This window comes from Budvicia aquatica DSM 5075 = ATCC 35567 (assembly GCF_000427805.1).
Taxonomy (GTDB): Bacteria; Pseudomonadota; Gammaproteobacteria; order Enterobacterales; family Enterobacteriaceae; genus Budvicia; species Budvicia aquatica.
On the sequence record NZ_ATYS01000011.1, the window covers coordinates 57,672 to 115,342 of the forward strand.

59 protein-coding genes (2 of these 59 cut by a window edge) are annotated in these 57,671 nt (G+C 45.9%); 30 read left to right on the forward strand and 29 right to left on the reverse strand.

Going from position 1 to position 57,671, the window contains the following annotated elements; genetic code table 11:
• Positions 1-231, reverse strand: partial view of a transcription elongation factor GreB gene (gene greB / locus YWE_RS0106940; RefSeq protein WP_029093871.1) — the 5' end (the start) only. Its footprint begins 252 nt before the window's first position; only the first 231 of its 483 coding nucleotides appear in the window; it begins with the start codon at positions 229-231; its stop codon lies beyond the left edge, outside the window.
• Positions 232-394: 163 nt separating this feature from the next.
• On the opposite strand from greB, the gene YWE_RS0106945 reads away from it, so the two are divergent.
• The 4 genes from YWE_RS0106945 to YWE_RS0106965 all read left to right on the forward strand — a co-directional run bounded on the left by YWE_RS0106945 (position 395) and on the right by YWE_RS0106965 (position 6,093).
• A complete protein-coding gene (locus YWE_RS0106945) occupies positions 395-2,719 on the forward strand; it encodes a Tex family protein (RefSeq protein ID WP_029093872.1) in 2,325 nt (774 codons plus the stop codon).
• 524 nt (positions 2,720-3,243) lie between these two features.
• On the forward strand, positions 3,244-3,474 hold the full coding sequence (feoA, locus tag YWE_RS0106955; RefSeq protein ID WP_029093874.1) for a ferrous iron transporter A: 231 nt from the start codon (positions 3,244-3,246) through the stop codon (positions 3,472-3,474).
• A gap of 57 nt (positions 3,475-3,531) precedes the next feature.
• Positions 3,532-5,850, forward strand: coding sequence for a Fe(2+) transporter permease subunit FeoB (gene feoB, locus YWE_RS0106960; RefSeq protein ID WP_029093875.1), 2,319 nt, complete (start codon positions 3,532-3,534; stop codon positions 5,848-5,850).
• Entirely contained in the window at positions 5,851-6,093 is a 243-nt protein-coding gene (locus tag YWE_RS0106965; protein WP_029093876.1) for a FeoC-like transcriptional regulator, read from the forward strand.
• A gap of 145 nt (positions 6,094-6,238) precedes the next feature.
• On the opposite strand, the gene YWE_RS0106970 is transcribed toward YWE_RS0106965, so the two are convergent.
• Entirely contained in the window at positions 6,239-6,508 is a 270-nt protein-coding gene (locus YWE_RS0106970) for a YdgH/BhsA/McbA family protein (protein ID WP_029093877.1), read from the reverse strand.
• 143 nt (positions 6,509-6,651) lie between these two features.
• Positions 6,652-7,437 carry a pimeloyl-ACP methyl ester esterase BioH gene (gene bioH / locus YWE_RS0106975; RefSeq protein ID WP_029093878.1) on the reverse strand — a complete coding sequence of 262 codons (786 nt, stop codon included), beginning with the start codon at positions 7,435-7,437 and terminating at the stop codon, positions 6,652-6,654.
• 44 nt (positions 7,438-7,481) lie between these two features.
• Between bioH and YWE_RS0106980 the strand changes: the two genes are divergently transcribed.
• From YWE_RS0106980 to YWE_RS26845, 3 genes are all read left to right on the forward strand, one after another.
• A complete protein-coding gene (locus YWE_RS0106980) occupies positions 7,482-8,177 on the forward strand; it encodes a hypothetical protein (protein WP_029093879.1) in 696 nt (231 codons plus the stop codon).
• 45 nt (positions 8,178-8,222) lie between these two features.
• The gene (gene nfuA, locus YWE_RS0106985) at positions 8,223-8,801 is read left to right on the forward strand and encodes a Fe-S biogenesis protein NfuA (RefSeq protein ID WP_029093880.1); all 579 of its coding nucleotides are present in this window, start codon (positions 8,223-8,225) and stop codon (positions 8,799-8,801) included.
• Positions 8,802-9,146: 345 nt separating this feature from the next.
• Positions 9,147-9,848: a C40 family peptidase gene (locus YWE_RS26845; protein ID WP_036015395.1), complete on the forward strand. Its 702-nt coding sequence runs from the start codon at positions 9,147-9,149 to the stop codon at positions 9,846-9,848.
• 110 nt (positions 9,849-9,958) lie between these two features.
• Here YWE_RS26845 and glpD read toward each other — a convergent pair whose 3' ends face one another.
• The 4 genes from glpD to glpE form a co-directional block, all read right to left on the reverse strand.
• Positions 9,959-11,464, reverse strand: a complete 1,506-nt coding sequence (gene glpD, locus YWE_RS0106995; protein ID WP_029093881.1) for a glycerol-3-phosphate dehydrogenase — start codon at positions 11,462-11,464, stop codon at positions 9,959-9,961.
• A gap of 300 nt (positions 11,465-11,764) precedes the next feature.
• Complete coding sequence (locus YWE_RS0107000) at positions 11,765-12,526, reverse strand: DeoR/GlpR family transcriptional regulator (protein WP_029093882.1); 762 nt, start codon at positions 12,524-12,526, stop codon at positions 11,765-11,767.
• Positions 12,527-12,575: 49 nt separating this feature from the next.
• Positions 12,576-13,403 carry a rhomboid family intramembrane serine protease GlpG gene (gene glpG, locus YWE_RS0107005; protein ID WP_029093883.1) on the reverse strand — a complete coding sequence of 276 codons (828 nt, stop codon included), beginning with the start codon at positions 13,401-13,403 and terminating at the stop codon, positions 12,576-12,578.
• A gap of 267 nt (positions 13,404-13,670) precedes the next feature.
• Entirely contained in the window at positions 13,671-13,994 is a 324-nt protein-coding gene (glpE, locus tag YWE_RS0107010; protein ID WP_029093884.1) for a thiosulfate sulfurtransferase GlpE, read from the reverse strand.
• A 301-nt stretch (positions 13,995-14,295) separates the two neighbouring features.
• Here glpE and otnK point away from each other — a divergent pair, with 301 nt between their 5' ends.
• The 8 genes from otnK to YWE_RS0107050 all read left to right on the forward strand — a co-directional run bounded on the left by otnK (position 14,296) and on the right by YWE_RS0107050 (position 21,206).
• Positions 14,296-15,558, forward strand: coding sequence for a 3-oxo-tetronate kinase (gene otnK / locus YWE_RS0107015; protein WP_029093885.1), 1,263 nt, complete (start codon positions 14,296-14,298; stop codon positions 15,556-15,558).
• Complete coding sequence (gene otnC, locus YWE_RS0107020) at positions 15,551-16,189, forward strand: 3-oxo-tetronate 4-phosphate decarboxylase (RefSeq protein ID WP_029093886.1); 639 nt, start codon at positions 15,551-15,553, stop codon at positions 16,187-16,189. The genes otnK and otnC overlap by 8 nt, the downstream gene beginning before the upstream one ends.
• 23 nt (positions 16,190-16,212) lie before the next feature.
• Positions 16,213-17,010 (forward strand): DeoR/GlpR family DNA-binding transcription regulator, encoded by a 798-nt coding sequence (locus YWE_RS0107025; RefSeq protein ID WP_029093887.1) that lies wholly within the window; start codon positions 16,213-16,215, stop codon positions 17,008-17,010.
• The gene (otnI, locus tag YWE_RS0107030; protein ID WP_029093888.1) at positions 17,003-17,800 is read left to right on the forward strand and encodes a 2-oxo-tetronate isomerase; all 798 of its coding nucleotides are present in this window, start codon (positions 17,003-17,005) and stop codon (positions 17,798-17,800) included. The genes YWE_RS0107025 and otnI overlap by 8 nt, the downstream gene beginning before the upstream one ends.
• A 96-nt stretch (positions 17,801-17,896) precedes the next feature.
• A complete protein-coding gene (locus YWE_RS0107035; protein WP_029093889.1) occupies positions 17,897-18,703 on the forward strand; it encodes a beta-keto acid cleavage family enzyme in 807 nt (268 codons plus the stop codon).
• Positions 18,704-18,764: 61 nt separating this feature from the next.
• Positions 18,765-20,102 (forward strand): bile acid:sodium symporter family protein, encoded by a 1,338-nt coding sequence (locus YWE_RS0107040; protein ID WP_029093890.1) that lies wholly within the window; start codon positions 18,765-18,767, stop codon positions 20,100-20,102.
• Position 20,103: 1 nt separating this feature from the next.
• Positions 20,104-20,523 carry a GlcG/HbpS family heme-binding protein gene (locus YWE_RS0107045; RefSeq protein ID WP_029093891.1) on the forward strand — a complete coding sequence of 140 codons (420 nt, stop codon included), beginning with the start codon at positions 20,104-20,106 and terminating at the stop codon, positions 20,521-20,523.
• A 26-nt stretch (positions 20,524-20,549) separates the two neighbouring features.
• Positions 20,550-21,206, forward strand: coding sequence for an aspartate/glutamate racemase family protein (locus YWE_RS0107050; RefSeq protein WP_029093892.1), 657 nt, complete (start codon positions 20,550-20,552; stop codon positions 21,204-21,206).
• A gap of 80 nt (positions 21,207-21,286) precedes the next feature.
• Here YWE_RS0107050 and rpoH read toward each other — a convergent pair whose 3' ends face one another.
• The 4 genes from rpoH to ftsY form a co-directional block, all read right to left on the reverse strand.
• Complete coding sequence (rpoH, locus tag YWE_RS0107055) at positions 21,287-22,144, reverse strand: RNA polymerase sigma factor RpoH (RefSeq protein WP_029093893.1); 858 nt, start codon at positions 22,142-22,144, stop codon at positions 21,287-21,289.
• A gap of 260 nt (positions 22,145-22,404) precedes the next feature.
• Positions 22,405-23,373: a permease-like cell division protein FtsX gene (gene ftsX, locus YWE_RS0107060; protein ID WP_029093894.1), complete on the reverse strand. Its 969-nt coding sequence runs from the start codon at positions 23,371-23,373 to the stop codon at positions 22,405-22,407.
• Positions 23,363-24,034 (reverse strand): cell division ATP-binding protein FtsE, encoded by a 672-nt coding sequence (gene ftsE, locus YWE_RS0107065; protein WP_029093895.1) that lies wholly within the window; start codon positions 24,032-24,034, stop codon positions 23,363-23,365. Before ftsE ends, ftsX begins: the two co-directional genes overlap by 11 nt.
• Before the next feature lie 4 nt (positions 24,035-24,038).
• The gene (ftsY, locus tag YWE_RS0107070; RefSeq protein ID WP_029093896.1) at positions 24,039-25,598 is read right to left on the reverse strand and encodes a signal recognition particle-docking protein FtsY; all 1,560 of its coding nucleotides are present in this window, start codon (positions 25,596-25,598) and stop codon (positions 24,039-24,041) included.
• 350 nt (positions 25,599-25,948) lie between these two features.
• On the opposite strand from ftsY, the gene rsmD reads away from it, so the two are divergent.
• Genes rsmD through YWE_RS0107085 form a run of 3 tightly spaced genes read left to right on the forward strand, consistent with a single transcriptional unit; the run spans position 25,949 to position 27,503 of the window.
• Positions 25,949-26,551 carry a 16S rRNA (guanine(966)-N(2))-methyltransferase gene (rsmD, locus tag YWE_RS0107075; protein ID WP_029093897.1) on the forward strand — a complete coding sequence of 201 codons (603 nt, stop codon included), beginning with the start codon at positions 25,949-25,951 and terminating at the stop codon, positions 26,549-26,551.
• Positions 26,544-26,819, forward strand: a complete 276-nt coding sequence (locus tag YWE_RS0107080; protein WP_036015400.1) for a DUF1145 family protein — start codon at positions 26,544-26,546, stop codon at positions 26,817-26,819. Before rsmD ends, YWE_RS0107080 begins: the two co-directional genes overlap by 8 nt.
• A 57-nt stretch (positions 26,820-26,876) precedes the next feature.
• Positions 26,877-27,503 (forward strand): lysoplasmalogenase, encoded by a 627-nt coding sequence (locus YWE_RS0107085; RefSeq protein WP_029093899.1) that lies wholly within the window; start codon positions 26,877-26,879, stop codon positions 27,501-27,503.
• A gap of 54 nt (positions 27,504-27,557) precedes the next feature.
• Here YWE_RS0107085 and tusA read toward each other — a convergent pair whose 3' ends face one another.
• Complete coding sequence (tusA, locus tag YWE_RS0107090) at positions 27,558-27,806, reverse strand: sulfurtransferase TusA (protein WP_029093900.1); 249 nt, start codon at positions 27,804-27,806, stop codon at positions 27,558-27,560.
• A gap of 323 nt (positions 27,807-28,129) precedes the next feature.
• Between tusA and YWE_RS26850 the strand changes: the two genes are divergently transcribed.
• Together YWE_RS26850 and YWE_RS0107100 are read left to right on the forward strand one after the other, a co-directional pair.
• The gene (locus YWE_RS26850; RefSeq protein ID WP_051323240.1) at positions 28,130-28,828 is read left to right on the forward strand and encodes a 7-cyano-7-deazaguanine/7-aminomethyl-7-deazaguanine transporter; all 699 of its coding nucleotides are present in this window, start codon (positions 28,130-28,132) and stop codon (positions 28,826-28,828) included.
• Between the two features lie 103 nt (positions 28,829-28,931).
• On the forward strand, positions 28,932-29,492 hold the full coding sequence (locus tag YWE_RS0107100) for a DcrB-related protein (protein WP_029093901.1): 561 nt from the start codon (positions 28,932-28,934) through the stop codon (positions 29,490-29,492).
• A gap of 85 nt (positions 29,493-29,577) precedes the next feature.
• Here YWE_RS0107100 and glpC read toward each other — a convergent pair whose 3' ends face one another.
• From glpC to glpA, 3 genes are read right to left on the reverse strand one after another with little or no spacing between them, the layout of a single operon-like run.
• On the reverse strand, positions 29,578-30,777 hold the full coding sequence (gene glpC, locus YWE_RS0107105; RefSeq protein WP_029093902.1) for an anaerobic glycerol-3-phosphate dehydrogenase subunit GlpC: 1,200 nt from the start codon (positions 30,775-30,777) through the stop codon (positions 29,578-29,580).
• Positions 30,774-32,045 carry a glycerol-3-phosphate dehydrogenase subunit GlpB gene (glpB, locus tag YWE_RS0107110; protein ID WP_029093903.1) on the reverse strand — a complete coding sequence of 424 codons (1,272 nt, stop codon included), beginning with the start codon at positions 32,043-32,045 and terminating at the stop codon, positions 30,774-30,776. Before glpB ends, glpC begins: the two co-directional genes overlap by 4 nt.
• A complete protein-coding gene (gene glpA / locus YWE_RS0107115; protein ID WP_029093904.1) occupies positions 32,035-33,678 on the reverse strand; it encodes an anaerobic glycerol-3-phosphate dehydrogenase subunit A in 1,644 nt (547 codons plus the stop codon). The genes glpB and glpA overlap by 11 nt, the downstream gene beginning before the upstream one ends.
• A gap of 376 nt (positions 33,679-34,054) precedes the next feature.
• On the opposite strand from glpA, the gene glpT reads away from it, so the two are divergent.
• The 7 genes from glpT (at position 34,055) to YWE_RS0107160 (ending at position 43,006) form a co-directional block, all read left to right on the forward strand.
• Entirely contained in the window at positions 34,055-35,416 is a 1,362-nt protein-coding gene (glpT, locus tag YWE_RS0107125) for a glycerol-3-phosphate transporter (RefSeq protein WP_029093905.1), read from the forward strand.
• Positions 35,417-35,645: 229 nt separating this feature from the next.
• Positions 35,646-36,743, forward strand: coding sequence for a glycerophosphodiester phosphodiesterase (gene glpQ / locus YWE_RS0107130; RefSeq protein ID WP_029093906.1), 1,098 nt, complete (start codon positions 35,646-35,648; stop codon positions 36,741-36,743).
• A gap of 163 nt (positions 36,744-36,906) precedes the next feature.
• On the forward strand, positions 36,907-37,824 hold the full coding sequence (locus tag YWE_RS0107135) for a hypothetical protein (protein ID WP_029093907.1): 918 nt from the start codon (positions 36,907-36,909) through the stop codon (positions 37,822-37,824).
• A 555-nt stretch (positions 37,825-38,379) separates the two neighbouring features.
• Positions 38,380-38,670 carry a UxaA family hydrolase gene (locus YWE_RS0107145; protein WP_029093908.1) on the forward strand — a complete coding sequence of 97 codons (291 nt, stop codon included), beginning with the start codon at positions 38,380-38,382 and terminating at the stop codon, positions 38,668-38,670.
• A gap of 33 nt (positions 38,671-38,703) precedes the next feature.
• Positions 38,704-39,876, forward strand: a complete 1,173-nt coding sequence (locus YWE_RS0107150; RefSeq protein ID WP_099043999.1) for a UxaA family hydrolase — start codon at positions 38,704-38,706, stop codon at positions 39,874-39,876.
• Positions 39,877-39,931: 55 nt separating this feature from the next.
• Positions 39,932-40,882, forward strand: coding sequence for a 2-keto-3-deoxygluconate permease (locus YWE_RS0107155; protein ID WP_029093910.1), 951 nt, complete (start codon positions 39,932-39,934; stop codon positions 40,880-40,882).
• Between the two features lie 144 nt (positions 40,883-41,026).
• On the forward strand, positions 41,027-43,006 hold the full coding sequence (locus tag YWE_RS0107160) for a sigma 54-interacting transcriptional regulator (RefSeq protein WP_029093911.1): 1,980 nt from the start codon (positions 41,027-41,029) through the stop codon (positions 43,004-43,006).
• A 182-nt stretch (positions 43,007-43,188) separates the two neighbouring features.
• Here YWE_RS0107160 and YWE_RS0107170 read toward each other — a convergent pair whose 3' ends face one another.
• From YWE_RS0107170 to pldB, 3 genes are all read right to left on the reverse strand, one after another.
• The gene (locus YWE_RS0107170) at positions 43,189-43,617 is read right to left on the reverse strand and encodes a hypothetical protein (protein WP_029093913.1); all 429 of its coding nucleotides are present in this window, start codon (positions 43,615-43,617) and stop codon (positions 43,189-43,191) included.
• A gap of 21 nt (positions 43,618-43,638) precedes the next feature.
• The gene (gene yigL / locus YWE_RS0107175; RefSeq protein WP_029093914.1) at positions 43,639-44,436 is read right to left on the reverse strand and encodes a sugar/pyridoxal phosphate phosphatase YigL; all 798 of its coding nucleotides are present in this window, start codon (positions 44,434-44,436) and stop codon (positions 43,639-43,641) included.
• A gap of 61 nt (positions 44,437-44,497) precedes the next feature.
• The gene (gene pldB, locus YWE_RS26855; RefSeq protein WP_036015423.1) at positions 44,498-45,499 is read right to left on the reverse strand and encodes a lysophospholipase L2; all 1,002 of its coding nucleotides are present in this window, start codon (positions 45,497-45,499) and stop codon (positions 44,498-44,500) included.
• A gap of 301 nt (positions 45,500-45,800) precedes the next feature.
• Between pldB and rhtB the strand changes: the two genes are divergently transcribed.
• Both rhtB and asd read left to right on the forward strand, forming a co-directional pair.
• Positions 45,801-46,427 (forward strand): homoserine/homoserine lactone efflux protein, encoded by a 627-nt coding sequence (rhtB, locus tag YWE_RS0107185; RefSeq protein ID WP_029093915.1) that lies wholly within the window; start codon positions 45,801-45,803, stop codon positions 46,425-46,427.
• 188 nt (positions 46,428-46,615) lie between these two features.
• Entirely contained in the window at positions 46,616-47,725 is a 1,110-nt protein-coding gene (asd, locus tag YWE_RS0107190; RefSeq protein ID WP_029093916.1) for an aspartate-semialdehyde dehydrogenase, read from the forward strand.
• 74 nt (positions 47,726-47,799) lie between these two features.
• On the opposite strand, the gene YWE_RS0107195 is transcribed toward asd, so the two are convergent.
• The 5 genes from YWE_RS0107195 to pepE form a co-directional block, all read right to left on the reverse strand.
• Complete coding sequence (locus tag YWE_RS0107195; protein WP_029093917.1) at positions 47,800-48,291, reverse strand: hypothetical protein; 492 nt, start codon at positions 48,289-48,291, stop codon at positions 47,800-47,802.
• A gap of 45 nt (positions 48,292-48,336) precedes the next feature.
• Positions 48,337-49,125, reverse strand: coding sequence for a tyrosine-protein phosphatase (locus YWE_RS0107200; RefSeq protein WP_029093918.1), 789 nt, complete (start codon positions 49,123-49,125; stop codon positions 48,337-48,339).
• Between the two features lie 122 nt (positions 49,126-49,247).
• Positions 49,248-49,949, reverse strand: coding sequence for an NAD(P)H-flavin reductase (fre, locus tag YWE_RS0107205; protein ID WP_029093919.1), 702 nt, complete (start codon positions 49,947-49,949; stop codon positions 49,248-49,250).
• Between the two features lie 54 nt (positions 49,950-50,003).
• The gene (gene ubiD / locus YWE_RS0107210) at positions 50,004-51,491 is read right to left on the reverse strand and encodes a 4-hydroxy-3-polyprenylbenzoate decarboxylase (RefSeq protein ID WP_029093920.1); all 1,488 of its coding nucleotides are present in this window, start codon (positions 51,489-51,491) and stop codon (positions 50,004-50,006) included.
• A 76-nt stretch (positions 51,492-51,567) separates the two neighbouring features.
• Positions 51,568-52,293 (reverse strand): dipeptidase PepE, encoded by a 726-nt coding sequence (gene pepE, locus YWE_RS0107215; RefSeq protein WP_029093921.1) that lies wholly within the window; start codon positions 52,291-52,293, stop codon positions 51,568-51,570.
• A 199-nt stretch (positions 52,294-52,492) separates the two neighbouring features.
• On the opposite strand from pepE, the gene rfaH reads away from it, so the two are divergent.
• A complete protein-coding gene (gene rfaH / locus YWE_RS0107220; RefSeq protein WP_029093922.1) occupies positions 52,493-52,993 on the forward strand; it encodes a transcription/translation regulatory transformer protein RfaH in 501 nt (166 codons plus the stop codon).
• Positions 52,994-53,097: 104 nt separating this feature from the next.
• On the opposite strand, the gene hemB is transcribed toward rfaH, so the two are convergent.
• The 6 genes from hemB to ubiB all read right to left on the reverse strand — a co-directional run.
• The gene (gene hemB, locus YWE_RS0107225; RefSeq protein ID WP_029093923.1) at positions 53,098-54,120 is read right to left on the reverse strand and encodes a porphobilinogen synthase; all 1,023 of its coding nucleotides are present in this window, start codon (positions 54,118-54,120) and stop codon (positions 53,098-53,100) included.
• A 123-nt stretch (positions 54,121-54,243) separates the two neighbouring features.
• Positions 54,244-55,026, reverse strand: coding sequence for a 3'-5' ssDNA/RNA exonuclease TatD (gene tatD / locus YWE_RS0107230; protein WP_029093924.1), 783 nt, complete (start codon positions 55,024-55,026; stop codon positions 54,244-54,246).
• 88 nt (positions 55,027-55,114) lie between these two features.
• The gene (tatC, locus tag YWE_RS0107235; protein WP_029093925.1) at positions 55,115-55,909 is read right to left on the reverse strand and encodes a Sec-independent protein translocase subunit TatC; all 795 of its coding nucleotides are present in this window, start codon (positions 55,907-55,909) and stop codon (positions 55,115-55,117) included.
• 3 nt (positions 55,910-55,912) lie between these two features.
• Positions 55,913-56,413, reverse strand: coding sequence for a Sec-independent protein translocase protein TatB (gene tatB / locus YWE_RS0107240; RefSeq protein WP_029093926.1), 501 nt, complete (start codon positions 56,411-56,413; stop codon positions 55,913-55,915).
• Positions 56,414-56,416: 3 nt separating this feature from the next.
• Positions 56,417-56,692 (reverse strand): twin-arginine translocase subunit TatE, encoded by a 276-nt coding sequence (gene tatE / locus YWE_RS0107245; protein WP_029093927.1) that lies wholly within the window; start codon positions 56,690-56,692, stop codon positions 56,417-56,419.
• Positions 56,693-56,772: 80 nt separating this feature from the next.
• Positions 56,773-57,671, reverse strand: the 3' portion of a protein-coding gene (ubiB, locus tag YWE_RS0107250; protein WP_029093928.1) for a ubiquinone biosynthesis regulatory protein kinase UbiB. 733 nt of this gene lie beyond the right edge of the window; 899 of the gene's 1,632 nt are visible here — the last part of the coding sequence; its start codon lies off the right edge, out of view; its stop codon occupies positions 56,773-56,775.

The following is a 57,671-nucleotide window of genomic DNA, read 5'->3' on the forward strand; positions in this document are numbered from 1 at the left end:
ATCAACAATCTTTAATACTTCAAGACGTTTAGTCAGAAACCTGACCCGGCGATCAATTTCGCGTAAGCGCCTCTTACCATAAATATATTCAGCGTTTTCTGAGCGATCGCCCATTGCTGCCGCTTCAGACACGGCCTGAGTGACTATCGGGCGTTCTTCCCGCCACAAATACTTTAACTCGTCATCCAGTGCCTGCCAGCCCTGGCGGGTAATATAATTGCTTTTTGCCATTAGATTCTCTGAGCGTCAAACTGCTACAAATTGTAGCGTAATAATAGAAACTTAACCCCATTTTATATGTAATAACATTCGATTACCTCTCGTTATGCTGGCATTTTTATTCAGCAATACGTATAACGGCATTAATTTCTCACTCAGACAGACAGCATGCTTTATGAATAATCCACTAAGCCGCATTATTGCAAATGAATTACAGGTAAGGCCTGAGCAGGTATTGTCCACCATCAATTTACTGGATGAAGGTAATACCGTTCCTTTTATCGCCCGTTATCGAAAAGAGGTCACCGGCGGTCTGGACGATACTCAACTCCGGCAGCTTGAGACCCGATTAGTTTACCTGCGTGAGCTGGAAGATCGCCGCCAAACTATTCTTAAATCAATTGATGAGCAGGGTAAGCTATCTGCCGAACTGGCCGCTGCCGTAAATGGCACCATGAGCAAGACCGAGCTCGAAGACCTCTACCTGCCCTACAAACCTAAACGTCGCACCCGTGGCCAAATCGCCATTGAAGCAGGCCTTGAGCCGTTAGCCGATAGCCTATGGCAAGATCCTCAGCAAGAGCCTGAACTGGCTGCTGCTGCCTATATTGATATTGATAAAGGGGTTGCCGATACCAAAGCTGCACTTGATGGCGCACGGTATATCTTAATGGAGCGTTTCGCTGAAGACGCGGCACTGTTAGGTAAAATCCGACAATACCTGTGGAAAAATGCCCACCTGACGGCAAAAGTCATTGATGGCAAACAGGACGAAGGGGCGAAATTCCGCGACTATTTTGATCACCATGAACCGATTTCAACAACGCCATCCCACCGTGCGCTCGCCATGTTCCGAGGTCGTAATGAAGGCATTTTAAGCCTTTCCCTCAATGCCGATCCACAGCATGAAGAGCCCCCGCGCGAAAGCTATTGCGAACAGATTATTACTGACCATCTAAACCTGCGTTTAAACAATGCACCTGCTGATACATGGCGTAAAGCGGTGGTTAACTGGACGTGGCGCATCAAGATTCTTCTCCATATGGAAACCGAATTAATGGGTAGCCTGAGAGAAAAATCCGAAGATGAAGCCATCAACGTTTTTGCGCGGAATATGCACGATCTTCTGATGGCTGCCCCGGCGGGAATGCGGGCAACTATGGGTCTTGATCCGGGTTTACGTACCGGCGTGAAAGTCGCGGTTGTTGATGCAACGGGTAAACTGGTAGCAACTGAAACCGTTTATCCGCACACCGGTCAGGCAGCTAAAGCGGCCGCCGTGGTTGCAGCACTATGCATTAAGCATCATGTTGAGCTGGTCGCTATCGGTAACGGTACGGCTTCGCGAGAAACTGAGCGCTTTTATCTTGAATTACAGCGCCAATACCCTGATGTGAAAGGTCAGAAGGTGATTGTCAGTGAAGCCGGAGCCTCGGTCTATTCAGCCTCTGAACTGGCAGCGTTAGAATTCCCGGATCTGGATGTTTCTATTCGCGGTGCAGTTTCTATCGCCCGTCGCCTGCAAGATCCGTTGGCTGAACTGGTCAAGATCGATCCTAAATCTATTGGTGTCGGTCAGTACCAGCATGATGTGAGCCAGTCTCAGTTAGCCCGCCGTCTGGACGCAGTGGTTGAAGACTGCGTAAATGCCGTTGGCGTTGACCTGAATACGGCCTCCGTTCCGCTACTGACAAGAGTTGCCGGTTTAAGCCGAATCATGGCTCAAAACATTGTTGATTGGCGCGATGCCAACGGGCGATTTAACAACCGGAATCAATTGCTGGATGTCAGCCGCCTAGGTCCTAAAGCTTTTGAACAATGTGCCGGCTTCCTACGCATCAATCAGGGCGATAATCCACTGGATGCCTCTACCGTTCACCCGGAAACCTATCCGGTTGTTGAGCGCATCCTCGCCGCCACACAAAAAACGCTGCAAGACCTGATGGGCAGCGCTGACGCGTTGCGCGGATTGAAAGCGACTGAATTTATTGATGACCGTTTCGGTGTCCCGACGGTAACAGATATCCTGAAAGAGTTAGAAAAGCCGGGTCGTGATCCACGTCCGGAATTCAAAACGGCTAATTTCGCTGATGGCGTTGAAACCATGAACGATCTTAACGTAGGAATGATTCTTGAAGGCTCAGTCACCAACGTGACTAACTTTGGTGCTTTCGTGGATATCGGTGTTCATCAGGACGGCTTAGTCCATATCTCCTCGTTAGCCGATAAGTTTGTTGAAGACCCGCACACCGTCGTCAAAGCCGGTGACATTGTTAAGGTAAAAGTGCTTGAGGTTGATTTGGCCCGTAAGCGTATTGCCTTAACCATGCGTTTAGATGAACAGCCGGAAGACGGTAACCGTAAACCAGCATCATCTGGCCGAGACAAACCACAGCGGACGGCCCCACAACAGAAGCCTAAACCAGCTGCGGGCAGAGACAATAATAACAGCGCAATGGGGGATGCATTAACCGCAGCCCTGAATAAAATGAAGCGCTAAGCGTTAATCATATCAATAACCCTTGGCTGCTGAACAACACAGCAGCCTTTGGTTATTCAATATGTTAGCGAAGGTTAATTCTAAAAAGTGAGTCTTAGCGCTATAAATAAAGATGTTATAAAAACCCACCGCTATCACAGAGCATTCTTGGCTGCCCCAGGCTTATCAATAAATACTCATACTGCATATAACCAAAGTTATTCATGGTTAATCAATAAATTGAACATCGTTATCCGGAAACCTCGGATTGATAATGATTTAAATAATATGACATTAACCAACCCGTTTGACCTAAGTCATAAAATAGGTCTGGTAATAATTATTTACGCTTAACAAGCGGCCGTGCATTGTATACGATAATCATTATTACTAACATTAAGGTTATGAGCATTTATACAGTGTAAAAAACTACGTTTATGTCAGTTTGGTAGACTTAATGGCGAATGAATATCATTTACAAAAAAGACTGTTCTCCACTGAGTTATATGCTTCATTAACATGAGTTAACGGCTAAATAAAACAACATGACACAACTGCATCCCCAACACTCATATAAGATCACCGGATTCACTCCAGAGATCAATCCGGCATACCGGCAGAAATTACTTTCGCTGGGAATGCTGCCCGGATCGATATTCCGTGTCATACGCGTTGCGCCGTTAGGGGATCCAATTCAAATAGAAACCCCGCGTATTTGTCTGGTACTCAGAAAAAAAGATTTGGACTTTATTAAACTCAGCCTGGTTGATGAATAACACACCGGCTTAATTAATAAAGAGATCACTCCTTCTTCATTGCTATCTGGCTAATAAATGAAACAACTTACTATCGGGTTAATCGGTAACCCAAACTCAGGCAAAACGACGCTGTTCAATCAGTTAACCGGTTCGCGTCAGCGTGTAGGAAACTGGGCCGGAGTTACCGTTGAGCGCAAGGAAGGCCATTTTAAAACTGATGATAACCAGATTACCTTGGTCGATCTGCCGGGTACCTATTCTCTGACCACCATATCAGAACATACGTCGATTGATGAACAGATTGCCTGCCACTATATCTTAAGCGGAGAGGCTGATTTACTGCTAAACGTGGTTGATTCATCTAATCTCGAGCGTAGCCTCTATTTGACCCTACAGCTTCTCGAACTGGGTATTCCATGTATTGTCGCACTCAACATGCTGGATATTGCTCGTGACCAACAGATAGAAATTGATCTTGAAGCCCTATCTGACAGATTAGGGTGCCCGGTTATCCCGATGATTTCTACCCGAGGCCGCGGCCTTCCACGGTTAAAGTCCGCAATAGACCGTTGGCAACCTAATAAGCACCCTTCACTCACCACTTATCCGGCCCTTGTCGAAGATCAGGCGGCCCGTCTGGCTAGCGTGATGCCTTCTGCTTTGCCGGAACAACAGAGCCGCTGGCTAGCGTTGCAAATGCTGGAAGGCGATATTTATAGCCGTTCCCGTTCCGGACAGGCTCAAACATTACTGTCAGATGCCCGTGAGGTACTACAAAGCCATTACAATGAAGATCCGGGCTTAATTATTGCTGATACCCGCTATCAGGCTATCGTCAGCATTTGTGATGGAGTACAAAACCGCAGTCTGGCACAGCCGAGCAGGCTGACAGAAGCGTTAGATAAAGTGGTCATTAACCGCTGGCTGGGCTTACCCATTTTCTTATTTGTCATGTACTTAATGTTTGTATTGGCCATTAATATCGGTGGAGCATTGCAACCCCTGTTCGATCTTGGCTCATCGGCCATCTTTATTTCAGGTATCCAATGGGTTGGACATACATTTAACTTCCCTGAATGGCTCACTATCTTCCTTGCTCAGGGTATCGGCGGCGGGATTAATACCGTCTTACCTCTGGTTCCTCAAATCGGCTTGATGTATCTGTTCTTAGCGTTTCTGGAAGATTCTGGCTATATGGCCAGAGCGGCTTTCGTTATGGACAAGTTGATGTATGCCTTAGGCTTACCCGGTAAATCATTCGTACCGCTGATTGTTGGCTTTGGTTGTAACGTCCCGTCTATTATGGGAACCAGAACGCTTGATGCTCCGCGAGAACGACTGATTACGATCATGATGGCCCCCTTTATGTCATGCGGTGCTCGCTTAGCGATTTTTGCCGTATTCTCGGCCGCCTTCTTCGGAAAAGATGGCGCTCTGATCGTATTCTCACTCTATTTATTAGGTATCGTTGTGGCGATCCTCACCGGCCTGATGCTGAAATATACCATTATGCGCGGTGAAGCTTCTCCGTTCATTATGGAGCTACCGGTATATCACGTTCCTCATGCTAAGAGCCTATTATTACAAACCTGGCAGCGGCTGAAAGGTTTTGTGCTGCGGGCCGGTACCGTCATTATTATTGCCAGCATCGTTATTGGTGGTTTAAACAGTTTCTCCTTTTCCGGGAAACCGGTTACCAGCATTAATGAATCTGCACTAGCCTCAACCAGTAAAGTCCTGACACCGCTGCTTCACCCGATGGGTGTTACTCAGGATAACTGGCAGGCAACCGTAGGGTTAATTACCGGGGCAATGGCCAAAGAAGTGGTCGTCGGTACATTGAACACGCTATATACCGCAGAACAGATTACTAACGAGCCTTTCGACTACGAAAATTTTAATTTATTAACTGAGTTAAAAGGCGCAGTAGATGAAACTTGGGGCAGTTTGAAAGAGACATTTACCTTAAGTGCGTTAGGTAATCCTATTGAGGCAAGTAAAGGCGACGGCTCAATGGATAACAGTTCTATGGGGGTTATGGCCAGTAAGTTCGGCAGTATATCCGCAGCTTATAGCTATCTGATATTTGTCTTGTTATATGTGCCTTGCGTGTCGGTGATGGGTGCTATCGCCAGAGAAAGCAGCAGAGGCTGGATGACATTCTCTATCTTCTGGGGGCTGAATATTGCCTATAGTCTGGCCACGGTATTTTATCAGTTGGCTAACTTTAGTTCCCATCCGCAGCAGAGTGCGTTAACGGTTTTAGCTATTGTCATTTTCAATGTGCTGGTCATTTTTGGGTTATACCATATGCGAGATCGGGTGATGACGCGTATGCCACAATCTAATCCTGAAAGCTGTTGTGACAATAAAAAAACAGGGCACTGCCATTAAATGGCCAGTTTAATTGAAGTCAGAGATGCTGTTGCATTGAACGGCACTGTAGAATTAGCGCAGCTCAGCCGACAGCTAAAATTGAACCCACAGCTGCTTCAGGCTATGTTGCAGCAGCTTGTGTCGATGGGAAAAGTAGAACGGGTAGAACCTGATAGCAGCTGTCTGGTAGGAAATTGCAAGAGCTGCGCAGAAGGTAAGAAATGCCTGACTGAATCTTATCGAATCAAGAAACCAGCCTAGCTATTTTTATGCTGGATAAGCTTCAGTAATCGTTTATTGGGCTGCCGAAACTGACGCTAAAACGAAACTGAACGACGTTATCATCAACCAAAAGGTACTGCGTTATGTAGTACCTTTTGAATATTTCGATGCTGTTTAGCGATAACTATTTATAGACATCCGCCGTTGCTCTGGCTTTTTCATTTTCAGAAGCCGCAATGATGACATAATACTGGCCCCCCATCTTATCGGCTTTTTCAGAGAGGATTTTTTTCACATCCATTGGATCCATCGCTTCATTTGTTGAGCCCACAGCGCCCAATTGCTGATAGTTGTTTTGTTTAACTTGTGCCTGAGTGATTTCTGTTGCGGCTAAAGCACCGAATGAAAATGAGCTAACGGCTAAAGCGATGGTGAATGTTTTTAAAGCTTTCATAATTTATCCCTTACTTACGGTTAATTAACATTTCATTAAAATTTACCCTTTAATTATTTAACAACTATATTTTTTGTCAAAAAAATCAGCACAAAACATCAAAAAACCAGCCAAACAACAGAGCTAAAAACTGGATTTAAAGCCTATTTGCAATTGTATATTAAAGAAAAAAATAATATTTCAGCACAAAACACCTTTGAGTGAGAAATAAATGGCGCATGTGACGCCTTATTAATTAAAACTGAGTAAGAACAAGGCCATAAAGAATCAAGCATTGGAATAACCCGCCTTGGAACAAGCGCATCCAACGCACCATAAATTCGTAAAAAAGGCAGTTTGAGATCGACCAACTCTGCTCGTAAATCATTCAGCTCTAACATAACCAGCCCACTACTCAGGACTTCAACCTCCGGCATAGGCGCGCTAAAAACCACCTGCTTTAGCCGAAGTGCATCATCACGAGCAGTCGGTGCGCCTAGCGTTTGTAGCGCTAAAAATTGTTCCACCGTTTGCTGAAAGTTAACGTTTAGCTGTCTGTCGAATTCTGCCAATACTGCGGGTTTAATACCCGGCCACTTTTCATCCGCTTGCTCAATATGGCAGGGAGATGAAGCCACGGTGATAAGCGCAGTAACTCGCTCGGGGTGATCCAGAGCAATACGACTGGCAATCAGTCCCCCCATAGACCAACCAAGCCACACCGCTTTTTCTGGCGCTCGTTGGAGTACTATTTCAGCCATATCCTTCAGACTCATAGCCCCGTACCCTCGGCTATGTCCATAACCCGGTAAATCGACCAGGTGAAGACGAAAATGCGGGGCAAGTCTCTCAGTAATGCAATGCCAGATACCCGAATTCAGCCCCCATCCGTGCAGCAGCACAAGATCGGTATCTCCTTCCCCGACGGTCTGCCAGTAAAGTGATGACATAGGCTATGCTCCCATTCAAAATAAAAAGATAAAAGTGGTTAACTATGCCGATAGCTGACAGCCTGTGCTGGCTCTGCCTACAACCGCTGGCGATACCAAAACAGGGTATTTGTAGCGTATGTCTGCGCCATCTTCCACCACTTCCCGCTTGCTGCCAGCGCTGCGGGCTTCCGGCCAATAAGAATCAGGCGCTGTGTGAATCCTGCTTGCACAATCCTCCTGAATGGCAACGGATGATTGCAGTCAGTGATTACCTGGGCCCGGTAAAATACTTTATTACTCGACTCAAGTTTTTCAGCGAAGTGAAGTATGCCCCGCTCCTGTCCAGATTATTGCTGTTAGCCTGGCTTAACGCCCGCAGAACTCAATTATGCTCTAAGCCAGATTTACTGATGACTGTACCGCTACACCGTATCAGACGCTGGCGCAGAGGCTTTAATCAAACCGAACTAATTGGCTGCAGGCTGGCAAAATGGGTAGGATGTCAATGGAATCCGTCGTTAATATTACGTCATCGTTCAACGCCGCCTCAACAAAGCCTAAGCGCCTATGAAAGGCAGTACAACTTGCGCCATGCTTTCAGCTGCACTCAGGATATCAGTGGGTTACATGTAGCATTACTCGATGATATTGTCACCACCGGCAATACGGCCGCTGAGATCAGCAGGCTATTGCTAGAAAACGGAGCTGCTTCCGTTCAAGTATGGTGTTTATGCCGCACCTTGAAGAATGACCACTAATAGGCGTATTATACCCTACAAGAAAGGTCAACTACTGAGCATGTCATGATTAAAATTACCGATTCAGCCCAATCCCACTTTAAAAAACTACTGGCTAATCAGGAAGAAGGCACGCAAATTCGTGTTTTCGTGATTAATCCAGGCACGCCAACGGCCGAGTGTGGCGTCTCTTATTGCCCGCCGGATGCCGTCGAAGCAAGCGATACTGAACTAAAGTTTGAGCAACTTTCTGCTTTTGTTGATGAAGTCAGCGCGCCTTATCTTGAAGATGCTGAAATTGACTTCGTTACCGATCAGTTAGGCGCCCAGCTAACGCTAAAAGCACCAAATGCGAAAATGCGTAAAGTTGATGACGATGCCCCGCTTATCGAACGCGTTGAATATGTGCTGCAATCGCAAATTAACCCGCAGTTAGCAGGCCACGGCGGCCGGGTTTCCCTAATGGAAATCACGGATGAAGGCTATGCCATACTGCAGTTTGGCGGTGGTTGTAACGGCTGTTCAATGGTCGATTACACGCTGAAAGAAGGTATTGAGAAAGAGCTACTGCAAAAATTCCCTGAGCTGAAAGGGGTCAAAGATTTGACCGAGCATCAGAGCGGTGAGCACTCTTACTACAAATAACTGCCAGATATATCCATTCAGCCTCTTGGCTGTAACATCAAAAAGGGGCCTGAAGGTCCCTTTTTAATTGGATTTTATACCAAAACTCGACCTCTTCTTACGCCGCCTGACGCCCCCTGCTTCCAATATGTTTCTGACCGGAACATTTTGTCATTTTTATCCTGATTTGATTTACAAATTAGCAGTATCTAAATTCGCGGAGATCAATAGACTGATTTAACGTCTTGTTATTGCTAATTTCAGCCATATAAAAACAATTTAAATCAAATAATTATGATGAATTACTTACAACAAAATTTTTCAGCTTCGTTTAATATCCCATGGCCGGCAATCATATGTATCCTGATGCTATTTATTTCATTTCATGCACACGCGGCTCACCCGCATAAGACAACAAAAAAACCGCCGGTTGTCACTCAGTCAGTCTCTAAAAATAGTGATAAACGCAAACGTTCATCCAAAAAGGCCAGCGTCCATTCTCATACCAGCACTTATTCCAACCAACGAAAAATAAGTAAAAGTGCCGATAAAGCCCCAACTGGCGTTAATCCTTTTGCTCAACGAAAAGTACAAAACCTGAATATTACTGATGGCATGCATCCCCAGATCTCCGCAATTCAGGACACCAAACTCACCGCAGCAAAACGTAAGGTGATCTCCAAACTTATGCAGCAGTTAGGTAAGCCCTATCACTACGGAGGTGCCTCACCTCAGACCGGGTTTGATTGCAGTGGGTTGGTAAAATATGCGTATAGCGACCAGCTAAAAACGTCATTGCCCCGAACAGCAGACAATATGTTCTCTATGTCTGCCGAACAGGCACAAAAAATAAAGAAAGAAGAGTTACATACCGGTGACTTAGTCTTCTTCAGGACAAACCGCAGCCGTAACCATGCTGGTCACGTCGGCGTTTATTTAGGGGATGGGGAATTTATTCAGGCGCCACGTACTGGCCAAGATATTCAGATCAGCCGGTTAGATGATGACTACTGGCAAGATCACTATATTGGTGCCCGTCGGGTACTGCTTGCGTATGCCGTAAAGTAGTCGGGCTGTATTAACCCACCGGCAACAATCAACTGAATCAAAAAAATGCCAGTCAGGGGTTCCCGACTGGCATTCACTTAACTTAATAAGTCAGCTGATGCGTTATCAAATTACTCAGCAAAGGCGACTTTTTTGCCGACCGTCTCTTTCAGCCATTCAGCCACGCGCTGTTTCTGAGCGTCATCCAGCCACATACCCAGCTTAGTCCGGCGCCAGATAACATCATCTAGCTCAACCGCCCACTCGTAAGTGGTCAGATATTCCAGCTCGGCCTGATATAAACCGTGACCAAAATCTTCACCTAAATCAGCCAGGCTGGCTTTATTTGCCAACAGCATTTCAGTGCGCGAGCCATAGGTATGCGCAAAGCGGATGGCCAGTTCATCGGGTAACCAGGTGAACTTACGGCGTAGCTGGGCAACGTAACTGTTACGGTCAGTTCCCATGTCACCACCGGGAAGCGTACCGTTCTTCGTCCATGCATTACCAATGCCCGGATAATAGTGTGCCAGCTTCTCAATGGCATGTTCAGCCAGTTTACGATAAGTGGTTAACTTACCGCCAAACACTGATAGCAGAGGGGCCTTACCAGCTTCATCAGCCACTTCCAGCGTATAGTCACGGGTTACGGCCTGCGCTGAATCGGATTCATCGTCACACAGCGGGCGCACGCCAGAATAAGTCCACACGATATCATCTTTATTTAGCTGCTTTTTAAAGTGGTCGTTATACACTTTCAGCAGATAGTTAATTTCGTTTTCATCAATTTTTACATCATGCGGATCGCCGTGATATTCAACGTCAGTAGTACCGATAATGGAAAAATCGCCTAACCATGGAATCACGAACACAATACGGTTGTCTTCGTTTTGCAGAATATACGCCTGAGATTCGCTATGTACTTTTGGTACAACGATATGGCTACCTTTAATCAAGCGGATACCGCGCGGTGATTTAAGCTGTAGGCCTTCATCAAAGAATTGTTTTACCCAAGGACCGGTTGCGTTTACCAGACCTTTAGCACGCCAGGTCAGAGTTTCACCGGCGACCTCGTCAAAAGCTTCAACCACCCAAATTCCGTCTTCACGCCATGCGCGGGTCACTTTGGTTTTAGTGCGAACTTCACCTCCGTGTTTCACAACTTCTTGCGCATTTAGTACCACTAAGCGGGCATCATCAACCCAGCAGTCTGAATATTCAAATCCGCGGGTCAACTCTGATTTTAATACTGAATCAGGGCCGAACTTCAGGCCATTACTGGCTGGTAGGCTGGTGCGTTTACCTAAATGGTCATAAAGAAACAGACCAGCACGAATCATCCATGCCGGACGTAAATGTGGTTGATGAGGTAAACGAAAACGCATCGGGAAAGCGATATGCGGAGCTAGCTTTAATAATACTTCACGTTCAGCCAGCGCTTCGCTCACTAAACGAAATTCATAATGTTCTAAATAGCGTAATCCGCCGTGGATCAGTTTTGAGCTGGCAGATGAAGTTGCACAGGCCAGATCTCGGGCTTCCAGCATCAAAACGGAAAGTCCACGACCGGCAGCATCTGCAGCTATACCAGCACCATTAATACCACCGCCGATAACAATTAAGTCTTTGGTTTCCACTTGTAACCACCTCATCATGCTCGCAAGAGCTCAAAAATGTTCGATTTCGAACATAATTGTAGACAAAAACAATCAGGTTAGCTAGTAATTAACCAACTAAAAACATTTTCGCGTGATCTGGATAACATTAAATCCACAATAAATTAAAGGTTACTGCGAAAAAGTGAGACATAGAATGGATAATTGGCGTGGTTTTAAGAAAATAAAAATAAAAAGCTGACGGTTTGGTGGGATAGCACCAGACCGTCAGCGTTGATCTTATAGAAATAGAATAAGAAACTCAGCGCTAAATTCGAAGAATTAGCAAAGCTCCAGCTTCACATCAAACTGCTTAATAATGCTCATTACGCTGGCAGGAGGCTCTTCATCGGTAAACAGGTAGTCAATCAGTCCCATATTACCTAGGTTAACCATCGCGTTACGGCCAAATTTAGAATGGTCGGTCACCAGCATCACGCTACGCGAGTTCTCGATAATTGCCCGCTTAGTCCGCACTTCATGGTAATCAAATTCCAGCAGGCTACCATCCATATCGATCCCGCTGATACCAAGGATTCCGTAATCCAGACGAAACTGAGAAATAAAATCTAAGGTCGCTTCACCAATAATTCCACCGTCACGAGAGCGGACTTCACCACCGGCAAGAATCAAACGGAAATCTTCTTTACCCGTCAACAGCGTGGCAACATTTAGATTATTGGTCACCACTCGCAGGTTTTTATGGTTTAACAGCGCGTGGGCTACCGCTTCCGGCGTAGTACCAATATCAATAAATAGCGTTGCACCGTCAGGAATATGGCTGGCGACGCGCTCGGCGATACGCACTTTCTCTTCCAACCACATCACTTTACGATCGTGATATGCCGCGTTTACGGCTGAACTGGAAGGTAAGGCAGCACCGCCATGGTGACGCTGGATCTTATTTTGCTCAGCCAGTTCATTTAAATCGCGACGAATAGTCTGCGGGCTAACACCAAAATGTTCTACCAGCTCTTCTGTGCTGACATAACCGTGCTTACGGACTAAATCTATAATCGATTCATGTCGTTGAGTTTGTTTCACTTCAAAACCCTAAACGCGTTTATCCTGACGCGCCCCTTATTATTGTTTATTAATTTCTTTTTGAAGACCGGGTGTCCCACCATGCGAGCGCAAGACCAACAACTAACCCACCAATATGAGCCGCATTTGCTACCGATACACCCAACATATCAAAGTAGCCAACGGCTAACCATACTAAGGCAAATATCATTAATGAGCGTTGCATATAAATTCCCCGCTCCGGCGCACGTTCGCCCGATAACCAGGAATATCCCATTAATGCATAAACAACGCCCGACAAACCGCCAAACGAACTACCACTAAAAATAGCCTGTCCGTATCCGGACAAAATCGCTGATAGCACGGTAATCTCTAATAGCTTGCCGGTCCCTAATCGTCTTTCCAGAGGCCCACCAAGATACCACCACCATACGAGATTGAAGAGAATATGCATCAGAGAAAAGTGTAAGAAAGCATGGCTAACCCAACGCCATATCTGAATATATTGGCTACTATCGGAAGGATAGGCTAACAGGTTAAACATCGTATTATCAAATACCTGCATTAAACCGTAAACCACAACGCAGATAACAATGACGCTCAGTGTCAATGGCCCGGCCTGAGAGCGCAGGTTTGCCAGCGTATCGCTTTTCCGATAAACAATATTGGCATTTGAACTGCCTGACTCCCAGCTGGCCGCTAAATAACGGGGATCGCTGGGATTATCAATAAACTGCTGTAACTCATGACGAACCATTTGCTCTGACGATGTATCAGCCAGCCACAGTTCTACCTGATTATTCTGATGACGAACTTCAATATCAATATGAAGTGTGGCCATATAATCGACAAAAGCCTGAGCCATTCGGGGATTAGAAAAAGCAATTAATCGAAGCATCAGAACTCACTTAAGCTTTAACGAAATGATTTATATCAAAAAGTGATTAATCACGAATGTATCACCTCATCAGTGATTCAACAATCTGATAATCTTTCTCAATAATAGCGCGCATGAAACGAACATAATTTACCACAATGGGTGTAGTTTCTGGAGATGTTGTTCAACCGAATCAGATTTATAGACAAGGAGAGAATAAAAACTGGCGAGATGAGTAAACGATTGGGCCACCTGAGATGGCTAGCTAAACAGACAACCCAACGTTATTTAAGCTTTAGCAACATGCTGAGGATAGTGGCGTAACCAAGATTCATAGCCACCTTCAATACTATAAACCTGTTCAAATCCCTGATGGACTAAATATTGTGCGGCTCCACGACTGCTAATACCGTGATAACACATCACAAAGATAGGGTGATCTAATTCTGTTTGCTGCATAAACCCGTTCAGATTGGCATCTGTCAGGTGAATTGCCTCAGGCACGTGGCCCGACTGAAAACTGGCCATATCGCGAATATCAACCAAAGTAGCATCGCCCTGCTGCAGCCGGACGTAAGCCTCACTAACGCTAATTGTTTCAAACTGCTCCATAACAACCCTATACCCTATTAAAACACTCAACTATTATAATCATAATTTCTTTTTCATACATCTAATTAATGCGATCACACATGTGGTTGTTATCACATCTCAATCCCCAAAAAACGCTCACGCTAATATTCACATTGAGATGTGAAATTATGATAAACACTGTTATCTATATTATTCAACAAGATAACCAATTTAACTCACGACTATTTATCTTCCAATATGTGAACTATGTCCTGTGAATGTGAAGCAAAAAGACACAAACTTTCACACAATCTCTCATCAACGAAATTGAAGATGAATCATGACAATAAAACTGGGTGTAATTGCAGACGACTTTACCGGATCAACCGATATCGGTTGTTTTCTCTCTTCTGACGGGTGGCAAGTTATCCAATTTGTTGGAACCCCTGAAGCGCCGCTCACTGAATGCCATGCTGATGCCTTGATCATTTCGTTAAAGAGTCGCTCCTGCCCGGTACAACAGGCTATTGAGGAATCGCTTCTGGCCTGCCGCTGGCTAAAAGCGGCCGGATGCCAGCAAATCTACTTTAAATATTGCTCAACCTTTGACTCAACCTCAGAAGGCAACATTGGCCCGGTGACGGATGCGCTATTAAATGAATTAGGTAGTGACTTCACCCTAATTTGCCCTGCTCTGCCGGTGAACGGTCGTACGGTTGTGCATGGACACCTATTTGTTAATGGCCGCTTGCTGAATGAGTCAGGCATGCAAAATCATCCGATTACCCCGATGAAAGACGCTAACCTCATGCGGCTGATGGACTCTCAGGCCAACGGTAAAACCGGATTAATTGATTTAGAAATACTGCATCAGGGCCCTCAGGCGATAGAACAAAAAATCATCGATTTGCGTCAGCAGGGTTACCGATATGCCGTCACGGATGCTTTAACTTTTGATGACTTACGCTGCCTGAAACCGGTTATCTCCAAATTTCCATTGTTAACCGGGGGATCAGGTTTGGCGAAGGTGATGGCCGAATATGCTGATACCAGCGATGCCCGAGCGCATACCCCGGCTTACCCGAATAGAAATGCGCCGGCGGTGGTGTTATCAGGGAGCTGCTCAGTGATGACTAATCAACAGGTTGCCCGCTATCAACAAATTGCACCCTCGTATGCACTGGATGCAGAGCGCTGCTTAAACGATAAAAAATACCATCTCTTGTTGGCCGACTGGGTTTTACAGCAATCATCAGAATGGGCCCCTTTGGTTTATGCCACTCAGGAACCTGAAAAAGTCAGAGAAATTCAGCAGACATATGGCGTTCAACAAATCGGCCTCGCTATAGAGCGGACCTTTGCCGGTTTGGCAAAGCATTTAGCTGAGAACGGTTTTAACCGATTCATTATTGCCGGTGGTGAAACATCCAGTCTGATAGTACAGGAGCTGGGTATCAACAAACTGGAAATCGGCGGACTCATTGCCCCCGGTGTTCCCTGGGTCAGAGATGGCGATCGTCCCGAACGCTGGCTGGCATTAAAGTCAGGTAATTTTGGCCATATAGATTTTTTCCAATATGCACAGGAGCTTTGTCATGACTGAGTCCGAATTACGCCAACAACTTGTTGCACTAGCCCATTCGCTGTTTATGCGCGGATATAGCAGCGGTGGCGCTGGCAATATCAGTCTGATGCTGCCCGACGGAGCGTTATTGATTACGCCAACCAATTCCAGCTTTGGCGATCTCAATCCTGAAAGTCTGAGCAAGATAACGCTGAAGGGAGAACGACTGTCCGGCGATCGGCCATCCAAAGAATATCCGATGCACATTGCGCTCTATCAGCAACGGCCACAAACCGGTGCAGTGGTGCATCTGCATTCACCTTATCTTACCGCGCTCTCCTGCCTGGCTGATTTAAATCCGGAAAATTGTTTACCACCAATAACCCCCTACTACGTTATGCGCGTGGGCAAACTGCCTCTTATTCCCTACTTCCGGCCCGGCGATCCAAAACTGGCCTTGGCAGTAGGAGAATTGGCGGTTAACCACAATGCCATGTTGTTGGCTAACCACGGCCCGGTTATTAGCGGAAAAAACATCAGAGAAGCGGTGTTTAATGCAGAAGAGTTGGAAGATACGGCCCGATTATATCTCCAGCTAAAACCGTTTAATTACGTCACATTAAGTCAACAACACGTGGATGAACTTAATTGCGTGTTTAAAGCCAGCTAGTAACAAGGTGTCAGGAGATCTCAATGTTGCCAGATGAACGCCATAACTTCATTTATAACCACCTTCATCAGCATCAAACTGCCACAATTAACCAATTGGCAAAGTTGATGGAAGTCTCCCATATGACGATACGTCGGGATATTCAATCAATGGTTGATGAGGGGAAGGTGATTGCCATCAGCGGTGGAGTAAAGCTACATGACGCGCTTAAGCAAGAGCTTCCTTATGTTGAGAAAGCCATGCTGCATCACCAGCATAAGCAAAAAATTGGCGAACTGGCAGCTCAACTGATTGAGGCTGGCCAAGTGATTTACTTAGATGCGGGAACCACCAGTTTTGAAGTTGCACGTCACATTGCCAAAAAGCTGAATAAAGTGACGGTGATTACCAATGACTTCACTATCTGTAACTTCCTGATGAATATGTCTCATATCAATTTGTTCCACACCGGCGGGCAGGTTGACTTACGTAATCGCTCCTGTGTCGGGAGCAGTGCCGCAAACTTTCTACTTACGCTCAATATTGATGTTGCCTTTATCAGCACCAGTTCATGGGATTTAACTCACGGGCTATCAACCCCGGAAGAAGGCAAAGCGCTGGTTAAAAAAGCGATCATCAGCGCCTCTCGCCGAAAGATTTTAATTTCAGACAGTAGTAAATACGGAAAATACGGCATGTTCCATATCAGTCATCTTAATGAACTGACTGACATTATTTGTGATAACCAATTAGATGCCGAAACTCAGCAAAATCTGAGAGCGTTAGGGATTAATCTACATCTGACCCACAGCAGGCAGGGTTCCGGAGGTCATCATGCTTAAGTTCGCGGCTAATCTGACGATGATGTTTAATGAAGTCCCCTTTATTGAGCGCTTCAGTGCCGCGGCAGAGGCGGGTTTTCAAGGGGTTGAATTCCTGTTTCCTTACCAGTATGACGCCGATGAATTGCAATCGATTATCAGCCGGCAAGGTTTAACTACCGTGCTATTTAATGCGCCGCCGGGCCAGTGGCAGCAAGGTGAACGTGGCCTCGCATCATTGCCGGACAGGGAGCACGATTTCCGTGACAGCATCGAACAGGTGATTTATTACGCCAATATATTAGATTGTCGTCAGGTTCATATTATGGCCGGAAATATCCAGCCGGAGTTAGCGCCACGGGAACAGCAAGCTCAGTTTATTAAACGACTTAGCTATGCCGCTGACCGGTTATTACCACAGGGTATCCGTATTCTCATTGAGCCGATAAATCCTGTTGATATGCCCGACTATTTTTTAAAAACGCTGGATCAAGCCCAACAAATTATTCATCTGGTGAATAAACCAAATATCGCGATCCAGTTTGATATTTATCACTGCCAGAGAACTCAAGGAAATATTTTAAATTCATTAGAAAAACACATCAATAACATTGGACATATTCAAATAGCTTCAGCTCCGGATAGGCACGAACCGGATAACGGCGAAATTAATTACCCATGGCTATTAGAAAAGTTAGAACGAATAAATTATCACGACTGGATTGGCTGTGAATATTATCCAGCCGGAAATACAGCTGAAGGATTAAGCTGGCTTCATAAGATAAATCATAATTTATCGAAAAAATATTAAAAACACATTAATACCAAGAAATATTAAAAATGGCGTTACGGTTGGGTATTAATCAACCTTAAACCCTCGGTTAATTCTTTTATTCAGGAGTCAATTATGTCTGACAAAGTCATCATATCTGTTGCGCCCGTTTCTGCCAGTTCCACCCGGGTTGAGCCAGAGGAAGTTGCTCGAGAAGCAATAAAATCGGCTCAATACGGTGCATCGATTGTCCATCTACACGTGAGAGAAACCGACGGTAGATTGACGCCGGATGTTACTGCTTTTCAAAAAACCATCGACCTCATCAATGAGCAAAGTGAGCTGATTATTCAAGCCTCTACCGGCGGTGTTTCTTCAATGAATATAGAGCAGCGTTGTGCGCCATTAGAGTGCCCTAATGTCGAAATGGCATCGCTAAATGTTGGTTCCGTTAACCTGGGACCTTATGTCTATTTAAACCCTGCCGACGATGTCCTTTATTGTTCAAAGAAAATCGTAGAGAAGCGCATTATTCCTGAGTTTGAAGTGTTTGAGCTGGGAATGGTAAATAACATCAAAATGTTAATGGATGAAGTCCAATTTACTCAGCCGATGCTTTACAACATCGTTCTGGGCCATAAAGGATCTACCCCTGCGACTGTCGATGCATTAATTGCTATGCGTCAATTTATTCCTGCCGGAGCGCTATGGGGAATTACTCATTTTGATCGACGTGACTATTCTCTGATGGCGGCAGCAATAGGCTTAGGCGCTTGTGAAGTCAGAATAGGATTTGAAGACAGCTATTACATCAATCCGACTGAACAAGTCACTGAAAATTATTTATTAGTCAAAAAGTTGGCTGACCTAATTAAAGCTATGGATAAAAAGGTCGCTACTCCCGATGAAGCAAGACAGATGTTAAGTATTAAAAAAAGGTAAATGCAACGCATTTATATAAGCATTATTTACCATGAAATAAGAACCATAAAGTGAGGGTAATATGCATTTTAAGTCCATGATATATAATTTCGGGCTGGCCATGTCGGCGCTGGGATTAATATTAACGTTGATAGGTTTAGTTGGCGATATTCCCCCATTATGGAATCCGGGAATGGTCATGTTTACCGTCGGGCTAGCGATGGGAATTGGGCGTTGGGAAAACTTACGTTCTTTTAGCTTTACCGTGTGGATTATTGCCGGGTTCGTTGCTGCAATGATTTATTCAACCGAACTGATCGTTTGGGGCGGTTTTAATATTACGCATAAATGGATCGTGTTCTTAGTGATTCAGGCAACGATGTTCAGTATGGGAACCAAGATCACTTTGCGGGACTTTATTGACGTGATGAAAATGCCGTGGGGAGTCTTTGTTGGTACCTTCTGTCACTTTCTAATCATGCCGTTATTAGGGTTCAGCTTAACAAAGATTTTCTCATTTCCGCCGGAAGTTGCCGTTGGCATAATTCTGATTGGCTCCTGTTCAAGTGGCTTATCATCAACCGTGATGATCTATATATCGAAAGCCAATCTGGCACTGGGTATTTCCGTAACGGCAGTATCGACACTGGTTGCAACGTTAATGACGCCTCTGTGGGTTAAAGTGCTGGCTGGTTCATTAATTGAGATCCAGCTACTGTCGATGATTATGGACGTGATCAAGATCGTGCTAATCCCTATCGGCGCAGCCATGCTCCACGATTATCTGAAAACCTATGCATCTGCTACTGGCAAACGCGTGGTTCATATACTGATGTATATCAGCATTGCGTGGCTAATATTTATCAGCACAGGCGGATGGGGTTCTCTGATTGAACCTATGAGCGCCGAAAATCAGATGATGATGATCGTCGTGAACTTTGTTGCCGGCGGTATTATCTGGAGCGTGTTCTATAACTGGCTGCTGAGGAAAAAACCCGGCATCGAGAAAATTATGCCAACCATATCCATGCTGGGCATTATCTTCTTTACCACCACAGCCGCAGCTGCAGGCCGTGACAACCTGATGCAGGTTGGCCTCGCATTATGTCTGGCTGCATTCCTGCACAATATTGGCGGATACGGTATCGGTTATTCTATGAGCCGCTGGGTATTCCGCTTAGATGAGGAATCATCACGAACCATTGCCTTTGAAGTCGGCCTACAAAATGGCGGTATGGCCTCCGGTTTAGCTGCAGCTATGGGGAAATTAGCAACGGTCGGTCTGGCCTCTGCCATTATGACCCCGCTAGGTAATATTACCGGTTCACTACTGGCTAACTACTGGCGGCGCAAAGAGATTAAACCGAAACCATCAACCCCAGTAACCACTGCATCATCATCGGCTATTCAGGAGCAATAATATGACAACTAAAATAACATTATCATTAGCTCAGCAAGCGACGGCTCTCGCCCTATCCCTTGCCTCCAGCGAATACAATAATCGTGCGCTTAGCGTTGCCGTTTGTGACTGTAATGGCTCGTTACTGGCCTTTAACCGCATGGACAATGCCAAGCTATTAACCATTGAGCTAACCCAGCGAAAAGCCTATACCGCAGCCCGGCTATCGACTAAAACGCTGGCATTTCTCCAACGGCTACAGAAAGAAAATCTGGATATTCAATACTTCGGAGATAGTTTGCTGACCGCGTTGCCCGGAGGGATACCGGTATTCTCACCCTCAGGTGCACTGGCCGGTTCCGTCGCCATTGGCGGACTATCCGCCGATGAAGATCATCAGGTGGCCGAAAAAATCGCCCAGTTTTTAACCGACATCTTATAAGTTCAGACTAACTAAAGGATATAACAATGAAGAAAGTCGCTCTGTTCCACACCAGCTCAGCCACCTTGGCTATGATGCAAGACCTCACTGCCAAATTTATTCCCGGTGTTGAAATCATGCATATTATTGAAGATTCAATGATCAAACAGGTTATGAGAGAAGGCGGACCAACCCCGGATATTAATGCCCGCATTGCCGCCTATGTTCAAAATGCTGAAAAAGCAGGCTGCGATATTTTTATGACCGCCTGTTCATCTATCGGTCATAGCGTTGAGCAATGCCAGTTTATGGTCAATATTCCGGTCACCCGAATTGATGAGGCCATGGCCAATGAAGCCATTAATATGGGGCCTAAAGTTACGGTTCTGGCTACGGTTGAAACTACGCTAAAACCTACGCTGGCCTTTATCAGCCAGAAGGCTAAAAGTGCAAATAAACAGATTGAACTGAAATCTATATTAATGTCAGAAGCCTTTGTTGCCCTACTGGACGGTGACAATCAAACACACGATAAGATTGTCAGCGACGGACTGAAGCAGGCGATTGCAGGCAGTGATGTGGTCGTTCTGGCGCAGGCCTCCATGGCCAGAGTACTTGCCGGTATGGATACCCCAGCGGTACCGGTACTGACTTCGCCAGAATCAGGCATTAAATGGCTTAAAGCACAGTTAGATAAAAGCTGATAAGCGATAAACTGGCATAAAAAAAGGTGGCTGTAATAGCCACCTTTTTCATTAATTAAACAATTCAGCGTAAAAGCAAATTAAGCTTCAATCGCTACGCGCAGTTTTTTCATCGCGTTCTTTTCAAGCTGACGAACCCGCTCAGCAGAAACCCCGTAGTTATCGGCCAGTTCCTGAAGCGTTGCCTTAGACTCATCATCACTTAACCAACGGGCGCGAATTATATGTTGGCTACGCTCATCTAACTCGCTTAACGCGTTAGTCAGCTTATCTGCGGCATCGTTGTCCCAGTTTTCTTCTTCAATGCTTTCAGCAAAGTCAGAGGACTTATCTTCAAGGAACATTGCCGGAGCCACAACGCTGCTCTCGCTGTCATCATCAGCGCTGATATCAAAAGCCATATCCTGAGCCGCCATGCGGGACTCCATTTCAAGTACATCTTTACTTGAAACCCCCAGCTCTTTGGCAACTAATTCAACTTCATCTTGATTAAACCAGCCTAAACGCTGTTTAGATTTACGCAGGTTAAAGAATAACTTGCGCTGAGCTTTAGTGGTCGCGACTTTAACGATACGCCAGTTACGCAGCACATACTCGTGAATTTCAGCCTTAATCCAGTGAACGGCAAAAGAGACCAGACGCACACCCACTTCCGGATTAAAACGGCGAACGGCTTTCATCAGACCGATATTACCTTCCTGAATTAAATCAGCCTGCGGTAAACCATAGCCAGAATAGTTACGAGCAACGTGAATAACAAAACGCAAATGGGACAGGATCAACTTCTTCGCTGCCGCCAAATCGCCGTTATAATGCAGCCGTTCAGCCAGGTCTTTCTCCTCATCCGCCGTTAACATTGGATAGGTATTGGCAGCCCTGATATAGGCCTCCAAGCTACCTTGGGGAACCAGAGCTAAAGTTTGCATTTCTGTAGTCATTCAAACCCTCTCATTTAGAAACAGATGAAATCGTGTATTTTAGAACCGTTTGGCCAGCGATCTTCTTCGACCAAAAATATAGGGTTATCGCTATTGATTATTCGTGGTTTAGACCCTAAATCTAGATACAAGTTCGAATCTGAATCAAATTTTCACATCATTATCGCGGATGTTGCACCGGTTTCCCCTATCGGGAAACTGGCCAATATTTTAACGCACAAATTCGTTTATTCAAGCCTATGAGTATATCAAAAATTAAACTACCTTGGTGTAAATTGACGTAAATGTCTGACCGTTGCTAACCAAGCAGCAATCCAGCCAATCATGGCTGAAACCACCAGCACTAACAGGCTCTCATCCCAGCTCAGACCGGTGACCGAGAACAGGGTACCGAACACTTTAGCCGTTTCAGCCACGCTAGAATCCAGTTTCCACACTAAAGCCTGAGACATAATCAACGAGAATAGTGCACCAAATAACCCAAGCAGCATGCCGCCATTCAAGAAAGGCCGTAAAATAAAACCATCGGTGGCACCAATCAGCTTCATGATGCTGATGGTTTCCCGGCGACTGAAAATATTCAGCCTGACGCTGTTACCAATCACTAAGAAGACCGCGATAATCATCAATACAGCAATAGTACCGGAAATATTACCCACGAGTTTGGTTAACGCCGAAAGCCGTGAAAACCAGCTATCATCCGTTTTAACATCGCTAACACCCTGAAGATTGCGAATGCCTTCGCGCAAAGTAACCCGTTTGTCAGAATCCAGAAAATCAGTTTTAGGTGTCACAATTGCCAGTGCCGGTAACGGATTATCACTTAGCATATCCAGCGCTGAACCAAATCCTGACCATTCGCGGAATTCACTTAATGCGTTATCCCGAGAGATATAATTTACATTTTCAACGCCGTCTAAGGCCTGAAGCTGACTCACTAATCCGCTTGCCGCCTCATCACTGACTTTTTTATCCAGATAAACGGTAATTTGTGGAGTCGGATACCATTGATTCGCAGCGTGATTAACGTTTTTCCAGACTAAATAACACAGGCTGGGTAACGTAATAGAGATGGCAATCACCATCACGGTCAGAAAAGTAGCCAATGGCTGGCGCATCATATCAAGAAAGGTGTTATTCCAAGCATAACGCCACTGCTCACGCCATCCGCCGGTATTTCGGGTCGTTTTTTGCGCCTTAGGTTTGGCTTTAGGTTGATTAGCCCGCATAGCTATCACCTCCGCTCAGGCGGCCCTGAGATAGGGTCAGTACCCGATAGGAACGGCTGGCGATCAACCCGGTATCATGGGTTGCCATTAGCACTGTCACTCCCGCCCGATTAAACTCTTCAAACAGCCGTAGAATACCGGCAGACAGCTCATTATCTAAATTACCGGTAGGCTCATCGGCTAGCAACACCGCGGGTTTATTAACCACCGCACGGGCTATTCCGACTCGCTGTTGCTCCCCGCCGGAAAGCTGAATAGGTAGGCATTTAGCCTTATCCAACAGGCCTACTTTATCGAGTGCTGCTGAAGCCCGACGGCGAATCTCTTCCGGGCTGGCTCCGCTAATAATTAGCGGTAATGACACATTGTCATAGGCCGTACGGTCGGGAAGTAAATTATGATCCTGAAAAATCATGCCTATCTGGCGACGCAGAAAAGGAACTTCTGCATGTTTCAAACGGCTTACATCATGGCCGGAAAACCAAATATGACCGGCGCTCGGTCGCTCAATGCCACAAATCAGCTTGAGCAGAGTACTTTTCCCTGCTCCGGAATGGCCGGTCAAAAATGCCATTTCAGCCTGCTGCAGGTGAAAATTCACGCCCTGCAGCGCTTGCTGTCCACCTAAATAAGCTTTGCTGACCTGTTCAAAACGAATCATCGTTTTAATCCTCTCGGGCAAAAAGTGCCTCAATAAAATCATTAGCTTTGAAAGGACGTAAATCCTCAATACCTTCGCCTACCCCGATATAACGGATAGGAATACCAAACTGATCGGCAACGGAGAAGATAACTCCGCCTTTTGCCGTGCCATCGAGTTTGGTTAACGTGATGCCGGTTAATCCGATAGCTTCAGTAAACAGTTTAGTCTGGCTGATGGCATTTTGGCCGGTACTGGCATCGATAGTCAGCATCACTTCATGGGGCGCATTCTCATCCAGTTTTTTCATTACCCGAACAATTTTCTTCAGCTCTTCCATCAGGTGAGACTTATTCTGTAACCGGCCAGCGGTATCAGCAATAAGTACATCAACGCCTCGAGACTGGGCGGCCTGAATGGCATCAAAAATAACCGAGGCGGAGTCTGCCCCGGTATGCTGAGCGATAACCGGGATCTTATTGCGTTGCCCCCAAACCTGTAGCTGCTCAACGGCTGCAGCACGGAAGGTATCACCTGCGGCTAACATGACCGACTTACCTTCTGCCTGAAACTGGCGCGCCATCTTACCGATAGTTGTGGTCTTACCCACTCCGTTTACACCTACCATTAAAATGACAAAAGGTTTATGTCCGGTTACATCAAGAGGAATATCGACCTTATCTAAGATCTCACTCATCTCTTCTTTCAGCTTTCCATACAACGCTTCTGCGTCTTTTAAATCTTTGCGAGTTGCATGCTGGGTCAGGGAAGTAATGATTTTACTGGTGGTGCTGACACCGACATCGGCAATCAAGAGCTGCTCTTCCAGCTCTTCGAACAACTCATCGTCAATACGTTTACCACGGAACAGGCCAATAAAACCGGAGCCCAGATTCTCTTTAGTTCTTAGCAGGCTGCGCTTTAAACGGGCAAAGAAACCCTCTTTGGTTGGCCGCTCTTGCTCTTGTTGCTCATCTGAGTCAGGCGAATTTAGCGCTTCTTCTGGCTCATCGAATTCTGATTCCAGAGCATCTTCTATCTCAGAGCCCAGATCCGGCTCATCAGCAATATCGATATCGTCGTATTGCGCTTTCGCGTTCTCAGCCAGCGCCGTTTCAACTTCATCATCAGAGGCCGTTATTGAGCCGGTATCTGTGGTCTCTGATCGTGACTCGATAATCTGAAAAGTTTCGGTCTGAGGTTCTACCAACGGGGTTAACGGCTGGTCGTAAACTTCAACGGGAGAATTGGCCTCGGCCGTTTGTTCCAGATTTAATTCCGGAGTGATGTCTGTAATTGGCTCAACTTCATCTTCAAATTCAGCCGGAGCCGTCTGAATATCAACCACGTCTGTTTCTAATGGCACAGCGACCGAGTGAGGTGAGATTTCATCAGATTTCGGTTGTTCAGCCTCGACCTGCTCAGCAGAAATAACCTGCTGCTCATCAGCTTGAGACAATACTTGTGCTGCCTCATCATTGAGTTGCTCTGCATCTTGTTGTAATTCTTCGTTTTGCTTAAGCTCATCATCCTGACGATTAAGGCCTAACCAGGAAAAAAAACCGCGTTTTTTATCTTTTGCCATGTTGTAAAAACAACCTCCACCCTAGTGTTACGCACGCTGTAGCTGAATTAAGTCTAACACTCATCAAGGAAAGATAGATATGGAAGACCTACAATTCGCCCGATGAGCGAATATCAATCACGAATATCTGCTTATGCCGCTATTTTAACATCCGTCAGATTAAAATCATTCAATCCATACGCATTCAATGAGATAAACTTTAAATTCGCATGAAACGGCCATTAGTAGCCCAAAATGTGTGCATCAATTCAAGTCTGAATGCGATACTCAATAAAGCGCATTCTCAAATATTCAGCCTCTGTCTATAATGGCAGTTATATTTAACAGGCCGTCGGTGCATAACACAGCGTATGAGCAAGAAACCACAACAGCAAAAAGCCGGCCAGATACGAATTATCGGTGGTCTATGGCGGGGACGAAAACTTCCTGTACCGGATAGTCCCGGATTACGTCCAACTACCGATCGGGTACGAGAAACTTTATTTAACTGGATAGCACCGGTGCTACACGATGCCCGGTGTCTTGATTGCTTCGCGGGTAGCGGAGCCTTAGGTTTTGAAGCCCTTTCCCGTTATGCGGGCAAAGCAGTGTTATTGGAATCAGAAAGAAATATCGCTCAACAGCTTCAAAAAAATCTGGCGCTGTTAAACTCAGATAAAGGACAGATCGTCAATGCTAATGCCTTGAACTGGTTGGCTCAACCCGGAACGCCCTTTGATGTTGTATTTCTCGACCCGCCGTTTCGCTGCGGTTTATTAGCCGAAACCTTCCGGTTACTTGAACAGCAGGGCTGGCTGGCAGATGAAGCATGGATTTATGTCGAAGCAGAAATAGAGCATTCTGCCGTCGATGTACCGGCAAGTTGGCAGCTTCATCGAGAAAAAACGGCCGGTCAGGTTGCGTACCGGCTTTATCATCGTCAGTTAAACAAGCAGGAGCAGGGAAATGATTAAAACACTATTTATTAATCTGGGTCGCCTGTTAATGCTTGGGGTTTGGGGAATACTATTGCTTAATCTCTTTCAGCCATTTCCCAGCCCGCTAAAATATTTTATGCATGTGGCGATGGCATTTATGTTCTTTATGCATGGACTACAGTTGATCATGCTAAAAACCACCTTGCCTAAGGACGGCGAAAAAATAAGCGGATGGCAAGAATTCCGCATCTTTGTGTTTGGCGTCTTTGAACTATTGGCCTGGCAGCGAAAGCAGAAACAATAACATCTCACCGCTTCTCGACTAACGTTGCCATTAACAATGCCAATTAAGGATATATTTATGAGTTGGCCTTTTTTAGCAGTGATTTTTTCTGGCTGGATATACGTTGATGCCGCTTATCGCGGACCTAAGTGGCAAGGCTGGATTTTTAAGCCTATCACTATGCTACTGCTTTTGCTCTGGGCATGGCAGGGACCGGAGATGACCACCTTCAGCTACCTGATCTTATTTGGCCTATTAGCCAGTCTGGTTGCTGACATTATTCAGATGCTCCCGACTGAACGCATGCTGTATACCATCGGTGCCCTATTTATTTCTCACCTGTTGTATACCCTGTATTTTGCTAATCCGCTTAAATTAAGCTTTTACTGGCCGCTGATTCTCGTTCTGTTTGCCGTGGGGGTTGCCATTGTTTTATTGCTATGGAATCAGCTAGAAGACATGCGCTGGCCGGTTGCAACATATATTGCAGTCACGTTATTAATGGTATGGGTTGCCGCTGAAAGCTACCTTACTCAGCCGGGCGATATGAGCTTTAGCCAGTTGGCAGGGAGTATACTCTTACTGATAGCTAATATTATCTGGCTGACTAACAGATACCGGATTTCATTTAAAGCCGCCAACGGAATAATTGCGGTTTGTTACTTCCTTGGCCACTTTATGATCGTGCGGTCGTTGCATATCTAAGCGATAACACAATATGATTTATCCCGCGCTGTCACCGGGTAGGTGCGGGATGCGTTATTCAGGACCTTTACGAATAAGGTAACGATAGGGCAGCTGTTCGGTTTCTGATGTTAGCAGTTCATGGTCCATAAAACGGCAGAATCCCGGAATATCACGCGTGGTTGCCGGATCGTCAGCCACAATTAATAGCGTTTGGCCGGCATCCATATGGCGCACTGTTTTACGGACCATCATCACGGGCTCAGGGCAGCGTAACCCTAAGGCATCCAGAGTCTTATCCGGGTTAGAAAATAAATCAGTCATTGGGTTCTCAGGTCGATCTGGCAATTAACCGCAATAGTTTAATACGATAGACCATCAGTGGCAAACATCACTCTTGCCACACAGCGCTCAGCGGAAGGTATGCTGGATATTATTAGAGGAAAACGTTCTTAAAGGTATTTTCCCAATCGCCTCAAAGATCTAATCCTTATCAAGGGCTAATCAGCCCAGAAACTCTGCAATATCACATTGCAATCACACCACAACTGAGTATGATCCCCTTCTCGCGCAATAGTGCGCCCATGGCAAAGGTTGGGTTCCCTCACCCCAACAGAGTGTTAATACTCATTAAAAAGGTTAATGACATGTTTGAGTTCTCTTCTCAACAGCGTTTAAAGGCGCTGTTATGGTTAGCATTTTTTCACATACTGATTATTGCTTCCAGCAACTATCTGGTCCAGTTACCTATTAGTATCTTTGGCTTCCATACCACTTGGGGCGCATTTACCTTTCCGTTTATCTTCCTGACAACCGATCTTACGGTCCGGGTTTTCGGTGCGCCTCTGGCCCGCAGAATCATTCTTGTCGTGATGATCCCGGCGTTAGCTATTTCATATCTGCTTTCAACCCTCTTCTATGACGGTTCATGGCAAGGCTACCAGTCTATCTATAGCTTTAATCTGGTCGTGGCCCGCATCGCTGTTGCCAGCTTTATGGCCTATGTACTGGGACAAATTCTGGATATCTACGTTTTCAACCGATTCCGGCAGATGAAAACCTGGTGGATTGCCCCCAGCATATCTGCAGTATTTGGCAACCTCAGTGATACGATAGCCTTCTTCTCGATTGCATTTTATCGCAGTACCAATACCTTTATGGCCGAGAACTGGGTTGAAATTGCGCTGGTAGATTACGTATTTAAACTGATTATTTGCGCCCTGTTCTTCCTGCCTATGTACGGAATATTGCTGAATGTGTTGTTGAAGCGACTGGTCCAGATTAATGTTTCGCAGCAGCCTCAAACAGGTTCCGACACGGATAAAAAAGCGGTAGCCCAACTATAGGCTTCGCGAAAAACAGATTTGGCGAAAAACCGGCAACAGTGATATTTTTAAGCCTGTGACGCACAGCCGTTAAGATATTTACGCATAAACTTAAGGAAGTACCATGCAGAAGTTAGTGAAAATTGTAGGTCTCTGTTTATTTGCCGTTAGCCTTGCCGCTTGTGATGGCAGCAAAGATCAGCCGGCACCTACGGGAAGTAATACATCTGCTACACAATCTGGTGAGCAAACCACGGTGCTGGGTGGAAAAGTCAGCTTTACCATTCCTGAGGGCCTGCAAGATCAGAACGGTAGCAATACCTCGCAAACCAGCAATATGGCAGTCTATGCGGATAACTCAGCCCAAAAGATGCTGATTGTTATCAGCAGTTCAATGCCGGGAGATTCGCTGGAGAACCTGATTAGTCGTATGGAATCTCAGCAAAAAATGCGTGATACCGAAATGACCGTATTGACTAAGAAAGGCGTTTCAGCCGGAAACCAAACCTTACAGCGCCTTGATACGCTTATCCGCATCGACGGTAAAAGAAACTACTCATCAACGCTGCTAACTCAAATTGACCAACAGTTACTGACTATGCAGATTACCTTCCCGGCCGATCGGCAGGCTGAAGGCGAGAAAGCGGTTCAAACCTTTATCGACTCAATTAAGATTAATCCTTAATTTTGAACGTTGCTGTTCGGGCTGATGTAAAAGGGCTACTTAATCAGTAGCCCTTTTGTTTGGTCTTAATGTGTATCGTTCTAACCTATGCTAGTGCCTTGGCCAGTAAACTAATCGGATGTTCACAACGCTTGGTGGTCGACATCTCAATTTGCCATTTACAGGTTTCGCAGTCAGTGACTACAAAATCAACGCCGCTCTCTTCTATTTGGCGAAATAGTGAAGCGCCAATACCTTGAGAGGTTTCATAGTTCTCTTTCTTAAAGCCGTAAGTTCCTGCAATACCACAGCACTGCGACTCCAGCACCACTAACTCAACGCCCGGAATACGTTCCAGCAGCGCAAGGGTATAGGCAGTCCAACCCATTTTTTCCATATGGCAAGGCGTATGGTAAGCAATACGCATTGGCGTATTTTTCAGCTTAAGCTCCCGGCCTTCAGACAGTAAGCGGTATAAATAGCGAGTTGCCAGCTCAACCTGCTCGCGTACCGGAGTGGTATCAATGCCCAGCAGATGAGGATACTCATCTCTCAGGGTAAAGGTACAGGTTGAAGAAGTGGCTACAACCGGAATTCCCTTACCAATAACCGCATCGACCAATGAGTCCGCATTGACCCGAGCCTGCTTCTTAGCCTGATCGATAAAGCCGTTAGCAATCAGCGGAACGCCACAGCATTTCTCTTTTTTCAATAGCTGAACGCCAATACCCATGGCGTTAAATACGCTGACCAGATCTTTACCTAATTGCGGATCGTTATAGTTAACGAAACATCCGTGGAAGAAGGCGATCTGCTCGTCAAATTTTTTCTGCTCTTCTGCCTGCTTACGGTACCAGCCACGGAAAGTCCCGTGAGAATATTTTGGCAACTGGCGACGATGATCAATCTTTAATGCACTATCGAGTAAGCGTTTAACGGGCTTCAGCCCAACGGTCGCATTAACAATGGGTGCAAACGGGGTAGAAAGCGTTCCCATCAGATCGGTATTACTGAGAATGGCATCGCGCAGTTTGAACTTTGGCTTGCTATAAGTAATTCTGGCACGTTGGATAATATCGCCAATCTTCACATCAGACGGGCAAGCAACTTCACAGCGTTTACAGTTAGTACAATATTTTAGGGCATCATCAAACAGAGCCGGATCTTTTAAACGCAGGCGTTCTCCGTCCGGGCCTGCTTGTTTTGGCCCCGGGTAGTTCGGATTCACCTTAGCTACCGGGCAATAAGTAGTACACACCGTACATTTAATGCAGCTTTCAAAGCTATTGTCAGTCATCAGGCTCATGCTGTTACCTCCGACATTGCCAGAATTTGTTCGGCTACGTACTGAGCACTAACCAGTGAAACACCGGCCCCACAGCCTTGCTGTAGCGGGTCATAACCCCCTAATACCGCGCCGATAGCAAAAAGATTTGAGATAGATTTACCGTCAATCATAGCGCGCAGTTGGTTATCCGTTTTTACACCAAAGCGTAAATAAGGCTGAGAAGCAAACATACTCTCTTTAGTCCAGTCAGCACGCTGAGATTCCGTCATCATGTCTAAACCAAATATTGGCTCATAGGTACGATCGAAATCAGCCACCAGTCCGTTACTAAAGAAGCTACCGCTGGCTAATACCACCTGCTCGGCAGTGACCGGAATATCTGTGTGATTACGGGTATAAATCTTTTTCACTTTATCCCCGTCAAGATCGGCACGTAATACGGCATCGCCCGGCATAAACTGCCCGCCAAGCTGGCGAAAACGGCTGCGTAAAGCCTGATGCATACGAATACCTAATAAAGACGGCGGTAATGTAGGGACCAGCATAACTGGCTTACCAACCCGGCGACATAGCAGTGAAACCGCATCCGGATTATCTAGACCGATACAGGCCGGTAAAATTACCGCGTCAACATCCTGAGCTAAACGGACAAGCTCGTCGGCTAATAGCTCTGTATTTTCAGCTAAGTCCAGTACCCGAGAGATGTTGGTCGCCCGAAATTCACTGGGGTTATTTCTTAAGCGGTCCAGCGCAGGAACGTGCAGATAATCAGTGATCGCCTCAATGCCTTTGCCTTCTAAAGAACCGGCGGCCAACTGAGGCTGGAAATCAAGAAACCCTTCAATTCCGATAATCGCAATGCGTTTCCATGGTAGCGCTTCACCGATGGTCGAAGTAGGGACTTCGGTAGGACTTAACCACGTTGCGCGCTGGGTTCCCAAAGGTGTCATACGCATATGATTCTGTGCAACGTTACCGGTGAAGCTTAGCCCGCAGTTAATCAGTAGTCGTTCAGCCTGTTGCGCCATTTGACTGACGCAATCAGCACCCAGCCGGGAATATGGATGTTCCGGCGACTGCTTAGCTAAATCTTCCAATGCATCCAGCGGATTTTTCACTACGGAGCCATCAGGCATGTAGCTTAAGAAATCCAGCGACCCTGAAGAGAAATGGAGAGCACTCTGCCCGGCACTGATAATAGCGCAACGCTTGCCCTGCTCAGCCAAACGAATACCGCAGGTTAGCCCGGCCAAACCACCACCAATAATCGCGATATCAAATTTCATCATTTTTCTCCTCTCCGGAGGACGCCTCTAAGCCACAAAGCCCCAGATAAACCCAACTGGTAAATTCACTTTCTCTCAGTGCATCGCCCCAGGCGATAGGTCTGACACCTTTCCACCGTTCATTCAGGAAAGTAGAAAGCTGAACCAGAGATTGTTGAGGGGTTGAAATTTTAAAACGGTTTAGCAAACCGGCGGCACGACAGGCACAAAGTTCACCCTGACAGGTCCCCATGCCAACGCGAGTACGGCGACGAAGATCGATAAGATTATTAACCGTTAATGATTCAACGGCATAACGCACTTCTCCGGCAGTCACGGCCTCACATTCGCACACTAAGCTATTATCTAACCGGCCATTATCGACCATCTGAGTCGCTCGGTCACCGTGACGATAAACGGCAGAGCCTCGAATCGTTGACGGTAACGACACCACTTTACGTAGAGTCTCTTCGGCGGAATGTCGGGAACCCGGTAAGGCTTCCTCTGCCGTAGTACATTTTGCGCTGTGGCCTAACTTCTCACAGACCTTATCTGTCGCCCATTCAGCCATCAGTCGATAAGTCATTAACTTACCGCCAGTAATAGTAACAAAACCTTCAAGGCCATCACGCACCGCATGGTCCAGCAGAACAATACCACGGCTTACGTTACGACCTGACGGATCATCATCGCTGGCAACCAATGGGCGAACACCTGCGTAAGCGCGCAAAATACGCGTTTTAGCTAATCGCGGAGAGAGTTTTGCACCTTCACGAATTAAAACGTCCACCTCTTCCGGCGTGACTATCATGTTGTCGATCTGATCGTATGGAATTCGGGTTGAAGTAGTACCAATTAAAGAAATAGTATCGCCGGGGACCAGAATATCCGCATCCGCTGGCTTACGACAGCGGTTAATAACCATATTATTAATGCGATGCCCCATAATCAGCAGCGCACCTTTAGCCGGGAACATGCGTACGCGCAGATCGGCATACTCGGCAATATTCTGCCCCCAGATTCCCCCGGCATTCACCACCAAAGAAGCGTAAATCTCACGGGTTTCTTTCTTATAATGGTCATAGACTTTTACGCCGGTAACGCGGTCGTTCTGACGCAATAGACCGATTACTTCATGGTAAGTCAGTACCTGAGCGCCATGTTCTCTGGCATCCAGCATATTTGCAGCCGTTAAACGGAAAGGGTCAACGGTGCCGTCGGGTACTCTGACAGCCCCCAACATCGCCGGGTTGGCTGAAGGTTCAAGGCGCAGAGCTTCTCTTGGATCTAATGCCTGAGCATCAATACCCGCCTCTTGGCAGGCTTGAATAAACTTAGCCTGAAAGGAGATATCATCTTCAGGTAAGGTCAGGAACAGCCCGTCGGTGGGTTCAACACAGTGGCGGGCAATTCGTTTTAGAATTTTATTTTCTTCAATACATTCGCGGGCCGATTCCGCATCGGTCACGGCGTATCGTGCACCGCTGTGGAGTAAACCGTGGTTACGGCCGGTCGCACCGGTAGCTATATCAAAACGCTCGAGCAGAACGGTGCGTAATCCTCGACGAGCACAGTCCCGTGCCACTCCGGCACCGGTAGCTCCGCCACCAATAATGATGACATCCGTTTCAGTTGAGGGAAGAGTGTTCATCATAAATGGTTCCCGCCTTTATCTGTCAAATTCATAACCTGATTTATGACCCTATTAAGGCATATTTTCAAGTTGATTTGTTTGATAATGAGCAAGTTCGAGCAAATATAAACATCAAACGCTCACAAAAGAACATTTATGTGATGTTAGTCACACACGTAATGTAAATTAACACCCATTAAAGTTAAAATAATGCTACATTCCGCGCCGTATATAGTATCAGGATCCTATAATCAGCGTCAGGTCACATATCATCCGCACATAATAAGATAATATAGTGAGCGATAAAGAAAATAATATGAGCACCCGCAAGGTAACTCACCCGTAATACTATACTTATACGAAAATTTCGAGATGAATCATAGCCAGTGGAGGCACCATGATAAGTATGTTTAAACCCGCGCCACATACCGCGCGGCTCCCAAAGGATAAGATCGATCCCACCTATCGTAAGCTCAGGTGGCAAATCTTCATGGGTATCTTCTTCGGTTACGCAGCTTATTATTTAGTGCGTAAAAACTTTGCTTTGGCGATGCCATATTTAGTTGAGCAAGGTTTTTCCCGAGGTGACTTAGGCTTTGCGCTATCAGGTATTTCTATCGCCTATGGCTTTTCAAAGTTCATTATGGGTTCGGTCTCTGACCGCTCAAATCCTAGAGTATTCTTGCCTGCCGGCTTGATACTCGCAGCGCTGGTTATGTTATTTATGGGCTTCGTTCCATGGGCAACATCCAGCATCGCAATCATGTTCGTATTGCTGTTCGTTTGTGGTTGGTTCCAAGGTATGGGCTGGCCTCCGTGCGGACGTACTATGGTTCACTGGTGGTCGCAAAAAGAACGTGGCGGTATCGTTTCAATCTGGAACTGTGCTCATAACGTCGGCGGTGGTCTTCCTCCGTTACTGTTCCTGCTGGGTATGGCATGGTTCAACGACTGGAAAGCAGCGTTCTATATGCCAGCACTGGCAGCGATCGTCATCGCCCTTATCGCTTTTGCTCTGATGCGCGATACACCACAATCATGTGGTCTACCGTCTATCGAAGAGTATAAAGATGACTATCCACCGGATTACACCGAAGAAGCTGAAGAAGAACTGACTGCAAAACAAATCTTTATGCAGTACGTTTTACCTAACAAATTACTTTGGTACATCGCCATTGCTAACGTATTCGTATATTTACTGCGTTACGGCATTCTGGACTGGTCACCGACTTACCTGAAAGAAGTCAAACACTTCTCTTTGGATAAATCGTCTTACGCTTACTTCCTGTATGAATATGCGGGTATCCCGGGTACCTTACTTTGCGGCTGGATGTCCGATAAAGTATTTAAAGGCAACCGTGGTGCAACCGGCGTGTTCTTCATGGTACTGGTTACTATCGCAACCGTTGTTTACTGGCTGAACCCGGTTGGCAACCCTGGCATCGATATGGCTTGTATGATCATTATCGGCTTCCTGATCTATGGTCCGGTTATGCTGATTGGTCTACACGCACTGGAACTGGCTCCTAAGAAAGCAGCAGGTACAGCCGCAGGCTTTACCGGTCTGTTCGGTTACTTAGGTGGCTCCGTTGCGGCGAGTGCTATCGTAGGTTATACCGTTGACTATTTCGGTTGGGACGGTGGCTTTATGGTAATGATCGGCGGTAGCTGCTTAGCCGTAGTTCTGCTTATTCTGACCATGCTTAGCGAAAACAAACATAAAGCTGAACTCCTTGCAGCTCAGAATAAAAGCCTTTAATAGCACCCTAGCTAATAAAGACTAAGAAGAAGTCGTTCGAAAAAATACTCATGGAAGTCACAGAAATGTCATCTTCCATGAGTATTATCACCAGCAGTTATTCAACTGATACTAATAAAAAAATCATATAAAAAATTCTCAAACCTTGCACGTATAGCAGAGTCACTGAGAGTACATACCATCGTAAATAGACACTTACCTACATAACAATATATGGAGAATGAAGCTTATGAGAATAGGCCTTAAGACCTTACTAACAGGAATCGTCCTGAGTATGTCAATCGTTTCAGCTGCTGAAGCAAATGCTAAAACCGATAAGACGGACAAAATTGTTATTGCCCATCGTGGTGCCAGCGGCTATCTACCGGAACATACCTTACCTTCCAAAGCGATGGCCTATCAGCAAGGCGCTGACTATCTTGAGCAAGATTTGGTTATGACCAAAGACGATAAGATCATCGTGCTACATGACCACTATTTGGATCGAATTACCGACGTTGCAGAGCGCTTCCCGGACCGTGCCCGCAAAGACGGCCGTTATTACGCTATTGATTTCACCCTACCTGAAATCAAGTCCTTACAGTTTACCGAAGGCTTTGATATTAAAGATGGCAAGAAGGTTCAGTCCTATCCTGGCCGGTTCCCGATGGGGAAATCTGATTTCCGTATCCATACTTTTGAAGAAGAGATCGAGTTCGTTCAGGGTCTGAACCACTCTACCGGTAAAAATATCGGTATCTATCCTGAAATTAAAGCGCCATGGTTCCATCGCAGTGAAGGTAAAGATATTTCCGTTAAGGTTATTGATATCCTTAAGCAATACGGTTACACCAAGAAAGACGACAACGTCTATCTGCAATGTTTTGATTTCAATGAACTAAAACGTATTAAAACAGAACTGATGCCTAAAGCAGGCGTCGATCTGAAGTTAGTACAGTTAATTGCCCGCACCGACTGGGAAGAGACCTTTGAACCCAATGCCGAAGGCAAACTGGTTAACTACAGCTACGATTGGATGTTCGAACCCGGAGCTATGGTTGAAATTGCTAAGTATGCCGACGGTATTGGCCCTCAGTACCCGATGTTGATTGATGTAAATGCCTCTAAGCCGGGCAGCGTTAAACTGACATCAATGACTAAGGATGCTCATGACAACGGTATGGTTGTCCATCCTTATACCTTACGGGCTGACTTATTGCCTAAATATGCGACCAGCATGGACCAACTGCATGAAATTATGTTCAAGCAGGCAAAGGTTGATGGCATTTTCACTGACTTCCCGGATTTAACCGTGACGTTTTTAGAAAAGCAGGGTATGCATAAATAATAATAATTTCTGATATACAGAAATAACGGAGCGTAACGACGACGGTTGTTATGCTCCGGATAATCATCAAGCTATCTTATTTAAACCATTATATTTAAAGGCAATATCTATTGTTGTATCAGGCAGTATTTGTTGCTGTATAGATAAGGACGGAAACCAGTATATGAAAACTAAACCACTCAGCCTTATTATTGCGCTCGCTTTCTGTTCGTTCTCTGCTGTTGCTTCGGCTAATCAATGTGACTCTCCTTATAACCAGACTGCCCCTAAATATAGCTACCAGCTCAAGAAGACATTTGAAGTCGACGGGCGCCAAGGGATTACCACTGACGGCAATTTTTATTATGTCTCCGGCAGTGCAACACTTTCAAAATATGATCTACAGGGTAATTTGCTGGTGAGCAATAAAACCCCGTTTGAAGGCTATAAGATTCCGGCCAATCACATCGGTGATATCGACGTTTATAACAATGAAATTTACGTTTCTTCTGAATGGTTTATGGACGGCGTAGGTAAAGATATTCAAATTGCCGTACATGATGCAGAGACTTTAAAGCTTAAGCGTACCTTCCCATTTAATCCAGACTCTGGTCAGCAAGAAGTCTCTGCGATTACCGTCGATAAAGTCAATAACAGTATCTGGATGGCATCATGGGTCGGGGAAGAAAGCGGCCGTTATCTGTATGAGTACGACTTAGAGACCGGTAAATATAAGAGAAAGGTTCACCTGCAGCCCGTGCCACAATGGATTCAGGGAATCGTCGCCTATCAGGGTGATATTTATCTCACTGCCGATGATGGTACGGCGGATGATAAAGAAGCCGATAATCTTTATCGGGTAAAAATTGATAACAACAAAACGAATGCTCCGGTAGTACTGGAAAGATCCTTTGATGACTTTAAAGACTACGGTGAAATTGAAGGCGTAGCCGTTAATCCAAAAACTCATGAGCTGTTGGTTCATTCTAACCGTGGTAAACAAATCGTCTTAGGCATGCCTAAGGGCTTCTACCCGGGCTATGACCGTGAAATCAGTGAAGTCTATGTTTACGGCATGGAACCGGTGTGTAAAAAGAAATAAATAGTAATATTTAAGCACTTTGACTCATAAAGTATCGTTTAAAATTTTTTAGTAAGTTTAAAGTAGCGCTTCTTCGGTATTTCACCATTGTGAGCGCTATGAATACGTTGCCAGTTATAACCGTATTACCATTCCCCAGTAACTCCTTCAAGTCGTTGCCTGAGAGATAACCCCAGCTTTATCTGTCTTAATAATGCGGATAAAATTTATATCAATCTGATATTAAAACATTTTATCGACATTCCCACCTCCTACTTCAGCCTTTTTGAATAAGATTAAAAAGTAGCTCTAAGCTTATTCACAAAAATGACGTTAAAAAAACCGCATTTTTCGATCGTTTTATCCTGTTTTTGTATTTTTAACCAACACATTAGCAACCATTCAACAGAGCAGGGTGATGAAAATTACCTCACTCACTGCGGTATATTCCCTCAATAGCACTCTATATTTAGCAAAGAAAGTATTAAAAACGATAATAATCAATCAATTAAAAGATGGCATGGTTATTGATAGAACCAAAGAGAACGATTAATAAAATTAAGGGTGAATCAATCCATGAAGAAAAACGCTGTTGTAATCAATCCTAAAGACTGTGTAGCTACAGCCATTCTGCCGCTTGCCGCCGGAGAAAAGGCCATGATGTTCATTAACAACGAGGCTAAAGAAGTCACGTTACTTAACTCAATTCCCGCTGGGCATAAGTTTGCCATCCGCGCTATGGCGCTACGCGACGAGGTATACAAGTACGGCGAATCTATCGGTAGGGCAACGCAAGCTATCGAACCGGGTGAGCATGTTCATGTTCATAACGTTGAGAGCGAGCGTGGGCGCGGCGATCGAAATTAATCACTGTCAATAACAATAAAAAATCACTAAGGAATATTTATGAGCAACGATACTTTTCCCGGTTACCGCCGACCAGACGGCAGCGTAGGCATTCGCAACTATGTTCTGATTCTCCCCACCAGCGTCTGCTCTAACAAAGTGGCACAGGACATTTCTCGCCAGGTAAAAGGCTCCACCTGGGTCAACAATACTTTCGGCTGTTGTCAGGTCGCCAGTGACGCCCGTCTAACGGAAAAAACGCTAATTAATGTAGCCAAGAACCCTAATGTCGGCGCCATCGTGATCGTCGGCCTAGGCTGTGAAGGCGCAGAGCCTACCCGTATTGCAGACGAAATTAAGAAGATTGGTAAACCCTCTTGTTGTATCACTATTCAACAAGAGGGCGGCACGCTACAGTGCCAAGCCAAAGGTACCTCACTGGCGCGTGAATATGCCCAGCAACTTTCGCAGCAAAAAACAGAAGTGACGCCTATCAGCGAGCTGATTTTAGCAATGGAATGTGGCGGTTCTGATACGACTTCTGGCTTGGCTTCTAACCCGGCCTGCGGCGTGGCCTCCGATACGTTAATTGCCAACGGCGGCAGTTCTATTTTATCCGAAACCACCGAGTTTATCGGGGCCGAACACATAATGGCTAAGCGCGCCATTACACCGGAAGTCGGTCAGCAACTTATCGACCTCGTGGTTTCCTGCGAGGCCAGAGCCAAAGCGCTAGGAGAAGATATTCGCGGCGGTCAGCCGACGCCTGGCAACATTCAAGGCGGCCTGACGACGATTGAAGAGAAGTCTCTAGGTTGCATTCACAAAGCTGGTCATGCACCACTGCAAGGTGTTCTGCAATATGCAGATGCGCCAACCGGCCCCGGATTGTGGATTATGGACACCCCAGGACAGGACATTGAATCAATGTCTGGCATGGTTGCCGGCGGCGCACAGGTAGTTATCTTTACTACCGGGCGCGGTACGCCAAGTGGAAACCCGATAGCACCGGTCATCAAAATCACCGGTAATAAAGCAACGTTTGATAAGATGAAGGACAATATCGACATCGACGCGTCGGCCATCATGACCGGCGAGGCCTCTATTTCTCAAGTAGGTGAAGAAATATATCGAGAAATTGTGCGCGTCGCTAATGGAAAAACTACCAAGTCAGAAGATCTGGGGCACGTCGAATTCTCTATTTATAAAATCGCCCCGACTTTCTAATCCCTATCTTTTCGGATGGCGTCCTTTCGCCATCCGCTTTTTCTGGAAGCTAACAATGAAAATTAAACAAGCTTTAGAACGATTTCCCGGCGGGATGATGGTGATACCCCTCATTATTGGTGCTCTATTTAAAACTTTCGCTCCCGGCGCGCTGGAAATCGGCGGATTTGTGACGTCGATATCTCACGGCGCCATGGCTATACTCGGCGTATTTCTGGTTTGTATGGGGGCAGACGTCCAGTTCAAAGCTGCTCCAAGAGCCTTAAAAAAGGGCGTGGCAATCACCACGGCTAAATTCGCTGGAGGCGTCCTCGTGGGGTTGCTAGTCGGTAAGTTCTGTGGCGTTGACGGGCTGTTCGGCTTATCCGCTCTAGCGATTATTGCCGGTATGACCAACTCTAATAGCGGCCTATACGCCGCTCTGGTCGGCGAATACGGTGATGAAACTGACGGCGGAGCCATCGCAGTCATATCCATTAACGATGGACCGTTTTTAACCATGTTAGCGCTGGGCAGTGCTGGTTTGGTAACCATTCCCTTTATGGACCTATTAGCAGTCATCATTCCTGTTTTCATTGGCATGATACTGGGTAATCTGGATGAAGAATTGCGCTCATTTCTGAAAACGGGCGGCGCAATGCTTATCCCTTTCTTCGCTTTTGGGTTGGGTTACGGCATCGACTTCGCCCGCCTGTTAACGGCGGGTTTTTCCGGCATCTTACTAGGACTGATAACTGTTTTTATCGGCGGTTCACTCAACATAATGGCGGATAAAATGTCGGGAGGTTCTGGTGTAGCAGGTGCTGCTGTCTCTTCAACGGCGGGCAATGCGGTCGCTACACCGGCAGCTATCGCGCTTATAGATCCAAACCTAACGGACGTCGCCGCCAGTGCAGCGGCACAGGTTGCAGCTTCAACAATTATCACTGCGTTGCTTGTACCTTTCCTAACAGTATGGATAGCCAAACGTAACGACCATCGATCGAAGGCCCCTGCTACCGGTTGATTGGTATTTTCGGCGCTCTAACTCAACCAGAGCGCCGAATTGATCCATCCAACTTCACGATTACTCATTAATGACCAACTTTTCCTTTACGCCAAGGGTAAGATATCGCATAACGACTCTTCTGAATTTGTAGGTCTACTGGTTATGAACACAATTACGCCCGAGACTACGTTAACTCCCCTATGCCTCGTTGCCCCCTACCCAGCGTTGATAGAAGAGACTAAAAGTCTTCTGCATCAGTTCACCACACCGTTAACGTTGCACTTAACTGACTTAAACCGCGTTATAGAAGAGCTACCGACACTTGAGACCCGTGGCTATCGCGTTCTCATCAGTCGGGGCGGCTGCGCTGACCTTTTACGCCAACACAGTAGCCTACCCGTCGTAGAGATCAAAACATCGGGCTACGATGTTCTCAATGCACTGGCTCCGTTTATCGGACAGAGTGTCCACATCGGCATCGTCGGCTTTCGCAGCGTGGTAGATGGTTGCTGTCGTGCGGCAAAACAGTTGGGCATCGAACACCAATCTTTTTTATTGACGAGTAACGATGCAAAAGAGATCGCAACCATGCAACAAAAGCTCGCGGCCCAGAAGCTAGATTGGATCATCGGGGATACCGTGTTTCAGGACTACTTCGCCCCGCTAGCTACCCAGTTTCGACTTCTGAACTCCGGCATTGACTCCGTGAGACAGGCTCTGGAAGAGGCACAAACGCTCTATCAAGCCCTCAGCCGTCAGGCACTGGAGCGCGACCACCTGCAACTGATTTTGGACAAATTCGACAAAGGCGTCATCTCCGTCGATGAGCGAGGCAAAGTGCTGCACGTTAATCACTGTGCCCACACATTGTTCAGTTTAAAAACAGCGGAAGAAGGCGATATAAGGTCATTCACTCCGCTCATGCTGTCTCAATTAAGTCCAGATATACAACCTGATTGGGATACGTTACGGCAGGGTAAATCGGTGTTGGCACAAATTATAGACAGTGCGCAGGGGGTATTAGTATTAAATCAGTACCCGGTGATCGCCGATGGCAGACTTATTCGCGCCGTTCTAACAGTACAAACCGTCTCTAGCCTGCGGGACACAGAGTATCAGGTTCGACGCCAAGAGCTGGCACAACGCGGCTTAAACGCTCGCTATTGCTTTAATGACATTATCACCGAAAACGCCGAAATGAAGCGACGATTGGACATCATGCGTACCTACGCGCTGACTGATGCCACGATCCTTATAGGCGGAGAAAGCGGCACCGGTAAAGAACTGCTGGCACAAAGCCTACACAACGCCAGCCGTCGGGCAAACGGCCCCTTCGTTGCCATCAACTGCGGTGCCGTTGCGCCACAAATTTTGGAAAGCGAACTGTTTGGCTATGTGGCGGGTGCGTTTACTGGCGCGTCGCCAAAGGGAAAATCCGGGCTATTCGAACTGGCTCATCAGGGAACGCTGTTTCTTGACGAAATCGGTGAACTGGACAAGCCTCTGCAGTCGCGTTTGCTTAGAGTTTTGCAGGAACGGCAGATTATGCGACTGGGTTCCGATAGAGTTATCCCGATCGATATTCGCATTATCGCAGCCACCAACAAAAAATTACCGCAATTGATAGAACAGGGCACGTTCAGAGAGGATCTATACTATCGGCTCAACGTGCTTAAAGCGACAACGCTGCCTTTGCGTGAGCGACCCGAAGACGTCCGAGTTATCGGTACCTATCTGCTAAATGAATACTGCCAGCGCTATCAGTTACCCGAAATGACACTAACTCCGGAACTATGGAAACGGTTACAAAACTACTCATGGCCGGGCAACGTACGTCAGTTGAGCAATATTATCGAACGACTGGTGCTATCCATCCATTCCCGCCCGGCAACGCTGGCAGAGGCCCAACTACTGATGGACGATTTAGAACCCACCGCCACATCAATATCATCGTCCTCCTGTTCGCGCTGTCGAATGCTGAAAGGCGATTTTAAAACCATCCGGCTGAGAATGCTGCACCAGTTGCTTCTCACCGAGCGAAATAATAAAAGTCAGTTAGCTAAGCGGCTTAACGTAGACAGAACGTCACTAAACCGGTGGCTGAAGGAGGATGTAAGCGAAGATTCGTCAACCTATGAGTAGAGACGTTTTTATTCAATGGACGATATCATTGAGAATCTATAGGGAGCGCGGACTGAAATATTTCAAACAAAAAATCAGGAAAAGATCCCGTTTACGTGCAGCAAGTAGCCTGACAAATATCTATAAAACCGGTAGTAACCAGTTCGGAGCTAAGCCAGTAAAATTAATTTAGTTAAGACAGTTCAACTCTCATCGTCTACATCAAAATAGACTCTGGCCATCAAAGCGCCCTGAGAACCAAACTCTTCAAGCACGCCCCCTAAATCAACCCAGAGTCTCTGAGACCTTAACCGATCGTTATTCAGGTTAACGCCGGCTAAAGTAAATACTCCCTGTAACTCATGGAGCTGACCATCAGGCGAACCAATCTTTATGGCGCACTCAAAAGCTACCGCAGCCCGAACTAACACCATTTTATCTGGGTTATCAGCCTCAGGCAGGCCGCCGGTCAGCCAATCCGGCTCAGAAGTCACCACAAACTCAACAATCTTAGAACCGCTAACCTGCTGGCTAAAAACATTCTCGGCCATAGTTACAATCGTGGAATAAGGATCGTCATTCAGCCATTCAAGCATATGTTTTGTTTGTTCAAGCCGGCTAAAATTATGCATATCATCAATACTCGCCGTGAGTTAAAGGTACATCTTACGTAAATAGTGCATTACCGCATCATCAACATTGGTACCAATCACTTCCAGGTTAGGCAGTCGATCTTTAAGGCGCTGATGGGCATTTTGCATAATGCAACCCTTGCCAGACATCTCCAGCATTTCAACGTCGTTCATGCCGTCGCCAAAGGTAATGCAGTCTTTCAATCCGTAGCCCAAGATACCGGCAACGTCTTCTAATGCATGTCCTTTAGATACTCCGCCGCCCATCACTTCAAGACAGTAAGAGAGTGAGAAACTCACATTGACCCTATCGCCCCAACGGGCATTAATCACTTCTTCGAGCGCGACTAATTCGTCGTGGTCGCGACAGGTAAAGAAGACTTTGCAAATTCCATCGGTCGCCAGCGTATCCGGATTAAAGACCTGATAGCTAAAGTCAGACTCTTGATGGAAATTCTTTAAATCTTCACTTTCGCGATTAGTGAACCACTCATCATTACGATAAACATGGGTTTCAATTTTCGGATTTTTATCCACAATATGATAAAGATCATAAGCAATATCCGGGGCCAGATTATGGCTAAATATCAGCTCGCCCTTGGCATTGTGTACTCGAGCACCATTCGAAGTAATCATAAAGGTGTCAATGCCCAGACCATCACGGATCTGTCCAACATCAACATGATGACGGCCAGTAGCAAAAATAAAGTTAACGCCACTTTTAGATATCAGCTTTAACGTGTCTTTAGCAAACGGGGAAAGGGTATGATCTGCCTGCAACAGAGTGCCATCCAAATCGGATGCAACGATATGATACATATAAAAATTACCAACCTTTATTTAAACGTAAACAAAAAATACTAACGCACTGAAATAGTGATTAATAGCGGGCAAAAAAACCTAATATCTCTATCAGTGCTTCAGTGCGCATTTCATCTTTTTCAAACAGAATTTCATGACGGGCACCGTTAATCACCTTCGGCCCACCGCCCTCACAGGGATGACCCGCATCAGCCAAAGCCTGACAAAATGCCAGATGAGAATTATTATCTACTAAACGCTCCTGGCTTGCCTGCAATAAAAGCAATGGAGTGGTAATCTGAGGCGCGAGTGCTATTGCCTTTTCACCGGCCATCATCGATTCTCTTACCCAATGGTAAGTCGGGCCACCGAGCCTGAGTTCGGGGCGGTCGGCATAATGTCGTGAAAATAAGCGGTAGCGAGCTTTACTGTGAGTCAGAACATTAACGGCATAAGGTAAGGGAATCCAGCGCCCAGTGCCTACAGCATAATACTCACGCACCCCCTGCCATTTTTCCGTAATATCAGTAATTCTTTTAGCTAACCAAACGGGCATAGGTAAAGCAATACCCAGCATTGGTGAGCAGAGCACCGCAGCTCGCACGGCATTCGGGTGTCTGGCTAAAAATAGTGTCGCAATCGCACCGCCCATAGAGTGGGCCAGCATAAAGGATTGCTGATACTCTTCAGCCATAAAAATATTGAGCCAAAAGATTTCAAAATCATCAACGTAGTCGTCAAAATTCTCAACGTGCCCGCGATGACTGTCCTCCAGTAAACGACCAGAAAATCCCTGACCACGATGGTCAAGGATCCAGACATCATAGCCACAGCGAAAAAGATCGTAGGCCAACTCCTGATACTTTAGGTAGCCTTCCGTTCTCCCGGTTACAACAACAATCGCCCGATGATGATCGTCTGAAGTGAAACGCACATATTCAATAGGCACACCGTCGACGCCTTCAAAACTTAATTCCTGACGCTGTTGCCAGAAGTCCAATAAAGGCCCAGACGTGAACGCCGCGAAGTGTTTTTCACGGTTTAACCAGTCTTTTTTAAACGATAAAAAGTCTACTGTCATGGTTTCACATATCTTAAATTGATAAATGTTTATGACCTATACTGCCAAATTTATCAATAGTATATTGTGCCATATATTGTTGGTTAGCTGCGGGTTTGGCTAAATTATAGCTGCACATAAATCTATTTGAACCAATGATTACAGACTTTTTTGTATGCGATTAATCCAATATAAAAAGCATACGCAGAGTAAAGATAGGCTACGCATCAAATTCGGTGTACATTTTATTGTAACGATGACGGTGCCTGAATAGGTGCCCCGTCGCTTTTATTTTGAGACCGAATCAATAGAAGGAACCACCGTGACGCTTGAATGGTGGCTGACCTACTTAGTTACAACAATTATCCTTAGCCTTTCTCCCGGCTCCGGCGCAATAAATACCATGAGTACCGGTATTAGCTATGGTTTTCGAGGAGCACTGCCTTCTATTGCTGGCCTGCAGGTCGGACTATCAGTACATATCGTTTTAGTCGGTATCGGATTGGGAACGTTATTAACGCAATCTGTCATAGCCTTTGATATTTTAAAATGGCTGGGTGCGGCCTATTTAATCTGGTTGGGCATTCAGCAATGGCGTACCGCTGGTGCCTTAGATCTGAATGCGGTATCAAAAGCGTTACCTGGCAGCGGGTTGTTTAAACGTGCAATATTAGTCAATCTGACTAACCCTAAAAGCATCGTTTTTTTAGCTGCTCTGTTTCCTCAGTTTATTATTCCGAATCAACCTCAGGGAGCCCAGTACCTGATTCTGGGCATGACCAGCGTAGTCGTTGATATTATTGTTATGATTGGCTACGCAACTCTGGCAACCCACGTTGCCAAATGGATCAAAGAACCCCATCAAATGCGACTGCTTAACCGCATCTTCGGTTCATTATTTATTATGGTGGGTACGTTGCTGTTTTTTGCCCGTAAAACCAATGGGTAAGATGGACGGATATTGGGCGATTATAAGTTTTACTGCTTAATATTTTTTGTATATCGAATAAATTCACTTGCACCCTTTTCCACATTTTGTAATGTGGAGGGAGTCGAGCTCATAATTAGCTACGTTCAGCAAAAGCAAGACAGCGAATACACTCACATTTATTACCTCCAAGGTTAGGATTGTTGAATATGAAAAACGTCGGTTTTATTGGCTGGCGCGGTATGGTCGGTTCCGTTCTGATGCAACGAATGATCGAAGAACGCGATTTTGACGCCATACGCCCGGTTTTCTTCTCTACCTCACAGACAGGTCAAGCAGCCCCTTCATTTGCAGGCCAAAGCGGCACGCTACAAGATGCCAATGATATCGAAGCCCTACGCGCGCTGGATATCATCATTACCTGCCAGGGTGGCGACTACACCAGCGAAGTGTATCCAAAGCTACGCGCTAGCGGATGGAACGGCTACTGGATTGATGCAGCTTCAACCCTGCGCATGAAAGACGATGCCATTATCATTCTTGATCCGGTTAACCATGATGTTATCCATCAGGGCCTGAATCAGGGCATTAAAACCTTTGTTGGCGGCAACTGTACCGTTAGCTTAATGCTGATGTCCCTTGGCGGCCTGTTTGCGAATAATCTGATTGAATGGGCTTCGGTTGCCACTTACCAGGCCGCTTCCGGTGGCGGGGCCCGTCATATGCGTGAACTCCTGACCCAAATGGGCATGTTGCACGCTAACGTAGCTAAAGAGCTTCAGGACCCGGCATCAGCCATTCTGGATATCGAACGCAAAGTTACAGAACAGATGCGTAGCGGAACCTTACCCGTTGATAATTTTGGTGTGCCATTAGCCGGTAGCCTGATCCCATGGATCGATAAACAACTGGAAAATGGCCAAAGCCGCGAAGAGTGGAAAGGTCAGGCAGAGACCAATAAAATACTTAACACCGCCAGCCCAATTCCGGTCGATGGTCTCTGTGTCCGTATTGGTGCACTTCGCTGCCACAGTCAGGCATTCACACTGAAACTCAAAAAAGATATCCCGCTGGCTGACATTCACAGCATGCTGGCTGAAAATAATGAGTGGGTAAAAGTCGTACCGAACGATCGTGAAATTTCAATGCGTGAGTTAACACCTGCAGCGGTTACCGGTACCTTATCGACGCCGGTCGGTCGCTTACGTAAGCTCAATATGGGACCAGAATACCTATCAGCATTCACCGTAGGTGACCAGCTACTCTGGGGAGCAGCAGAACCACTGCGCCGTATGCTGCGGATTCTACTACAAGCTTAATCTTTAGATGATTGTGTAGTTACAAAAATGGCCCCGTTCGGGCCATTTTTAATGGTTAAAATAAACAATCAGCGCTACTTCGCCATCATCTCTTCTTTGGTGCTCTTGAGGAATTTATATTCCTTGCCGTCATACACCCACTTAGCCGTAGATGATTCAGCCGCAGTAGCATTGGTGGTATCAAGGTCGGATAATCCGTTATGCTTCTCAGCCAAAACATTAATCAAATAACCAGAATCAAATAATACCGTACTGGCAGTTTCGCCCTTTTGCACCACAACCCAGAACGGCCCCTGAGATGCTCCCCATCCGCAGGCACTCTTGGTGGTTACAAAGTAGCCTTGTACATCCGCGCCGAGGTCGATAGATTTACTTTGAAGCCCACATTCTGAGTAATCATTCCTGTAGGTTTTGCTATTTTTTACAGCACCATCAATTAGTGCAGGAAGCTCAACAAAGCCTTCATCTTCAATAGTGACTGCTGCTGTTTCTTGGGCAAACGCCGTTGAACACAATAGCGGAGCGGCTAACACCAAAAACGCTAATCCTTTAACGACCTTATTCATCAATAATCCTTATCATTGTTTAATGTGTTGTATCTGATTAATTCATCAGGATTCTAAATACTTATTCTGAATCTGAGTACGTTTTTCTGCCGTTAACCCAAACTCCTGCTCAAGCCAATTATTGGTGTTACCATAGCGTTTATCAATGGCTTTCAATGCAGTACCGATAAACACTTCCTTCGCTGACATAACATAATTCAAACTATCAATGCCATGCTGCTCATTTAACTGCCTAGCCAAATGGGACATCATTTCGTTGCGAAAAGGCGCTAACGTCGTTTCCGTCAGCATATAGTCTTCAATAACGGTATCGCGATTGGCTCCCAGCGTTAACAATACAATTGCAGAACCAATTCCTGTTCTGTCTTTACCTACCGCACAGTGTTGAACCAGCGCACCGGATTCCGGCTGCATCATAACCGTTGTCAGATGGCGATATGCTCGATTATCAAAGGGAAGCTTATGGTATAAGCGAGACATAAAGTCAACCGCATCAAACTTTGCTAGCATTTCATCGTTTAACTTAGCAAAGTTAGCATTAACATCGTCAGTTAACGGATTGGCGGGTACGTTATCGTACTGAACGCCCTGCCAGATAACATCCGGTTTCAGCTTTACCTCATCAATATCACGATAATCAATAATATGGGTTAACGGCATTTGGCTCAAATATTGGCAATCATCCGCAGTCAGGCGGTCGAGAGAACCCGCTCTTAGCAATAAGCCGGATTTAACTTTACGCCCGTCAGCCCCGGAGTGCCCCCCCTGATCGCGGAAGTTAATTCCCCCTTGAAGGGGTAACAGAGAAGAGTGTAATAAGTGATTAGTAGCCATAAGTCCCTCTTATATTTAGCTATTATAAAATGGTATTTGCCTATAGGCGCTAAGCAGTAGCAAATGGATAGTATCGGATATGATAAACGGCAACAGTTTTCTGTTGCCGTAAAAGCGGAGGATCAGATAAACGAAAATGCATCGCCAAACATTCTGGATTCATCGGCATTACGCTCACCGCAGAATCGCTCTCTGGCAATTTTGACCATTTCAAAACGCCCGGCAATATAGATATCGTATTCAGCCAATGAACCGAAATCAGACAGAACCGCTGTCAGAACGGTACCCGTTCTTCCACGCCATTCACTTTCTGGCTGCTCAACCACCGAGACTACATTCAGGTTCGGATACTGTACGGATAACGACTCCAGACGCGTTAAATCATAAAGATGATTCTCTTCACGTCCTCCCCAGTATAAGAAAATCGGCCGGTTAGGTTGCTTATCCAATACGGTCATCAGAATAGAATTGACATAAGAGAAGCCGGTACCGCCTGCAATTAACAGAATCGGCCGCTCAGAGTCCTGCCGTAACCATGCATCCCCATGAGGAATATCAATGGCAATAGACTCTTCTTTTAACAGGCGATCCATTACCGCCATAGCGTACAAGTTAAGCTCAGAAGCACCGATATGTAATTCGATAGAACCGGTGTCCTCTGGCGTGGAAGCCATTGAAAATGGACGCTTATCACGCTCATCCATAACAACCATCAGATACTGACCGGCCTGAAACGAGAATGGCATGTCCGGCGTTAAACGCACACGGAATACCGTATCAGTGATCGACTCCACTGACGTTACCTTACAATTCAATATTGCCATGTACTCCCTCTGCCGGGTCATCAAATAAAAAACAAGAACACATTAATGTAACCATTAGCGCGGTTTTTCTCCATGGCTAAAAATTGCCAATTCGTCCCAAATAGCATCAATACGTGAACTAACCTGCGGGTCCATCTTTATCGGACGCCCCCACTCACGCTGGGTTTCTCCCGGCCATTTATTCGTCGCATCCATACCCATTTTTGATCCCAGTCCTGAAACCGGCGATGCAAAATCCAAATAATCAATCGGGGTATTTTCCATCAGAATAGTGTCTCTCGCAGGATCCATTCTGGTCGTAATTGCCCATATCACATCATTCCAATCACGGGCGTTAATGTCATCATCACAGACGATAACAAACTTTGTATACATAAACTGCCGCAGGAAAGACCAAACCCCCATCATGACGCGTTTAGCATGACCCGCATATTGTTTTTTCATCGTCACAACGGCCATCCGATAAGAACATCCTTCGGGTGGCAAATAGAAATCGACAATCTCAGGGAACTGCTTTTGCAAAATAGGGACAAACACCTCATTTAGCGCAACACCCATCACCGCGGGCTCATCAGGCGGACGCCCCGTATAAGTGGAATGATAAATTGCATCAGACCTGCGGGTAATGTGCGTTACGGTAAACACCGGGAAATTGTCTATTTCGTTATAGTAACCGGTATGATCGCCATAAGGTCCTTCCGGCGCCATTTCACCCTGTTCAATATAACCCTCAAGCACAATCTCAGCGCTGGCCGGCACCTCTAAGTCATTAGAGATACACTTAACCACTTCGGTTTTATGACCGCGTAGCAATCCGGCAAAAGCGTATTCAGATAGCGTATCCGGCACCGGAGTAACCGCAGCCAGTATCATCGCCGGATCGGCTCCCAAAGCTACTGCGACGGGAAAACGTTGCCCGGGATGTTCCTGACACCACTCCTGAAAATCTAACGCCCCGCCCCGGTGGGACAACCAGCGCATAATAACTTTATTCTTACCTAATACCTGTTGGCGATAAATCCCCAAATTTTGACGTTCTTTATGAGGGCCTTTGGTGATCGTCAGCCCCCATGATATCAACGGAGCCGCATCTTCCGGCCAACAGTGCATGATAGGAAGTTTACCGAGGTCAACGTCGTCACCCTGCCAAATTTGCTCCTGACAAGGTGCTGAAGATAAGCGTTTAGTCGGCATATTCAGTACCTGCTTAAACTGCGGTAGCTTGTCGACTAAATCACGGAATCCTTTCGGTGGATCGGGCTCTTTTAAGAAGGCAAGTAACTTACCTACATCCCGTAACGCACTAACATCTTCTTGACCCATTCCTAAAGCAACCCGTTTCGGTGTACCAAATAAGTTACATAACACCGGCATTTGGTAGCCTTTAGGGTTTTCGAATAACAATGCCGGACCACCTGCCCGCAGCGTGCGGTCAGAGATCTCCGTCATCTCTAGATAAGGATCAATCGGTTGGCTAATGCGCTTTAATTCACCCTGTTCTTCAAGCAGGGTGAGGAAGTCACGCAGATCTCGGTATTTCATAGCGTCTGTTTATGGCCGGTTAAAATGTCATTATAGGGATATTACCCCAATCAAGCTGCTGTCACTGACGCTGATATCAGCAACAGGTAAAGGGTACCAAAGCACTCAGCGCAGAGGTATCAGTATGTTCAGTGGTTTCCTGACCATGGCGGAAAATCTTGAAGCCCTGATCTTTAGCACTGAAATAACGCAGCTTAGTACCTGAAATCTGTAACAAGCTCGCTTCACGCAATGCGACAACAGATTCTGTCGGATTCACTGCACAGAACTCTGCCAGACGTTCATCACGGGTTTCGCCCATGTGTCCGCTGAGGTGAGCATCAATATAATGTGGGTTAATCTGTATCGGGAAGAGTCCCAGAGAAGGCAGTACTACGCTACTACGAACGGGCATATCGTTAGTGGTACGGATTGACGGGCAGGCCACGTTACATCCGGCACTCCAGCCGATATAAGGAACTTCTCGTTCACGCACGGCACGTTGAATCGGAACAATCAGACATTTTTCATGCAGCATTTGATTCAGCATCCAGGTGTTACCACCGCTGATGATAATGCACTCTGCCTGATCGATAGCCTCAGCTTGATTATCAAAATGATGAATGCTGGTCACTTGGATACCTAAGGTTTTTTCTAAGTCACGGGCACGATCGTCATAATTGCTACGAATAAGAGCATAGGGTATTAATATGGCTTTCGTTGCTTTACGGCGTTCTAACACGGTCAAAATCTGCTTTTTAGCGTAACCTAGCAATTCTGCGTCACCAGATGCCTTGCCGTTACTCAACAATATCAGTTCCATATAAATCACCTCTATTTAGTTATTAACACACTATTTATACATGAAAATGTAAGTATTAACTGTGATCGTTTCCAGTTTCGACCAAAACAATAAGTTAGCATAGCCCTAATATTCAGATTAATCGACGAACCTTTTTTGTCTATTTACCAATGCTTTTGCTATCCTAGCAAGGTTTTTTAACTGGGCGTAATTATAGCTAATGGAATCATGGTATCTACTTTACTGTAAACGCGGGCAGTTAACGCGCGCGCAGGAACATTTACACCGTCAGGAAGTCCCCTGTTTTAGTCCAATGTACCAAATGGAAAAAATCATTCGGGGGAAAAAAGTACTGATAGATGAGCCTTTGTTTCCAAATTATCTATTTATTGAATTGGATCCGGAAAGAGTTCATACCACCACGATTAGCGCAACCCGCGGCGTCAGCCACTTTATCCGCTTTGGTAAACTTCCGGTGCAAATTCCGTTTAGCCTAATCAAAAGTCTGATGCTACAACCAAAGCCCTTGCTGACGGACCCAACGTTACCAAAGTGTGGCGATAAGGTCATCATTACGGAAGGTATTTTCGAAGGACTTGAGGCTATTTATGCTGAACCTGACGGAGAAACCCGCTCAATACTATTATTGAGCCTGATTAATCAGAAAGTCGAACACCGAATTGATAATAATCAGTTTGAGAAACGCCCGGTTCAGGATTAGCTAACGGGCGTTAGATATACGCTGTCATGTTGAATATAAACGATTAGTTATGGTTAAAACGGCCACTAATTAGGGCCGTTTTAACCAAGAACGGCGTTCTTCACTTAGCGGCGCATTGCATCTTCATGCAGCCATTGAGCGACTCGCTTGGCAAAATAGGTCAGAACACCATCAGCCCCCGCGCGTTTAAAACAAAGCAGCGATTCCATTACCGCAGGCTGTTCCTGTAGCCAGCCATTCTGGAATGCGGCCATATGCATCGCATACTCACCGGAGACCTGATAAGCAAAGGTCGGTACTCCAAAGGTATCTTTTACCCGACGAACCACGTCTAAATAAGGCATGCCCGGCTTCACCATCACCATATCTGCGCCTTCCTGCAGATCCTGGGCGACTTCCTGAAGCGCTTCGTTGCTATTAGCCGGATCCATCTGATAATTTTTTTTGTTTCCGCCTTTCAGGTTACCGCTGGAACCGACTGCATCACGGAAAGGGCCGTAATAACAAGAAGCATACTTAGCGGAGTAAGCCATAATCTGCGTATTGACCAAATTTTCGATTTCAAGCTGCTGGCGAATAGCACCAATACGGCCATCCATCATATCGCTTGGTGCAACAATATCAGCACCGGCTTCGGCATGACACATAGCCTGTCGAACTAAAATCTCTTTAGTCACATCGTTAATAACATAGCCATCTGCATCAATAATGCCATCCTGACCGTGTACGGTATAAGGATCTAACGCAACGTCGGTTAATACACCTATTTCAGGTACGGCGGCCTTCAGCGCACGGATAGCACGCGGAACCAATCCTTCAGCATTATAAGACTCTTCAGCATGTAACGTTTTCAGATTTGATTCAATAACCGGGAAAAGAGAGATAACCGGAACACCGAGTTTCGCAAGCTGCTCCGCTTCTTTAACCAGTAAATCAACGCTCATACGTGTCACACCGGGCATTGAAGCCACTTCCTGACGCTGGTTAGTCCCTTCCAGAATGAATACCGGATAAATCAGATCGTTTACCGTTAGCTGATTTTCAGAGACTAAACGACGGCTAAAGTCGTGGGCACGAACGCGACGCAGGCGACGCTCAGGAAATGCACTCGGAATAATATAGCTCACTAAAACTCTCCTTAAATATTCATTTGCTACTCAGATCGGACCCATATTTTGATGGCCAAAATTTAAACTACCGTCAAATCGCCTCTACCATTAACCGATATAATACGCTGCAATAACCCCGACTTAAACCAGTCCAAGTAACTGATAAGCATTCTGTTGGGTTCTTTCCCCAAGCCACACCGGGTCTTCATGTCTTAATTTAGCCACCTGCTCAAGGATATGGGCCAAATGGGCTGGTTCATTACGCCTTGATGAAGGTTTCGGCTTTAGGTCACGCGGCAATAAATAAGGCGCATCAGTTTCTAACAGAAGTTTATCCGCCGGAATTAACGATACCAACTCCCGAAGTTCTAATCCTCGACGCTCATCGCACACCCAGCCGGTAATACCAATATAAAGACCAAGCTCCAGATATGCCTCTAACGCCTGTCGATTATCAGTAAAGCAGTGAACAACCGCAGCCGGAACTTTAGATAACCAAGGTTGGAGCAATTCAATAAAGCGCGGAAAGGCATCCCGGCAGTGAAGAAACAGCGGCATATCCAATTCAGCAGCCATGGCTAGTTGTGCATTAAACGCCTTTTCTTGCTCTTCCGGCGTCGAAAAGTTACGGTTAAAATCTAATCCGCACTCACCAATAGCAACCACTTCAGGCAGCTTCGCCAGTTGATAGATTTGTTGTTCACAATCGGCAGACCACCCTGATGCATCATGAGGATGGACCCCCGCAGTACTCCAACAATAGTCAGGGTATTCACTAGACAACTGACTCGCCGCAATGCTCTCTTTTAAACTGGTACCGGTCACTAACATGCCGTTAATACCCGCCAGTCTGGCTCGACTTACTACGTCGTGCTTATCCTGAGCAAACTGACGATTAGTCAGATTTACGCCAATATCAAACATGCCTATATACTCCGAGAATAAATAACCGGCGGCTAAAATACACAAGCCGCCCGAAGGCGGCTTGAAAGATCATGATATAAACCCCGGACTACGCCGTTGGTTTTTCTTGCTCTTGCTCATCACTCTCTTCTTCATCTTCACCACTTTCTGCTCTGGCTTTTCGACCTTTACCTTCATAAAAACGGGCAAAGAATAGGCCAATTTCAAACAGAATACACATTGGAATAGCGAGTAGCGTTTGAGAGAAAACGTCCGGAGGTGTGAGTAACATCCCGACAACGAAAGCACCCACGACGATATATGGACGTTTCTTTTTCAATTCTGCGGTGGTTGTTACCCCACTCCAGCATAACAAGATAATCGCTACCGGCACCTCAAAGGAGACCCCAAAAGCAAAGAACAACGCCATGACGAAGTTAAGGTAATTATTAATATCAGTCGATATCAATATCCCTTCCGGCGCAGTCTTAACAAAAAAACCAAAGGCTAATGGGAATACCACAAAGTAAGCAAATGCCATACCAAGGTAAAACAAGAACGTACTGGAAAACAGCAACGGTATCATCAACCGACGTTCATGCTTATACAGTGCCGGTGCAATAAAGGACCACACTTGATAAAGAATAAACGGCGCAGAAATGAATACCGAAACAATCAACGTTAATTTAATCGGCGTCAGAAAGGGTGATGCAACATCGGTTGCAATCATACTTGCCCCTTTCGGCAACTGACTGATTAACGGTGAGGACACCATGTGATAAATGTCATTTGAAAAATAGACCAGGGCCAAAAAAACTACGACGATGCAAGTCAGCGATCGTAGTAAACGGGACCGTAATTCAATCAAATGGCTGATAAGCGGTTGAGTATCTTCTACGGCCATGGATTAATTTTCGCTGTCAGTTTTATGAATAGACACCGGAGTCGGCTTAGCTGTCACGTCATCGGCTACAGTTTCAGCGGCTGGCTCAACAGATGCAATCTTCGCTTCTGCTTGGCTGACAACTGGCTTAGCCGCAACTTCACTGACCGGGGGCGTTGAATCAGTTGGCGCTACTGATGGCTGCACGGCTTCAGACACTTTATTCAGATCGCTCTGAATTGAGGTTTTCATACCGGTCGCCATCTCTTTCAGCTCATCCATCGACGCCTTCAGCTCAGGAGATAAATTCTGCAAGCCAGCACTCTCAGCCTTTTTCAGGCTTTCTTTCAGCTCTTGCAGTTTTAACTCTTGAGTGAGCTCGTTCTGGACTGAAGAAGCCAAAGATCTCATCGCCCGGATCCAGCCTGTGACTGTTTTTACAGCCACAGGTAACCGCTCAGGACCAAGCACGATCAGACCGATAACCAGTACAACAACTATTTCACCAAATCCTATATCGAACACGGCTTACACCTGCTCTTTGTTCTGGCTCTTTTGCTCTTCGGTTTTCACCGCAGGTTGTTGCTGCTCTTGAATTGACTTCACTTCAAAATCAGCGTCTTGGTCTTTTTGAGCTTCTTCTTTAGCTGCTGGTGTTGCAGCTTCGTCATCACCCATCGCTTTTTTAAAGCCTTTTACAGATGCACCCAGATCGGAACCTAGCGTACGCAATTTTTTAGTTCCAAACAGTAATACGACAATCGCGACAATTATCAGTAACTGCCAAATGCTAATTCCACCCATGAGATATGCCTCTATAAATGCATGTAAATTCAATTGTTGCCATAGTATACGGCAGTTTCATTAAGCTGTAGTAAATTTCTTTACGCCGCTTTTATCCAACCAATCAACCAGACAACAACGCCCGCGCCCGCCAGATATGCTGGCCAAACCGGTATATGATTTGAAAACAAAATTGTAGCACTAACTAATAGTGTAGCACCTACCCCAAAAAGGTAACGCGACTGGTTCTGCCTCCCATTTCTGGCATAAAGCCGGACACTGAGTTTATCAATACTATTTTGCAATTCTTTGTGCTGCCGCAAACTGTCGTAAAACAGTTCAGGTAATTCAGGTAATTTTTCTACCCAGAATGGTGCCTTTTCTTTCAACGTGCGAAGCAGTGCAGGAATACCGACCTGATCTCGCATCCATGATTCAAGGAAAGGTTTTGCCGTTGTCCATAAATCCAGCTGTGGGTAGAGCTGACGACCCAGCCCTTCAATATACAACAGTGTTTTTTGTAACAGGACAAGCTGTGGCTGAACTTCCATATTAAAACGGCGCGCCGTATTAAACAGGTTCAGCAACACGTGGCCAAAAGAGATTTCAGACAGTGGTTTTTCAAAAATCGGCTCACACACGGTTCGGATAGCAAACTCAAATTCTTCCACATTGGTATCCGGCGGAACCCAACCAGAATCAACATGTAACTCAGCGACTTTACGGTAGTCCCGGTTAAAGAATGCGATAAAGTTTTCAGCCAGATAACGCTTATCATCTTTACTCAACGACCCCACTATTCCACAGTCAATACCAATAAATTGTGGATTATCAGGCATTGCATAGCTGACAAAGATATTGCCCGGGTGCATGTCTGCATGGAAAAAGCTGTCACGAAAAACTTGGGTAAAGAACACCTGAACGCCGCGCTCAGCCAGCAGCTTCATATTGGTGCCGTTGGCTTCTAACGCGGCAATATCCGAAACAGGAATACCGTAAA

What these genes read in the sequence shown, in the direction of transcription:
- YWE_RS0106945 (WP_029093872.1), top strand. Translation starts at nt 395, where the DNA reads ATGAATAATCCACTAAGCCGCATTATTGCAAATGAATTACAGGTAAGG.
- feoA (WP_029093874.1), top strand. Translation starts at nt 3,244, where the DNA reads ATGACACAACTGCATCCCCAACACTCATATAAGATCACCGGATTCACT.
- feoB (WP_029093875.1), top strand. Translation starts at nt 3,532, where the DNA reads ATGAAACAACTTACTATCGGGTTAATCGGTAACCCAAACTCAGGCAAA.
- YWE_RS0106965 (WP_029093876.1), top strand. Translation starts at nt 5,851, where the DNA reads ATGGCCAGTTTAATTGAAGTCAGAGATGCTGTTGCATTGAACGGCACT.
- YWE_RS0106970 (WP_029093877.1), bottom strand. Translation starts at nt 6,508, where the DNA reads ATGAAAGCTTTAAAAACATTCACCATCGCTTTAGCCGTTAGCTCATTT.
- bioH (WP_029093878.1), bottom strand. Translation starts at nt 7,437, where the DNA reads ATGTCATCACTTTACTGGCAGACCGTCGGGGAAGGAGATACCGATCTT.
- YWE_RS0106980 (WP_029093879.1), top strand. Translation starts at nt 7,482, where the DNA reads ATGCCGATAGCTGACAGCCTGTGCTGGCTCTGCCTACAACCGCTGGCG.
- nfuA (WP_029093880.1), top strand. Translation starts at nt 8,223, where the DNA reads ATGATTAAAATTACCGATTCAGCCCAATCCCACTTTAAAAAACTACTG.
- YWE_RS26845 (WP_036015395.1), top strand. Translation starts at nt 9,147, where the DNA reads ATGCTATTTATTTCATTTCATGCACACGCGGCTCACCCGCATAAGACA.
- glpG (WP_029093883.1), bottom strand. Translation starts at nt 13,403, where the DNA reads ATGCTTCGATTAATTGCTTTTTCTAATCCCCGAATGGCTCAGGCTTTT.
- glpE (WP_029093884.1), bottom strand. Translation starts at nt 13,994, where the DNA reads ATGGAGCAGTTTGAAACAATTAGCGTTAGTGAGGCTTACGTCCGGCTG.
- otnK (WP_029093885.1), top strand. Translation starts at nt 14,296, where the DNA reads ATGACAATAAAACTGGGTGTAATTGCAGACGACTTTACCGGATCAACC.
- otnC (WP_029093886.1), top strand. Translation starts at nt 15,551, where the DNA reads ATGACTGAGTCCGAATTACGCCAACAACTTGTTGCACTAGCCCATTCG.
- YWE_RS0107025 (WP_029093887.1), top strand. Translation starts at nt 16,213, where the DNA reads ATGTTGCCAGATGAACGCCATAACTTCATTTATAACCACCTTCATCAG.
- otnI (WP_029093888.1), top strand. Translation starts at nt 17,003, where the DNA reads ATGCTTAAGTTCGCGGCTAATCTGACGATGATGTTTAATGAAGTCCCC.
- YWE_RS0107035 (WP_029093889.1), top strand. Translation starts at nt 17,897, where the DNA reads ATGTCTGACAAAGTCATCATATCTGTTGCGCCCGTTTCTGCCAGTTCC.
- YWE_RS0107040 (WP_029093890.1), top strand. Translation starts at nt 18,765, where the DNA reads ATGCATTTTAAGTCCATGATATATAATTTCGGGCTGGCCATGTCGGCG.
- YWE_RS0107045 (WP_029093891.1), top strand. Translation starts at nt 20,104, where the DNA reads ATGACAACTAAAATAACATTATCATTAGCTCAGCAAGCGACGGCTCTC.
- YWE_RS0107050 (WP_029093892.1), top strand. Translation starts at nt 20,550, where the DNA reads ATGAAGAAAGTCGCTCTGTTCCACACCAGCTCAGCCACCTTGGCTATG.
- rpoH (WP_029093893.1), bottom strand. Translation starts at nt 22,144, where the DNA reads ATGACTACAGAAATGCAAACTTTAGCTCTGGTTCCCCAAGGTAGCTTG.
- ftsX (WP_029093894.1), bottom strand. Translation starts at nt 23,373, where the DNA reads ATGCGGGCTAATCAACCTAAAGCCAAACCTAAGGCGCAAAAAACGACC.
- ftsE (WP_029093895.1), bottom strand. Translation starts at nt 24,034, where the DNA reads ATGATTCGTTTTGAACAGGTCAGCAAAGCTTATTTAGGTGGACAGCAA.
- ftsY (WP_029093896.1), bottom strand. Translation starts at nt 25,598, where the DNA reads ATGGCAAAAGATAAAAAACGCGGTTTTTTTTCCTGGTTAGGCCTTAAT.
- rsmD (WP_029093897.1), top strand. Translation starts at nt 25,949, where the DNA reads ATGAGCAAGAAACCACAACAGCAAAAAGCCGGCCAGATACGAATTATC.
- YWE_RS0107080 (WP_036015400.1), top strand. Translation starts at nt 26,544, where the DNA reads ATGATTAAAACACTATTTATTAATCTGGGTCGCCTGTTAATGCTTGGG.
- YWE_RS0107085 (WP_029093899.1), top strand. Translation starts at nt 26,877, where the DNA reads ATGAGTTGGCCTTTTTTAGCAGTGATTTTTTCTGGCTGGATATACGTT.
- tusA (WP_029093900.1), bottom strand. Translation starts at nt 27,806, where the DNA reads ATGACTGATTTATTTTCTAACCCGGATAAGACTCTGGATGCCTTAGGG.
- YWE_RS26850 (WP_051323240.1), top strand. Translation starts at nt 28,130, where the DNA reads ATGTTTGAGTTCTCTTCTCAACAGCGTTTAAAGGCGCTGTTATGGTTA.
- YWE_RS0107100 (WP_029093901.1), top strand. Translation starts at nt 28,932, where the DNA reads ATGCAGAAGTTAGTGAAAATTGTAGGTCTCTGTTTATTTGCCGTTAGC.
- glpC (WP_029093902.1), bottom strand. Translation starts at nt 30,777, where the DNA reads ATGAGCCTGATGACTGACAATAGCTTTGAAAGCTGCATTAAATGTACG.
- glpB (WP_029093903.1), bottom strand. Translation starts at nt 32,045, where the DNA reads ATGAAATTTGATATCGCGATTATTGGTGGTGGTTTGGCCGGGCTAACC.
- glpA (WP_029093904.1), bottom strand. Translation starts at nt 33,678, where the DNA reads ATGATGAACACTCTTCCCTCAACTGAAACGGATGTCATCATTATTGGT.
- glpT (WP_029093905.1), top strand. Translation starts at nt 34,055, where the DNA reads ATGATAAGTATGTTTAAACCCGCGCCACATACCGCGCGGCTCCCAAAG.
- glpQ (WP_029093906.1), top strand. Translation starts at nt 35,646, where the DNA reads ATGAGAATAGGCCTTAAGACCTTACTAACAGGAATCGTCCTGAGTATG.
- YWE_RS0107135 (WP_029093907.1), top strand. Translation starts at nt 36,907, where the DNA reads ATGAAAACTAAACCACTCAGCCTTATTATTGCGCTCGCTTTCTGTTCG.
- YWE_RS0107145 (WP_029093908.1), top strand. Translation starts at nt 38,380, where the DNA reads ATGAAGAAAAACGCTGTTGTAATCAATCCTAAAGACTGTGTAGCTACA.
- YWE_RS0107155 (WP_029093910.1), top strand. Translation starts at nt 39,932, where the DNA reads ATGAAAATTAAACAAGCTTTAGAACGATTTCCCGGCGGGATGATGGTG.
- YWE_RS0107160 (WP_029093911.1), top strand. Translation starts at nt 41,027, where the DNA reads ATGAACACAATTACGCCCGAGACTACGTTAACTCCCCTATGCCTCGTT.
- YWE_RS0107170 (WP_029093913.1), bottom strand. Translation starts at nt 43,617, where the DNA reads ATGCATAATTTTAGCCGGCTTGAACAAACAAAACATATGCTTGAATGG.
- yigL (WP_029093914.1), bottom strand. Translation starts at nt 44,436, where the DNA reads ATGTATCATATCGTTGCATCCGATTTGGATGGCACTCTGTTGCAGGCA.
- pldB (WP_036015423.1), bottom strand. Translation starts at nt 45,499, where the DNA reads ATGACAGTAGACTTTTTATCGTTTAAAAAAGACTGGTTAAACCGTGAA.
- asd (WP_029093916.1), top strand. Translation starts at nt 46,616, where the DNA reads ATGAAAAACGTCGGTTTTATTGGCTGGCGCGGTATGGTCGGTTCCGTT.
- YWE_RS0107195 (WP_029093917.1), bottom strand. Translation starts at nt 48,291, where the DNA reads ATGAATAAGGTCGTTAAAGGATTAGCGTTTTTGGTGTTAGCCGCTCCG.
- YWE_RS0107200 (WP_029093918.1), bottom strand. Translation starts at nt 49,125, where the DNA reads ATGGCTACTAATCACTTATTACACTCTTCTCTGTTACCCCTTCAAGGG.
- fre (WP_029093919.1), bottom strand. Translation starts at nt 49,949, where the DNA reads ATGGCAATATTGAATTGTAAGGTAACGTCAGTGGAGTCGATCACTGAT.
- ubiD (WP_029093920.1), bottom strand. Translation starts at nt 51,491, where the DNA reads ATGAAATACCGAGATCTGCGTGACTTCCTCACCCTGCTTGAAGAACAG.
- pepE (WP_029093921.1), bottom strand. Translation starts at nt 52,293, where the DNA reads ATGGAACTGATATTGTTGAGTAACGGCAAGGCATCTGGTGACGCAGAA.
- rfaH (WP_029093922.1), top strand. Translation starts at nt 52,493, where the DNA reads ATGGAATCATGGTATCTACTTTACTGTAAACGCGGGCAGTTAACGCGC.
- tatD (WP_029093924.1), bottom strand. Translation starts at nt 55,026, where the DNA reads ATGTTTGATATTGGCGTAAATCTGACTAATCGTCAGTTTGCTCAGGAT.
- tatC (WP_029093925.1), bottom strand. Translation starts at nt 55,909, where the DNA reads ATGGCCGTAGAAGATACTCAACCGCTTATCAGCCATTTGATTGAATTA.
- tatE (WP_029093927.1), bottom strand. Translation starts at nt 56,692, where the DNA reads ATGGGTGGAATTAGCATTTGGCAGTTACTGATAATTGTCGCGATTGTC.